Source organism: Paenibacillus selenitireducens, from assembly GCF_002021565.1.
Classification (GTDB): domain Bacteria; phylum Bacillota; class Bacilli; order Paenibacillales; family Paenibacillaceae; genus Paenibacillus_K; species Paenibacillus_K selenitireducens.
Map to the genome: position 1 here is coordinate 288,357 of NZ_MSZX01000005.1, position 57,671 is coordinate 346,027.

The following is a 57,671-nucleotide window of genomic DNA, read 5'->3' on the forward strand; positions in this document are numbered from 1 at the left end:
ACACGGAAGCATTCCGTTTAGCACGTGATATTACCAAAACCATTGAAAGTGAACTGGACTATCCGGGTCACATCAAAGTTACGGTTATTCGTGAAACTCGTGCGGTTGAATACGCTAAATAATGATCATAATGAAAAGTGGCTGATTTGCAGCCACTTTTCGTTCATTCCTGGGACATGTATACAGAAGTAACGCGGGAATGGGTATAGGAGGAGAGCACCATGAAAGTATTATTCATTGGAGACATCGTAGGGAATACAGGCAGAAAAGCACTAAAACACATGCTACCACTGCTTAAAGATAAATATAACCCGCATATTATTATCGCGAATGGGGAAAATGCCGCGGGAGGCAAGGGAATCACAGCAGCCATCGCAAGAGAGTTCTACAATATGGGGATCCATGGGCTAACGATGGGTAATCACACATGGGACAATAAAGAGATTTTTGACTTTATCGATGATGATCAACGTATGGTTCGTCCTGCCAATTTTCCAGATGGTACACCGGGAAGAGGCTGGATGAAGGTCGAAGCCAATGGTAAAGAGCTGATTGTTATCAATATGCAAGGTCGCACATTTTTGCCGCCGCTGGATTGTCCGTTTAAGAAAGCGGATGAGATAGTGGATCAAGTGAAGAAGAAACAATCCTGTATCCTCTTCGATTTCCATGCGGAGACAACGTCGGAGAAAATAGCCATGGGGTGGCATTTAGACGGCCGCGTATCTGCCGTTGTAGGAACGCATACGCATGTTCAAACGAATGACGACACGATTCTGCCGGAAGGCACAGCTTTTATCACAGATGTGGGTATGGTTGGTTCGAAGGATGGAGTTCTTGGAGTCGATCGTGAAGCCGTGTTATATAAATTTAAGACACAGTTGCCGGTTCGTTTTACGGTGGATGAGGGAAAATGGCAATTCCATGCGGTTTACATGGAGATTGACGAAACGACGGGTAGAGCAACTCGGATCGAGAAAGTCCGTCAAGTAGAAGATCAATGGGTGATGAACTAGTCGCCTAACTTGTCAAGCTTTGCTGAACATCTTTGTGGAAAAAGAAGGAATTTTTTTCGCTATGCACGAATAAGAGTAATAGTGGAATCCATTCATCATTCCCGAGGAGGTACTTATCATGGAAGTATTAAAAGTTTCAGCAAAATCCAATCCAAACTCCGTAGCAGGTGCACTGGCAGGCGTCCTACGTGAGCGTGGAGGGGCTGAATTGCAAGCGATTGGTGCTGGTGCATTAAATCAAGCGATTAAAGCTGTAGCGATTGCCAGAGGATTTGTAGCGCCTAGCGGGGTGGACTTGATTTGTATTCCTGCTTTTACAGACATTGTGATCGATGGCGAAGATCGGACGGCAATTAAGCTCATTGTCGAGCCTAGATAAATATAGTGGTACGACTGGAACCTGTTTACATCGTAAACAGGTTTTTTTGCGTTTTCGGGGACTAGTTCGCGGCTTGATTTCATAGGGATTAAGAGAAAGGGAGTGGCTTCAACGTGAAATATCAAATTGTAGATATGCATTGTGATGTGATTAGCAAGATGCTGCAATCACCAACCATTCAATTTAAGGATGATCGGCGACTGGATGTGACTTTGGAACGCCTCGAGCAAGGACAAGTAAAGACCCAGTGCTTTGCGATTTATTTGTCAGAGAGTCTGGGGAAGCCCCGGTTTGAACATATCCTTCACAGTATCGATGTATTCCATCGTTCGGTTCTGAATCATCGCAAAATGAGATTTATTCGGTCTCAGGAAGATTGGGTTGAGATGGAGGCTGCAGGGGATCAGATTGGCGCGTTGTTGTCGCTAGAAGGCGTAGATGGGCTGGAAGGCGATTTGTCTTACGTACATCTATGTTACTTGTTAGGTGTTCGATTGATCGGTTTTACGTGGAATCATGCCAATTGGGCAGCAGATGGTGTGATGGAGCCTCGGAATGGGGGGTTTACCCGCAAAGGAAGAGCATTGATCGAGCAATGCGAACAATTGGGACTGATTATGGACGTATCTCATTTATCTGAAGCGGGTTTTTGGGAGCTAGCAGAACGTTCTTCCAAACCCATTATCGCTTCCCATTCTAATTCACAAACCATCTGTCCCCATCCAAGAAATTTAACCGATGATCAAATTGTAAGTATTATTCGTCGCGGTGGACGGATTGGCATTACATTTTTCCCGCCATTCGTGCGTCGGGATTCATCCGTTTCCATCGATGATGTCCTGCGACATATCGATCATATTTGTTCTTTAGGTGGAAAAAGCAACCTGATGTTTGGTTCGGACTTCGATGGAATCGATCAATTTATTACCAATTTAGAACATCCCGGAAAGTATGATAAACTTCACAATGCCTTGGCTCGACAGTATTCTTCAGCAGATGTCGAAGGGTTCACTTATAAAAACGCTTCCATTTTTCTCAAAGCCGCGCTGCCGCTAAATAGTTAATCCGTCCCTATCATCTAAAACTGATATGATTTCGATCGAAAAGTGCTATCTAATGAATCCGCCGAAAACGCTTGCTTTTTCCATGCTCTAGCCATAGAATTTAGTTGACTCAATTGAAAAAGAAAAATTTTCTATGTATTTTTTTAGGGAATTTTGGCACTTATCATTCTAGCGGGAGTCATAACTAAAGGAGTGGGCGAGCTTGATTAGTCAATTATCTTGGAAAATCGGCGGACAACAAGGGGAAGGCGTAGAGAGTACAGACCGTATTTTCTCAACTGCATTAAATCGATTGGGATATTATTTATATGGATACCGTCATTTTTCTTCCCGTATTAAAGGTGGACATACGAACAATAAAATTAGAATCAGTACGAAGCCTATTCGTGCAATTTCGGATGATCTGGATATTTTAGTTGCTTTTGACCAAGAAAGTATTGACTTGAATGCGCATGAATTGAGAAAAGGCGGCGTGGTTGTCGCTGATGCGAAATTTAGTCCATCTCTTCCTGAAGGCATTGATGCCAAATTGTTTCCTGTGCCGATCACTGCGATCGCAGATGAACTTGGTACTTCACTAATGAAGAATATGGTTGCTTCTGGGGCGTCTTGGGCATTGCTTGGACTTCCGCTAGAAGTATTTAATAAAGCAGTTGAAGAAGAATTTGGTCGCAAAGGTGCAGCGGTTGTGGAGAAGAACGTGGAGGCGGTTAAACGCGGATCTGATTACGTTCTAGAACTAGCTGGCGGTCCTTTGGAAGAGTTTAAATTGCTACCTGCAGACGGCGAGCAAAAATTGTTCATGATCGGTAACGACGCGATGGGATTAGGGGCATTGGCAGCAGGCTGCCGCTTCATGCCGGCCTACCCGATCACGCCAGCTTCGGAAGTGATGGAATATTTGATCAAAAAACTTCCGAAATTCGGTGGTACAGTGATTCAGACCGAGGATGAGATCGCTGCAATTACGATGGCTATTGGTGCAAACTTCGGCGGTGCTCGTTCGATGACAGCATCAGCAGGTCCTGGTCTTTCCTTGATGATGGAAGCTATTGGTCTTGCAGGGATGACTGAGACACCTGTAGTTATCGTCGATACGCAACGCGGTGGCCCAAGTACAGGATTACCGACGAAGCAAGAGCAAAGTGATATCAATGCGATGATCTACGGAACGCACGGAGAAATTCCGAAGATTGTTCTTGCACCAAGCTCGATCGAAGAATGCTTCTACGATATGATTGAAGCCTTTAACTTGGCAGAGAGATATCAATGTCCTGTTATCGTTCTTACAGACTTGCAATTATCCTTAGGTAAACAATCCTGCGATATGCTGGACTACAGTAAAGTGAACATCGACCGTGGTAAATTGGTCACGAATACTCCTGAGCTTGAGCCTAACCAGTTGTTCAAACGGTATGAGTTTACAGAAGACGGTATTTCACCTCGTGTGCTTCCAGGTGAGAAATACGGCATACACCATGTAACGGGTGTTGAACATGATGAGACAGGACGTCCTTCAGAAAGTGCGGTTAACCGTAAGAAAATGATGGATAAACGTCTTGGCAAATTAAACAACATTCAAGTGACGAACCCAATCCATGTTGACGCTCCTCACGATGAAGCCGACTTGTTAATCGTAAGTATGAGTTCGACTGGCGGTACTGTAGACGAAGCAAGAATCAGACTTGAAGAACAAGGTGTTACAACGAACCATATTACAGTTCGCTTGTTGTACCCATTCCCTTCGGAGCAATTCGCACCGTATGCTGAGAAAGCTAAGAAGATTGTCGTGCTTGAGAACAATGCGACCGCCCAATTAGCCGCTCAAATTAAGTTGAACTTAGGGTATGGAGACAAAATTGAAAGTGTTCTGAAATATGACGGTAATCCGTTCCTTCCTTCGATTGTCTACAATGCATGTAAGGAGTTGGTGTAACGATGGCAACTTTTAAAGAGTTTCGTAACAACGTCAAACCGAACTGGTGTCCAGGTTGCGGAGACTTCTCCATCCAAGCAGCTATTCAAAGAGCAGCAGCCAATGTTGGCTTAGAACCTGAGAATTTAGCAGTCGTATCCGGTATTGGATGTTCCGGCCGGATTTCAGGATATATCAATGCTTACGGATTACATGGTATTCATGGCCGCGCATTACCGATCGCCCAAGGATTGAAAATGGCGAATCGCGAATTAACTGTAATCGCTTCTGGCGGTGACGGTGACGGATTTGCGATCGGTATGGGTCATACCGTTCATGCGATCCGTCGTAACATTAACGTTACGTATATCGTCATGGACAACCAAATTTATGGATTGACGAAAGGTCAGACTTCTCCGCGTAGTGCGGAAGGTTTCAAAACAAAGAGTACGCCAGACGGTTCCATCGAGTCGACATTATCACCGCTAGAAATTGCGCTTTCAGCTGGGGCAACCTTCGTAGCTCAATCGTTCTCGAGTGACTTGAAACAGTTAACCATGTTAATTGAAGAAGGCATTAAACATGAAGGTTTCTCGTTGATTAACGTATTCAGCCCATGTGTAACCTTCAATAAAATCAATACGTATGACTGGTTCAAAGAGCATATCGTGAACTTAGATTCCATTCCTGAATACGATTCCTCGAACCGTATTCAAGCGATGACGAAGTTGATGGAAACGGGCGGTATGCTGACTGGACTTATTTATCAAGATAAATCTAGAAAATCTTATGAAGACATGGTTGTTGGATTCCGTCAAGAAGGTATCGCGAATCAAGATATCCAAATTTCGGAGCAAGATTTCGACAAACTTGTAGCAGAATTCAAATAATTCACAAAAGACGTACGGAATATGCCGTACGTCTTTTGATTTTTTTGGCCAAGGGTGTATAATGGTAATGCTTCAGAAACAACTAGAGAGAAAATTAATGAGGTGGAGAAAATGAAAAAAGAAGTACCTGTCGGTGTATCAGCACGTCATATTCACTTATCCCAAGAGCATATCGAGCAATTGTTCGGTGCAGGTTATCAACTAACAGAATTCAAACCATTATCCCAACCAGGGCAATTCGCAGCGAATGAAACGGTTGAAGTTGTAGGCCCTAAAGGTTCTTTCGGCAAAGTCCGTATCTTAGGACCTGCTCGTAAAGCAACCCAACTGGAAATTTCCCGTACAGATTCATTTGCCATCGGCATTAAAGCGCCTGTGCGTGAGTCTGGTGACACAGAAGGAACACCAGGCATGACAATTAAAGGACCTGCTGGTGAAGTTGTAACGAACGATGGCGTGATCGTAGCAGCGCGTCACATCCATTTCCACACATCAGATGCGGAGAAATGGGGCATTCAAGATAAGCAACAATTGAAAGTTCGTTTAGGCGGCGAACGCGGTCTTGTGCTTGAGCATGTGATTGCACGCGTATCCGATCAATTCGCTTTGGACATGCATATCGATACAGATGAAGCAAATGCGGCTGGTGCCAAAACAGGCGATACTGCGGAAATTATCGACTAATATAAACGTGATGAATCATAACGAGGAAAAGGGAGTGCCTAGCGCTCTCTTTTTTTTACGATTTTTTTGGAACTAAAAATGATTTTCTCATTTTAATTTCATTTTCCTCTTATACAATAAGTTTATAGAAAGAGAAGGAGGAGAGAACATGATCCAATTCATCACAGACGCTTTTTCACATCACGGGGTTCTTGTACTCTTCTTTATTCTTTTTCTTGAATTACTAGGATTGCCGTTACCGGGCGAGCTGCTGATGAGTTTCGCGGGTTACATGGTATTTCAAGGTAAGCTGCACGGGATACCTTTGATCATCATGGGAAGCTTGGGCGTATGTCTAGGAATAACGGCATCTTATATATGTGGTTATGTTGCAGGCAGACCCTTCATGGAGAAGTACGGTAAGTACGTTCATTTGGGACCGAACAATCTACAACGTAACACAGTGTGGTTCGGTACATATGGCAATAAACTGCTCGTCATTGCTTATTTTATTCCGGGAATTCGGCATGTTACAGGTTATTTTGCAGGGATGATGAAAACTCCTTTTCGCACGTTTGCATGCTATGCCTATAGCGGAGCCGTGCTATGGGTTAGTGTATTCGTGATATTAGGGAAGATATTAGGTCCAGAATGGGAAAAGCTCCATGTGTTTTTTTCAAAATATATATTTGGAGGCATGGTATTTCTAGGAGGACTCATTGTCATCATCGTTCTTCTTCAAAAATTGAGAAAGAAGGTGAAGCCTCATGCTTCATCACATCATTGATTCCATTTCTGCTATAGCTACTTACTTGATTCAGCAGTTTGGATTGTTTGGTATTTTTATAGGGATGGTGCTGGAGAGTGCATGTATTCCGCTGCCGAGCGAAGTAATTATGCTAACGGGGGGCTATTTTGCTTCAAAAGGTGATTTTGCGTTATGGGAAGTGATACTTGCTGGGGTGTTAGGGAACCAAATCGGTTCCATGCTCATATATTTCGTAGGTTATAAAGGGGCGCGTCCCGTATTAGCTCGTTACGGAAAGTACGTGTTTATGAATCAGCATCACTTAGATAAAGCTGAGCACTGGTTCTCGCGTTATGGTGAATGGACGGCATTCATTGCTCGGAACATCCCTTTTATTCGAACATTCATTTCACTACCGGCTGGGATGGCACGAATGAACTTTGCTAAGTTTAGTATCTATACGTTTTTGGGATGTATTCCATGGAACTTTGGGTTAGCTTATCTTGGCTTCAAGCTCAGTGAGCATTGGCAAATGGTCGAAACTTATGTACGTCCAATTAGTTATGCTGTTTTATCTATCATTATTCTGCTTATTGTAAGATTCGTATACAAAGCAATCAAAGGATATCGGAAAGAAGGAATGATTTAATATGTTGGATTATCAAGTATTTCAGTGGATTAATGACCTTGCAGGAAAGGGCACATTTCTTAATCCTATCATGCGTTTTTTTGCAGAAGATGCACAGTATTTCCTGTTCTTAGGAATTCTCGTCTACTGGTTCACGCGAACAAGAGACCACCGAATCATGGTAGCTGAGGCATTGATTTCAGCAGCAGTTGGGCTTGGAATAAGCGGTCTGATAGGAGACTTCTTCTATCGTGACCGTCCATTCATTACGCATTCTGTACATCAGTTGATTCAACATGCGGCGAATGCATCGTTCCCAAGTGATCATGCGACGGCTGCTTTTGCGATTGCGATGGCATTTTTCCTTGGACGCCGAAGAGAAGGGAAGTTATGGCTGGTGTTCGCCGGGCTAATCGCATTTTCACGTGTGTGGACAGGTGTTCACTATCCAACGGATGTTATGGCCGGAGCTGGTCTAGGTATCCTATCTGCCTGTGGCATTCACATGTTATTGACGAGATGGGCGCTCGTGCACAAATTTATAGGCTTATGCATTGATGTGTATGAGAAAGCTGAACATAAGGTATTACCGAAGAAGAGAAGTCAATTGGACTAATTTCAGCCTACAGAATTTATGATGATCTCATGCGTCTGATCCGATCAAATGCTTTAGATTTACGCTTTCTATCCAAATCAGTTATACTATCCGTATGCCAACTTAAGAAGAAAGAGAGGGGAGGATGTCCATGCGAAAAATTCTAGTGATTGAAGATGAGCGAAATTTAGCACGATTTATTGAACTAGAACTAAAACATGAGTCTTTCGAAGTCCTCATCGCTTCCGATGGTAGAACAGGGTTAGAGATGGCACTCAGTGGGGATTGGGATATTATTTTGCTGGATATCATGCTTCCTGGGATGAACGGGATGGACATATGCCGGCAAATTCGGCTTCATAAATCAACCCCTATCATCATGATTACGGCTAGGGATAGCGTTTCAGATCGTGTTACAGGGCTGGATACTGGAGCAGATGACTACATCCCAAAACCATTTGCAATTGAGGAATTGTTAGCGCGAATTCGCTCCATTTTCCGACGTGTTGAGGAATACAAGGAGGGCCCGCGTGATGTGCTTGTCTTCCAAGATCTCCAGGTGGATCTGAATGCTCATGTCGTACACATGGCTGAGCAGCTAGTGGAACTAACGAAGCGGGAATTTGACCTGTTAGTCATGTTCATGCAAAATATCAATCGGGTACTCACACGAGAAGTTCTTCTGGATGCGGTTTGGGGATTTGATACGGAAGTGGAGACCAATGTGGTCGATGTTTATGTCCGGTATTTACGTAACAAACTAAAGCATGTAGGGCTAGAGAATGCCATTCATACGATACGGGGAACAGGATATGTGATGCGACAATGAACAAAGTAAGGGTGTATTTGTCTCGATTGCCAGTAAGGTGGAAACTCACGGTTTGGTCCGCGTTGTTGTTATTTGTATTGTTCATTGTCTATGCTTCAGTGCATTATTTTGTCATTAATCATTGGCTTGTGAACGAAACTGAGGCAAGCATTCAGAAGGATATGAATCAATTAAAGACGTATTTCGAAGAAAAACAGGTGATGACCCAAGAAGATATCCTGGCAAGCACCCATTTTATTAAAGAATTAAATCAAAAAGATCAGTTCATCCGCATCCTAAATCAAAAAGGAGAACCGATTATTAAGGTTTCGGATGGTCTGATAGAAGAAGCGGTCGCACCCCGAACTGTTGAATCGACAACATTGATCAGTGAGTGGCATTTGGATGATCATTTGCTTATGATTCGCAGTCCTTTAAAGACAGATCAGTTTACAGGAACGATTGAAATTGTCCGTAGTTTAGAAGCGTTCGATGCTTTGAATAAGCTTATCTTGCTAACGATGTTTATTGGTGGAGTTATCGCTATTCTTGTGAGTGCAATAGGGGGCTGGATCCTTGCTCGTCAATTATTGAAGCCGGTCCAATCCATGGCTAGCACGATGCGGAACATCAAGAGCAAAGGGCTTCAGGAGCGGGTTGTCACCACGAATGCGAAGGATGAGATATCCGACTTATCGATGTTGTTCAATGATATGATGGATGATCTCGAAACATCATTCCGGCAGCAGAAACAATTCGTCGAAGATGCATCGCATGAATTGAAGACGCCTCTTGCCATTCTAGAAGGACATTTATCACTCTTAAATCGATGGGGCAAGGATGACCCGGAAATTTTAAATGAATCTTTACAAGTGGGACTGCAGGAGGTTGGACGTTTAAAGGGGATCGTTCATGAGCTTCTAGATATGACTCGGGCTGAAACCGTGCAATTTCTAACGGGAGAGCCGGTAGAGGTGAAGAGTCTCGTACAGAATATTATTCAGAGTGTATCTGCGATTCATGCTGATTTTCATATCCAAACCGACTTAGAAAGCCTGTCACAGGTGCGAATTCGAATTGTTCCTCAGCATTTGGAGCAAATTATATTGATATTATTGGATAATGCCATGAAATATTCGGATGAACGAAAAGATATTAACGTGATCGGTCAAGTAGTTCACAATAAAGTTGCAATACAAGTAATCGATTACGGAATCGGGATACCGAAAGAAGATTTACCGCATGTTTTTGATCGTTTTTATCGGGTAGATAAATCGAGAACGAGAGAGCGTGGTGGAGTCGGTCTAGGGTTATCTATTGCGTATCGCTTGGTACATGCCTATGATGGGGAAATTAGTATCAGCAACAGTTCTCATCAGGGGGTCTGTGTAACCCTTCTTTTTCCGATCGTAACCAATGAATGAGCTTGTTATTCCGAATACCATAGCAATACACGCAATCACCTGCTTTTTGGATATACCGCAGGTGATTTTTCTATGTATGCATGGTATAATTTTAAATTGGATTAATTAGATAACAATGATGATTTCAATATAGAGGGAAGTGGACCGAACTTGACACAGGAGAATAACAAATCCAAAGACTACGCTAAATACTTTGACTTCTCAACCGCGAAAGTGATCAAGCAGGAAGAAGGGAAAACAACATACCGTATTAACGGCCGTGAAATCTCCATCAATTCTGCGCCTAATCATACGGAAGAGAAACGTAGAGGGAAAGAAGATATCCAAGTTCATTATGATGCAGGCATACCAGACGAGTTGAAGGAAATTGGGAAAGATAAACACTATATCATTTACACCTTCGGTTGTCAGATGAATGAACATGATACCGAGACGATGAAGGGCATGTTGGAGGAGATGGGCTACCAAAGCACTGAAGATCGCAAGCTTGCCGATATCATTCTACTGAATACATGTGCCATTCGCGAGAACGCAGAGGATAAAGTATTCGGAGAGCTGGGTCACTTGAAGCATCTGAAAACGGAGAAACCTGGGCTCATCCTCGGGGTATGCGGCTGCATGTCTCAAGAAGAATCTGTGGTTCATCGGATCATGGCGAAGCATGGCTTCGTAGATATGATTTTTGGAACGCACAATATCCATCGTCTTCCTTATCTGATTCAGGATGCGCTTTTCAGTAAAGAGATGGTCGTTGAAGTATGGTCCAAGGAAGGCGACATCATCGAGAACCTGCCGAAGAAACGTGAAGGCATGCGCGCATGGGTCAACATTATGTATGGCTGCGACAAGTTCTGTACATATTGTATTGTACCTTTCACGCGGGGGAAAGAACGGAGCCGTCGTCCTGAAGATGTGATTGCAGAAGTCCGCGATTTAGCGAGACAAGGCTTCAAAGAGATTACGCTGCTCGGACAGAACGTGAATGCTTACGGAAAAGACTTCACCGATATTGAATATACTTTCGCTCACCTCATGGATGATATGCACAAAATTGATATTCCGCGAGTTCGGTTCATGACCTCTCATCCGCGTGATTTTGATGATCAATTGATTGACGTGTTAGCGAAACGCGGGAACTTGGTTGAACATATTCATCTTCCGGTTCAATCGGGCAGTACGCAAATGTTGAAAATTATGAGTCGTAAATATACGCGCGAGCAATACCTCGAATTGGTTCGCAAAATCAAAAAGGTGATTCCGGATGTGGTTCTTACAACAGATATCATCGTTGGGTTCCCAGGAGAGACAGATGAGCAATTTGAAGATACGCTTTCGCTGGTGAAAGAAGTTGGCTACGATTCGGCGTATACTTTTATATACTCACCTCGCGTAGGTACGCCAGCTGCTTCCATGGAAGATAACGTACCGATGGATGTGAAAAAGGAACGTCTACAGCGCTTAAATGATTCCATTAAGCAATCCAGCCGCCAAATTCATGACAATATGGTAGGACAAGTCGTGGAAGTTTTGGTTGAAGGGGAAAGTAAGAATAATGCGAATATGCTGTCAGGACGGACACGTACGAATAAGTTGATTCATTTTGAAGGTTCCAAAGACTTGATCGAAACGTTCGTTCATGTGAAAGTTACCGATTCGTTCACATGGTTTATGAAAGGGGAGCTTGTCACCGAGCAAGTCCCTATGTAAAATAAGTCACAGGTCCAGATTTATTGGGAAAGAATGGAGAGATAAACGATGAGCCAGCACGATCATGATCATACACATGAAGAAGTCCAAATTCCTAAGTTTGAAGTTCGCGATCTCCTCGTGCGTGAAGATATTATGGCAAAGACGAAAGAACTTGCCGATTTGATCTATACGTCGGAAGAAGTGAAGATGTACCAGACGGCAGAGAAAACGATCAATACAAATGATCGAATACAAACGCTTATCGCTTCGATGAAGAAGAAGCAGAAGGAAATTGTTGCGTTTGAACGTTTCCAGAACACAGAGATGGTGGCTAAAATTGAGCAAGAAATCGAAGATTTACAGGATGAGCTGGATAATATTCCGATTGTTTCGGAATTTCAGCAAAGCCAAAGCGATTTGAACTACTTGCTTCAAATGATTATGACTGCGATTCGTGATACCGTTTCCGAGAAAATCGAAGTTGAAGCGGGTACTGTATCTACATCGAAATGCGGAGACTAAGAAGAGGGCTGTTCAATGCAGATTGAACAGCTTTTTTCACATCCAGAAGGAGTGCATCAGATGAAAACCGAAAAAGAAAAGATGATCCATGGCGAATACTACTTGGCAGCTGACGAAGAGTTGGTCGCGGATCGCCTCCGTGCAAGACGTTTAACGCGACTCTACAACCAGACGACAGAAGTGGATGGAGAAGAACGTACACAGCTTCTGAAGCAATTATTCGGTACGGTGGGGGGCGATATATACATCGAACCGACCATCAAATGTGATTATGGGTACAACATTCATGTAGGACACAATTTCTATGCGAATTTCGATTGCGTTATTCTCGATGTTTGTCCCGTGAACATTGGAAGCAACTGTTTCTTAGCTCCTGGAGTACATTTGTATACAGCAACACATCCTCTTGATCCAGTGGAACGGAACAGTGGCGTGGAATATGCGAAACCGATTACGATTGGGGACAATGTCTGGATCGGCGGAAGATCGGTTATTAACCCAGGCGTTCGCATTGGTAATAACGTCGTTGTGGCATCAGGATCCGTGGTCACGAAGGATGTTCCGGATAACGTCGTCGTTGGTGGTAACCCGGCACGAATGATTAAGAATATCTAAAGCTCTTGTAAGCATCCTCTTCGCGAGGGTGCTTTTTTTGTGGAATTGTAAATCTATACAAATTCTTCATACACGAATGATATAAAGTTAACAAAACTTTTCTATAGTTAGGTTGCAGATAACTTGAACATGTATGGAGGCCAAAGGGATGCAGCCTTATTTAACGTTAAATCAGATCCAAAAGAAATTTGGACAATTTGTTTCGTTGAAAGGTATCGATTTACAAATTACTCATAATGAATTTGTCTGTTTGCTAGGACCAAGCGGTTGCGGTAAAACGACATTATTGCGAATTATTGCGGGATTAGAGACCGCGACGACGGGTTCCCTTGTGATGGATGGCAAGGATATCACCAAGATGCCGGCAGGACAGCGTGACTTTGCGATGATGTTCCAGTCCTATGCGCTTTTTCCTAACCTTACAGCATATGACAATATCGCATATGGCTTATCCTCTAAGAAGCTTAACAAGCGCGAGATCCGCAACCGGGTCGATGAAGTGCTGGATTTAGTCAATCTCTCACATCTGGCCCATAAATATCCTGGTCAATGCTCAGGTGGTCAGCAACAACGAATTGCGCTTGCACGAGCGCTTGCCATGTCCCCGAAGGTTCTCCTGCTAGACGAACCCCTGTCCGCGCTAGATGCCAAAGTTCGTGATAAGCTGCGCAAAGAAATTCGTAACCTCCATGAGCGATTAGGAATGACCACGATCATGGTTACGCATGACCAGGAAGAAGCGCTGACCATGGCAGACAAAATTGTCGTTATGAATAATGCAGAGATTGTACAGATCGGTACGCCTCAGCAAGTCTACGAGCATCCGAATAGTCCGTTTGTAGCAGATTTTATAGGTGCCATTAATTTCATGGATACATTGAATGCATCGGAACGGCTATCCTCGAAAGAACCAATGACAGCGATTCGACCGGAGCATATCCACGTGGGGGCATTGGATCAAGCTGAAGCTGTACAATACGGACGAATTCAAGAAATCGAGTTCCGCGGTTCGTTCTATCGCCTAACGTTGCAATGTATGAACAGTGCCGAAGAACCTGAGCAACGTCAGGTCATGATTGACATCTCTTCCGAGCAGACGAAGGGGCTTCAGCTGACGAAGGAGCAAGTCATTCCATTTCGCCTGCCGCGGGAACGCATTATCACATTTCATGCCGACAAACCCATTGTCGTGAACGGGTAGGGGGCAACACTTTGAACTGGAATGAGAATTTACAACGATTGCTTTTACTCATCATCGCAGCTGCACTAGCCGTAAGCATTCTGCTTCCTTTAGGCGCTTTATTTGAACGGGCATTTATGAACGAAGAGGGAGAATGGATCGGCGTCTCCAATGTGTTCACGTATTTGGCTTCCCCTGCACTTGCCCAATCGTTAGCAAATACCATGTTTGTCTCTGTCATTAGTACGATTATTTCGGTGGCGCTCGCATTTGCTTATGCCTTCGGTATTGTCCGGACGATGATGCGAGGCAAGACATTTTTCCGTTATGCGGCGCTGCTCCCGTTATTCGCGCCTTCGATGATGCATGGGCTGGCATTGACCTTCATGTTCGGAAATCAAGGTTATGTCACGACGGGATTCTTCGGGTTGCTGCCCACAGGCTGGGATATCCACCTCTATGGTCCTGTAGGGATCATCATATCCGAGGTTGTTTTTACATTTCCGCAAGCATTTCTGATTATGGTTGTTGCGCTATCCATGTCTGACTTTCGCTTGTATGAAGCAGCTGAGACACTGGGAGCGGGTCAAATGCGTAAATTTTTTACCGTAACATTGCCAGGTGTCAAATACGGTCTTATCAGTGCATTTTTCGTTTGTTTTACGCTTGTGTTCACGGATTTCGGGGCGCCAAAGATCGTAGGCGGACAATATAACGTTCTTGCGACGGATATGTACAAATATGTCATTGGTCAACAGAACATGTCGATGGGAGCAACCGTAGGGCTTGTACTTATTCTCCCAGCTATTTTGGCTTTTGCGGTGGATCGATATCTCGAACGTAAACAAAAATCTGTCGTTAGTGCCAAGGCGGTTCCTTTTCAACTCAAGCGCCGCCCAGGGCGTGATCGTCTATATACGATCTATTGTTCTGTGATTGCTGGTGCGATTCTGATCTTGCTTCTTACCGTTGTATATGGATCCTTCGTGAAGTTATGGCCTTACAATCTAAGCTTGACGTTAGACCATTTTGATTTCACAAAAGTAGCAGGAGGAACAGGGCTAGAACCGTTCTGGAACAGCTTGAAGGTATCTTTCTTGACGGCCATTATAGGTACGATTGTAACGTATCTGTCGGCCTATGCCATTGAGAAGCTGAAAGTATGGAAACCGCTGCGTTTATTAGGGTATTTTCTGTCCATCATCCCACTTGCCTTGCCGGGCCTCGTATTAGGACTATCCTATATCTTCTTCTTCAATCAGAAGTCGAACCCGTTGAACGGCTTGTACGGGACAATCTGGATCTTGGTGCTCGTGAACATCGTACATTTCTTCTCTGTGGCGTTTATTACGGCTACAACAGCGCTCAAGAAGCTGGATAACGAGTATGAATATGCTTCGGATTCGATGGGTGTACCGTTCTACAGAACATTGTTCAAAGTCACTGTACCGATCACGATTCCAGCGATATTGGAAATGGGAATCTACTTCTTCATTAACTCCATGGTGACCATTTCGGCCGTCGTATTTTTATATGCGCCAGACTTAAAGCTTGCTTCCGTGATGATCGTGAACATGGATGATGCTGGAGATATTGCGCCGGCTTCAGCGATGTCGATTCTGATCGTCGGCACAAGTATTCTCGTTCGGATCGCTTACGAATGGGGTACGGCGAAGCTTCGCCGACGTTCCGCGAAATGGCAATCACGCTCGCAAGATATGTAATTCAATTCCTTCACTTAGGACGGAAGGAAAAAACACTAGCAAAAATAACGATATTTTCCCCTCGACTTGCGTATACATTGAAGAACGAGTGAAGGGGGTTGCAAGGTCGATGGAAGTTTGGGTTATATGGCTTATCGTAGGCGGAGTGCTTCTTATAGCTGAGATGTTCTCCCTCACCTTCTACATGCTTTGGCTGGCGCTTGGTGCTTTGGTGGCAATGATTGTAGCGCTTATAGCACCAACTTTGTTCGTATTGCAAGCGATTGCTGGGGTCCTAGCTGCTGTTTTACTGACGATATTCACGAAGCCGATTACGCGGCACTTCCGTGCTTCGCGCGGATTTAAGGACGCCGTGGATCAGCTGGTCGGTAAAAAGGGCGTCGTCATTGAACCCATCGAACCTGGACAGAACGGGATCGTGAAAGTGGGGAATGATCTTTGGAGTGCGACGGCTTCCGAGGATCTGCTCAAACATGATGAAGTCATCGTTCTGCGCCGCGGCAATACCATTCTTGAAGTCGAAAAATGGAGAGGGGAATAGTCCGATGTCTTGGATCATTACGATTGTAATTTTGTTGGTTGCGGTTGTCTTTATTTCACTTACGGTCAAGATCGTTCCTCAGCAACGTGTAGGCGTTGTGGAGCGATTAGGTCGATTTAACCGTTTGTTAACGCCAGGGATTAATATCCTTATTCCTATTATTGATCATGTTCGTACGTACCACGACTTGCGCATTCAACAAGCGAATGTCCCGCCGCAGACCGTAATTACGAAGGATAATGTGCAAGTGCAAATTGACACGATTATCTTCTATCAAGTGGTTGGGCCGGAACAAGCAACGTATGGCATTTCGGATTATGTTTATGGTGTAAGAAATATTACGACAGCTACGATGCGTCAGATTATCGGTAAGTTGGAGTTGGATGAGACCTTATCCGGGCGTGAGAAAATTTCGACTGAAATCCGCATCGCGCTGGACGAAGCGACAGAAAAATGGGGCGTACGGATTGAACGGGTCGAAGTTATTGATATTAAGCCGCCGTTAGATATCCAGGAATCGATGGATAAGCAAATGAAGGCAGAACGGAGCAAGCGTGCGATTGTACTGGAAGCCGAGGCTGCCAAGCAAGATATGATCCTGCGTGCTGAAGGGGATAAGCAGAGTAAGATCCTGAAGGCGGAAGGAGACAAAGAAGCTCGTATTCGTGAAGCAGAGGGCTTACGACAAGCGCAGGAATTAGAGGCTCTAGGGCGTGCCAAAGCCATTCAAGCGGTTGCAGAAGCGGAGAAAATTCGTATTGAGCTGATTGCATCTGCAGGACTGAATGAGAATATTCTTGCATACAGATCTTTCGAAGCCTTGACCGATATTTCGAATGGTGCGGCGAACAAAGTGTTTATTCCGACAAACGCCGTAGAGACGTTAGGAAGCATTGGCGCGATCGGAGAAATGTTCAAAAATAAGAAATCCGAATAGATGTAGGAAATCGAAGAAAGATAAGCTAAGCGACAAGCGAAGCTTATCTTTTTTGACTGTTCTGGGGTGAAACATTGACATTTCTCGTGAATAGTTCATAATAATAATATTAAAAATACATTTACAATCGGGTGAGAATCGATGGAGTCGACAGAGAAGAACCAGTACAACGTGGGGAAATATCGGACACCAGATGGTGCACCGGCGGATATCGTTATTTTTACAATAACACGCAAAGAGAAGCAAACGGCGAAGAAGTCGTTACCATATCGAGATCTGATGGTTCTATTAATCCGACGCAAACGTTGGCCATTCGCAGGAAGTTGGGCTTTGCCAGGTGGTTTTGGCAGAGAATCGGAGGCCCTCTACGATACAGCACGTCGCGAATTGATGGAAGAGACGGGTGTAGCGGATGTTCATTTGGATTATTTAAATGTGTATAGTCGACCGGGACGTGACCCACGCGGATGGATGATTTCACATGCTTTCTACGCACTCGTGAACGAGAAGTGGCTAGAGAAGCGAAAGGCTGCAGACGCTGCCGAAGATGTGAAATTATTCACGGTAGAAGAAGCATTGAATAAGTTAGAATTAGCATTTGACCATCATGAGATTATAACAGATGCTTATCAGAAAATCCAACAAGAAATGCTTGTCACGACCATAGCAAAGGAATTTCTGCCTGAGGTATTTACGTTAAGTGAGCTCTATCAAGTCATTCAGACGGTTGTTCCTGATTTTAAAGAAACGAATTTTATCCGGAAAATTACATCCACGCAGAGCCGAAGAGGTATTATTCAAGTTGCATGTGACGAGCATGGGGAGAAACTATACTCCAATCAGTATTCGCAACGGCCAGCACAGTTATATCGGTTTACAGACTATGTGCCAACCGTATCCATTTATACATAAAGTCAATGAAAGAACAAGGAGAGATGAAGGATGAAAGCTCTTATTGTCATTGATTATACGGTTGATTTTGTGATCGGGAAGCTGCCCGTTGGTCAACCTGCGATCGATATTGAACAGCGTGTCGTGGCATTGACGGAACAATTTGTTCAGGATGGGGATTATGTGGTCATGGCCGTCGATTTACATGATGAGCAGGATGCACTTCATCCAGAGCACAAACTCTTCCCGCCGCATAATATTCGTGGTACCGAGGGAAGGCATTTATATGGTACATTACAGGCTTCCTATGAATCTCATCAAGATCAGATCTATTGGATGGATAAAACACGATACAGCGCGTTTTGCGGGACGGATTTAGAGCTTCAGCTTCGAGTTCGTGGCATCCAGGAAATCCACTTGATCGGGGTGTGCACGGATATCTGTGTACTTCATACGGCGGTTGACGCTTATAATAAAGGATTTCAAATTACCGTCCATCAGGACGCTGTGGCTAGCTTTAATGCAGATGGCCATACTTGGGCGCTCGGACATTTCAGCAATTCATTAGGGGCAAATGTCATATAAGCAAGGCGCACCACGTTAGGAGATGAACAAGATGAACGCAGACACGATGGCTCTTCATACTGATAAATATCAAATTAATATGATGTATGCGCATTGGGTGAATGGTACGCATAATCAAAAGGCTGTTTTCGACGCCTATTTTCGAAAGCTTCCCTTCGGGAACGGTTACGCCGTTTTTGCTGGGGTTGAACGGATTGTTAACTATATTAAAGAACTTCATTTCGATGAAGCGGCTGTGCAGTACTTGGCAGAGCAAGAAGAGCAGTATGACCCGCGTTTTTTAGAAGAGCTGCGTCAATTGCGCTTTACTGGTAATCTGCATGCCGTGAAAGAGGGAACCCTGGTATTCCCCAATGAACCGCTGATTCGAGTGGAAGCGAGATTATTCGAAGCACAGTTGATTGAGACAGCGATGTTAAATTTCATGAATTTCCAGACGCTCATTGCGACCAAAGCATCGCGTATTCGGCAAGTTGTCGGTACAGATACGCTCTTAGAGTTCGGTACGCGCCGAGCACAAGAAGCTGATGCAGCTGTCTGGGGAGCACGCGCGGCTTACATCGGCGGTTTTGATGCAACATCCAATATGCTGGCAGGTCAGCAATTCGGAATACCGACCAAAGGGACACATGCCCATGCTTGGGTACAAAGTTTCCATACCGAAGAAGAAGCGTTCGAGAAATTCGCAAAGGCGCTTCCGAATCAAGTGAGCCTATTGGTGGATACCTATGATACGTTAAAAAGCGGTGTCCCGCATGCGATTGAGGTAGGGAAGGATTTAGAGAAAGAGGGCAAACGCCTTCAATCGATTCGCCTTGATAGCGGAGATATTGCATATTTGTCGATCCGTGCTCGTGAGATGTTGGATGCAGCGGGGTTGCCGGATGTAAAGATCGTCGCATCAAATGATCTTGATGAGAACACGATATCCGACCTGAAGGCACAAGGTGCACGCGTGGATATCTGGGGCGTAGGAACACAGCTGATTACAGCCGCAGATCAACCCGCTTTGGGTGGTGTCTACAAAATCGTGGCGCTTGAAGTCAACGGTGAATATCAACCTACGATCAAGATTTCAGGAAATCCTGAAAAAGTGACCACGCCTGGCAAAAAGGATATCTTCCGCATCATCGACGCAAATCGCGGAAAGGCCGTGGCTGACTACATCTGTCTTAGTGAAGAAGAGGATGTGCGTAAGCGCGAGCAAATTAAACTATTTGATCCACTTCATCCCTATATGTACCGCTTCGTGCAAGATTATGACGCACAAGAGCTGTTGACTCCGATTTTCATGGCAGGCCAACAAGTGTATGAATTGCCAACACTGGATGAGATTCGTGAACATCACAAAGGCCAACTGCAATTATTCTGGCCGGAATATTTACGTAAGCTGAATCCACATCAATATCATGTGGATTTAAGCGTCGCAGCATGGGATATGAAGCGTAAGCTTCTAGAAGAGCATATGCAAGGTAAAAAGTAATTATATTACGATATTCCACCCTCTCGATCTCATTCGGGAGGGTGGTTTTGTTATTTCAAATGGATAAATGAATAGGTTGAAGGGGGTTGGCAAAGGGATTTTTGCAGGTAGATGAGAGATGATATGACTCAATCGCATGGGTGTCCTTCAGCATATGACCCGTTAAGACACATACGGCACGTTCCTCAGGGTGAATCCATTGATTCTCCACAAGCTGGCGCAGTCCGGCTAACGTAGCAGCAGAGGCGGGCTCACATCCAATTCCTGAGGCATCGATGATGGCTTTCGCGTTCATGATTTCCTCATCGCTTACGGATGCGGTAATCCCGTTGCATTGTTGGATGTAACGCATGGCTTTTCTCCAGCTTGGCGGGTTCCCGATATTTAAGGCCGATGCAATGGTATACGGATGCTCTTCAGGTTGTAATGTCCCATGAGGATTTCCTTGATCATGCATGAATTTATGGAATGGGCTAGCGCCTTCGGCTTGAATGATGGCGATCCTTGGCAGATGGTGGATAAATCCAAGCGAATATAGGTCCATGAGACCTTTTCCTAAGGCTGTGGCGTTACTTAATGCACCTCCAGGAACGATGATCCAGTCAGGCAGCTTCCATGCGAGTTGATGTGCGATTTCATAAATGATGCTTTTCTGACCTTCGATGCGCAAAGGGTTGATCGAGTTACAAACGTAATATCCTAAGGAGTCAGCTTCTCGCTCGAGATAAAGTATCCCGTCATCGTACGTACCTTCAAATGGATAGACATGCGCGCCATAAGCTAACGTCTGAAGTACTTTGTTCATTGCGATATCGTTCCCTGGAACATAGACATGGGCTTCGGCACCAATCCATCCGGCATACATGGCAAGAGAAGCAGAGGTATTCCCTGTGGAGCTGCAGGCAAAGTGCCGATAACCTAGGGAGTGACCATGCGATACGGCGGCTGTCATCCCATTATCTTTGAATGAGCCGCTCGGATTTTGGCTTTGCGCTTTAAATTGTAGGTGCTTGATGCCTGCGTATTGCAGCAGGGGTTCATTTGCGTCATATAACGGGGTATTGCCTTCATATTTGGTCACGATTGAGGTATCTTCCAATTCGGGTGCAATGAGCTCCTTATATCTCCATACACCGCTTGCATAGGGTGACATGCGATCTCGTAATCTCTCATCAAAACGATGTTTGAGTTCTTCTACATCGTAACCAGCATAATCATGCTCCACTTGCATGAGACCGCCGCAGGCACATGGTGCGAAGACAGCGGCGTTATTTCGCGCTTCCTGACTACATTCAGCACATATAATCTTCATCGTAACACTCCTCTAAGTTCATTCATCATTGATTCATTTGATTTGTAACCTTACAATAGATGCAGATGATTAATAAAACAAATATATAATTATGGTGAATACATAAATGAAATTTATGAATTAAGGAGTTGTAACGATGAACTTACACGCACTACGAATTTTTCACAAGACCGCTCAATTAGGCAGCGTGACACGTGCCGCTGAGCAACTCCGCATGAGCCAGCCCGCAGTGACAGCTCAAATTCGCAACCTCGAACGAGAATTGGATCTGGTGCTGCTTACCCCTCAGGGTCGAGGAATTGCATTGACGGAAACAGGACGATCACTTGCGGATCATGCGCACAGACTTTTTGCTTTTGAACAAGAGATCGAACGTCAAATGGATGATTTTCGACTGGGGCGTCAAGGAAAATTACGTATTGCGGCAACCTACCTGCCGGCCAATTTTTTATTGCCGCAGCTCATCGTGAAATTTAAGCAAATGTATCCGCAAGTCGAGATTCATTTAATGACGTTAAATAATAGCAATGCTTTGGATAAACTGAAAAATTTTGATGCTGATATCGCGATCATTGGGGGAGAGGACGAGGAAAATCCTGAACTGTCTCGGCAAAATTGGATTAAAGATGAATGCTGGTTTATAGCGCCATCGGATCATCCCTTTGCAGGGAAAGAAGTTTCTTTTCGATCCTTGATGGCGGAGCCGTTCATTATGCGCGAGGAGGGCAGCTACATGCGTAAGAAGTTATTGGCTTTGTGTCAATTGCATTCTGTGGCATCCCCGAGAACGGCTATTCAATGGACAGGTTCACAAGAAACCATTCGATCTGTAATGGCGGGCTATGGAATTACTTTTGTATCTTCTCTTGAAGTACGGGAGGAGATTCGACGTGGGAAAATCGCAAGAGTGTTGGTACCCGACATTCAAGCGAAGAACCCGATTTCGATCTATTTTCGCCGCGAAGGGAACTTGTCTATACCGGCTTCTAACCTCAAAGTTTTTTTAAACGGAAAAAATATGCTTGCAAATTTTTAATATGGTGTGTTATGGTAATCTTACTTTAAAAGAAGGAGGTGAAGGCAGGATGAAACGCAATCAGATGGAACAGAACTTGATGGTAACTGGAATGATTAACCTAACTGGGCTTGTATACACTGGAGCTGCGCACGCTACAGGTCTGTCCATTTTTGATCAAATCCAGAATATTCACGCGGATCGATTCCTGCCTAAACCTTAGCGGACTGTATAGCTAAAGGGCTGTAGGGATTCCTCCCTACGGCCCTTTTTTTGTTGCCTTGGAGGCGGAAATCGAGATGCGTACCCATCATACGATTGCGAATCTTTCCGAAATGGAAAGACCAAGGAGGATACGAAACCCATGATTAGTTGTCAACAAATTGAGAAGTATTACGGTGCCGAGCAGGTGCTGTCACATATAAGTTTTGAATTCAACGAAGGTGAGAAAGTCGGTCTGGTCGGACAGAATGGGTCAGGTAAGTCCACATTGCTCCATGTGTTGGCCGGCTTAGAACAACCTGATCGCGGAACGATTTCCGTTCCAAAGGGAACGAGAATCGGATACTTAACCCAAATCCAAGGGAACGATCCCGCATGGACGGTCTATGATGTATTGCAGCAAGGATTTGATGAGGCTTTAAGAATTCAGGCGCAGCTGCGTGAGTCAGAAATCAGTATGACGAGTGACGAAGCTGTCCAGGATCCACATGTAATGGACTCATTGCTGCGCAAGTACGCAGAGCTTCAGGAAGCATTTGAAAGAGCAGGCGGTTATGAAATCGAAACGCGAATCCATCAAATTGCAAACGGGATTGGCATTCCGACGGAACAGTTTCAGCGCACCTTCAACCATCTTTCAGGTGGGGAGAAAACGAAAGTAGCGCTCGCGAAATTACTGATTGAGCAGCCGAATTTTCTGCTGCTAGACGAACCTACGAACCATCTCGACTTGAATGCGGTGGAGTGGTTAGAACGATATATTGTGGCTTATCCCGGAACATGTCTGATTGCATCTCATGATCGATATTTCCTGGACCGTGTTGTAACCCAAATTATTGAAATTGAGGACGGAGAAGCGTCAACCTATCTGACGAATTACTCCGATTATCATAAAGAAAAGCAACAGAAGCTGCTTCTACAGTTTGAAGAGTACAAAGATCAACAGAAGCGAATCAAGCAAATGAAGGAAGCGATCAAGCGATATATCGAGTGGGGAAACATCGGGGGCAATGAGAAGTTCTTCAAGCGGGCAGCTTCGATTCAGAAAGCATTGGATCGGATGGACAAAATTAAACGTCCAGTTCTCGAACGCAAGAAGGTGGATTTCCAATTGGATTTCGCTGGACGTTCGGGTAAGGATGTGCTGGTGTGCCGTGACATTGAGAAAGGGTACGCGGGTCGAAATCTGCTGCAGAAGGTGACGCTGAACCTCGCCTATGGTGATCGTGTAGCGATGATCGGTGGGAATGGCGTTGGAAAGAGTACGTTGTTTAAGCTCATTCTTGGGGAAGAGCAGCCTGATCAAGGAGAGATTCGGATGGGGGCGCGCGTTGAAGTTGGATATCTGGCCCAAGATGCTCCACCGCTGGAAAAGGCTACGGTCATCCAATATTTTCGAAATCAGGTTGATGTGGAGGAAGGCGAAGCTCGCGGCATGCTGGCTAAATACTTGTTCTACGGAGCAGCTGTATTTAAATCCGTGATGAATCTGTCCGGTGGCGAATGGACGCGGTTAAAGCTAGCGTTAATCATGCAGCAATCGCCGAATTTCCTCCTGTTAGATGAGCCGACGAACCATCTGGATATTGCTTCCCGTGAAGCGTTGGAAGAGATGCTTGAAGAGTTCCCTGGAACTGTGTTGACCATCTCGCATGACCGTTATTTTATTAATCAAATTGCCGAACAGGTGTGGTCGTTGCATAACAAGCAAGTGACGTGTTACTTGGGTGATTTTGATGCATATAAGGAGCAATCTGAAAAGGAGAAGGCACGCAATACCTCGACTGTATCGGTGCAACGAACGCATGCTCCCGCTCGTGAGAACCGGAATCAAGAAGTCCTCTCAACAAGTAAGACATCCAGAAGGAAAATACAATTGGAACAACAAATTGCATTAAAGGAGCAGGACCAATGTAGCCTTGAATTAGCATTATTAAGTGAGGAACATCGTACAGATGCAGAGATGCTAGCCCGACTTGTTGCAGAACAAGCGGCGGTTCAAGAAGCATTGAACGAATTGTACGAACAATGGTTAGAACTTGAAGATGGAATGGAAGGGTAGTGAATCCTCAAATGTTTTCGATTTTGTATAAATTGAAATGGTTTTTTAATATGTATCGACGCAGGTATGTGATCGGTATTCTGTTACTGTTGATCGTTGGATTGTTTGAAATGGTACCTCCGAAACTCATGGGTCAGGCCATTGACCAGATCCAGCAAGGTACGTTCACATCCGCGAAATTATCGGAATTTTTACTCCTGTTTCTTGGGATTATGGTCGTGATCTATGTGATGGGATATTCATGGATGTATCAGATTTTTGGTGGATCGTTCGTGATAGAACGGATTCTAAGAACACGATTTATGAAGCATTTACTAAAAATGACGCCGACATTCTTTGAGAAAAATCGGACGGGTGATCTCATGGCCCGAGCGACCAACGATTTAGGAGCGGTATCAACGACCGTTGGTTTTGGGATTCTTACGATGGTGGATTCGAGTTTCTTTATGTTAACGATCCTGTTCACTATGGGATTCATGATTAGTTGGAAGCTAACGCTAGCAGCGATCTTGCCTTTACCACTTATTGCTGTGGCGATGAGTATCTATGGGAAAAAGATCCATGAACGCTTTACATTGGCACAAGATGCATTTGGAAAGCTGAATGATCAGGTGTTAGAGGCAATCTCTGGTGTGCGAGTCATTCGCGCGTATGTTCAGGAAAGAGCAGATGAAAGACGATTCAAGGCTGTTACGGATGATGTGTTTCAGAAGAATTTGGACGTGACACGCATTGACGCTTTGTTCGAACCAACGATTAAAATCTTAGTTGGTATTAGTTATATGATCGGGCTTGCATATGGGGCCTATCTGGTGTTCCATCAAGAAATCACGCTCGGTGAATTGGTATCCTTTAACGTGTATCTCGGAATGATGATCTGGCCGATGTTCGCGATGGGGGAACTTATCAATGTCATGCAGCGGGGGAATGCATCGCTTGACCGCGTGAATGAGATTCTATCGTATGAGCCGGATGTGCAGGATCCTGCGGAGACTCAATCGGTTGGCGTGCCGCATATGATTGAATTTGATCAAGTGACGTTCACCTACCCGACTTCGGAAACGAAAAATTTGAAGGAAATCTCGTTTACTTTAGATCGGGGTCAGACGCTTGGTATTGTTGGGAAGACGGGAAGCGGGAAGACGACGCTCTTGAAGCAGCTTCTGCGCGAATACCCGATCGGTCACGGAGAAATCAAGGTGGCTGGGACAGCACTTGGCTCCATCTCATTAAGTGAAATCAATGAATGGATCGCCTACGTGCCGCAAGAACAGATTCTTTTCTCCAGAACGGTGCAAGAGAATATACTCTACGGTCGTCGCCATGGTACGGAAGATGATGTACTTCAAGCGTTGGAGTCCGCGTCATTCTTACAGGACATTAATACGCTGTCGAGCGGTTTAGAGACCATCGTAGGCGAGAAAGGTGTCTCATTGTCTGGCGGTCAGAAGCAGCGTGTATCCATTGCCCGCGCGCTTATTGCGGACGCTGAGATTCTGGTGCTGGATGATGCCATGTCTGCCGTGGATGCGAAGACGGAAGCGAAGATTATTGGGAACATTCGCCGGGAACGTGCCGGTCGCACGACATTAATTACAACCCATCGACTTTCAGCGGTACAACATGCCGATCTTATACTCGTGTTGGATAACGGTGAAATTATTGAACGGGGAACACATGAAGAACTGCTTGCTGCGAATGGATGGTACAAAGAACAATTTGACCGTCAGCAAGTAGAAGCAAACTTATCGTAAGGTGGTGAACCCATGAAACTATTGAAGAAATTGTTTAATTACGCACTTTTATATAAAAAATCATTTGTCATAGCCTTGGTGATGCTTGCGATTGCTGTGGCAGCAGAGCTCACGGGTCCGTTCCTCGCGAAGTCTATGATTGACAATCATATTCTCGGCATTGAGAGGCCATGGTCTGAAGTACAGTCGAACACGAAAGACGCTGTACCCTATCAAGAACATTGGTACAAGAGAACCGATAATTTAAAAGCAGGCGAAGTGCCTGGGAATGAAGTTCGTGTACTTCAAGTCGGCAGACAGTTCGTTTTTGTCAATGAAGCCGTGCAAACCGATGGTGTTCGTTCCTTCGAGAATGGCAAGCTCGTCTTTACATCCGGAGAGAATACGCGAGCGTACCCAGCATCGAAGTTATCGGTCTCAGAACTGATCAAATTCTATCAACCGGAAATGAAAGGAATTATGTGGTTGATGGGTATTTATTTAGGCCTATTGCTGGTATCCTGTGTTTTTGAATACGGACGGATTTATTACTTGCAGACGTCTGCAAACCGGGTTATTCAGAAAATGCGTACGGATGTATATAACCAGATTCACCGGTTGCCGATTAACTATTTCGATACCCTTCCCGCCGGGAAAGTCGTATCACGTATAACAAATGATACAGAGGCCGTGAAGGACTTATTCGTTAACGTGCTGGCGAACTTCTTCTCCGGAACCGTGTATATTACGGGGATCTTCGTTGCTTTGTTCTTACTAGATGTTCGATTAGCGCTTGTGTGTCTTGTTATCGTTCCGATTCTTATTCTGTGGATCTACATCTATCGTAAATTCGCGACGCAGTATAACCGTGTGATTCGCTCGAAGCTAAGTGATATCAACGGGCTGATCAATGAATCGATCCAAGGGATGACCGTCATTCGCGCTTTCCGCCGGCAGAAGGATACGGAGAAAGAATTCGAAGAAATGAATGAGCAGCATCTTCATTACCGGAATAAAATGTTGAATTTAAACTCTCTAACTTCTCACAACCTAGTCAATGTCATTCGCAGCTTGGCGCTTGCAACAGTTGTGTGGTATTTCGGCAGCAAGTCTTTTGACATAACAGGTGCTATATCGTTTGGTGTCATTTATGCCTTTGTCGATTATTTGGGACGTATGTTCCAACCGATCGTCGGGATGGTCAATCAGTTAGCTCAATTAGAGCAGGCCTTAGTATCTGCTGAACGTGTGTTCGAACTTATGGATCTTCCAGGCACAGACGTTGCTGACGGTGCTTTGGATCGTTACAAAGGAAACGTGAAATTTGATCATGTCTCATTTGCCTATAAGGACGATGAGTATGTATTGAAGGACATTTCATTTGAAGCGAAGCAAGGGCAGACGGTCGCGCTTGTCGGTCATACCGGTTCCGGGAAGAGCTCGATCCTTAACGTTCTGTTCCGGTTCTATGACGTTCAAAAAGGCGAAATTACAGTCGACGGTGTGAATGTGCAGAGCATTCCGAAGCAACTTCTGCGTCAACATATGGGGATTGTACTTCAAGATCCATTCTTATTTACAGGAACCATTGCAAGCAATGTAAGCTTAGAGGACCCTTCGATCACACGCGAACAGATTGAGAAAGCACTGCGTGATGTCGGAGCGGAGACCATTCTTGCGAACTTGCCGAAAGGCTTTGACGAGCCGGTTATTGAAAAAGGAAGCACATTGTCCGCGGGTCAACGTCAATTGGTATCCTTCGCACGTGCACTCGCCTTTAATCCCGCCATTCTGATTCTAGATGAGGCAACGGCAAATATCGATACCGAGACCGAAGCGATTATTCAATCTGCATTAGATGTCGTGAAAAAAGGTCGTACGACCTTCATAATCGCACATCGTCTCTCGACGATTCGCAGCGCAGATCAAATCCTGGTTCTGCATCGCGGTGAGATCGTAGAGAAAGGCAGCCATGAAGAACTGATGTTGCATAAAGGCCGTTACTATCAAATGTATCAACTGCAGCAAGGCAGTCAGCAAGAAGCTTCAGCACCTGCTCCAGGACCGAGTCCTGCAGCGGCGACGCCTTCCTACATCGGATAATATGATGATTGAGACGCTTTTGGCGTTCTACATCCCTGATGGCGATGTGGATTCCAAGGGCGTCTTTTCATGGGGTTCGTATCTGATCATGATGAAATGTGATAGTTTACATGCTAGACTATAAAAATAGAAGATGAAGGATGATATGACCTATGGTGTTGTAACATGGGAGGCATGAAGGAGTGGCAGGCAGATATGGATGAACTGATATTTTTAGGTACAGGCGATTCTATGGGAGTCCCTCGCGTGTATTGTGATTGCATGATTTGTGAAGAAGCCAGAACGACCGGGATGAACCGTCGCTATCGTTCAGCTGTCATGATAAGAACAGCGGAAGGAGATATTCTCATCGATTGCGGTCCGGATTGGGTAACCCAAATGGAGCAGATTGAACAACGATTCGTATCCCATACGCTGATCACACACGCGCATTTTGATCATATTGCAGGTTTGCCCGAATGGGTAGATGCCTGTCGTTGGCTTGGGCAACGGGGACATATCTATTCTCCTTCTGAAGTGCTGGAGACGATCCGGGCCCAATTTCCATGGCTTCCGAGACATCTGTATTTTCATGAAATCAAGCCCGAAGGCATGGAGCTATATGGATGGAAGATTGAACCCCATCTGATGTGTCATGGGAAAAATGGGATGTCCTACGCCTTTCGATTAACCAAAGGGGACATGTGTGTCGGATACTGTTCAGATGCGATTAACTTGAGTCCCGATCAGAAGCTGTTTCTCATGAATCTAGATCTCCTGATATTAGGGACCAACTTCTACCATGAAGAAGCAGAGTTTCATACCCGATCGGTCTACGACATGGTCGAGGCGATCGAATTGCTCCAAGAATTGCAGCCCTCGCAAGTTTATTTTACACATATGGGACATGGTGTGGATGTCGAAGAACGATACGCGATCCCCTCCAACGTCACCTTAGCAAGAACAGGAATGCGAATAGCTTTAACTGTGGAAGACGCCTAATTTGGCGTCTTTTTTAGATGAGAATCATTATAGTAAATAATGATTGACAGCGGGTGACAGTAAATGTAAACTAAACTCCGATAATGATTCTCATTATCGTGAATTTAACGTATAGAAAACAGATGAAGGCAGGCGAAATAATTGATTAGAATGCGGAACGTATACCTGCTGATTCTTACCGTCCTGATGTTCATGATGAGTCCCATGATGGCTTGGGCAGCAAGTGTAGGACAGGATGATCTGACACAAGCAAATACCATCGTGGATAAGGCTTTGACAGCGGCAACAGGCGGGGATGTGGATACAGCAAAAGCAACCTTTGAAGAATTCCGAACCACATGGTTAAAGATTGAAGAACATATCAAATCGGAGTCCGCACAGGCTTACGCGGATATTGAGGCAGCCATGGGGCAATTCGATTATGCTTCGATTAAAAGCAAACAAGAAGATCTCGTGAAGTCATTAACAGATCTCAAGAAGGTCAATACGAAATACATATCCAATGGGTATACGAAAGGCGCGTCCTTTAAGCAAGAAGATATCACATTACAGGATTTCGTGGGCATCTTAACTCAATTAAATACGGACATCAAGCAATCGGCTAAGGATGCTGCGTTGGATGGGATCAAGCAAGCGCGTCACTCTTGGTTAAGCGTAGAAGGCGTTGTTGTTGCTCAATCCGGAACGGTCTACAGCGATTCCGAGCGCGATCTCGTTGTCATTCAAGCGATGTTAGATCAGGGCGATCTGAAAGGTGCAGAAGATACTGTTTCAGCGATGATTACCTATTTAACGCCACTTGCGTCAAAGACCGAATATACGATGATCGATGCTGCGATGATCCCGATTCGTGAGGGTTTAGAAGCGCTTCTCGTTGTAGGTGCGTTACTAGCTTTTGTGAAACGAAGCCCGCAAGCCGAAGTGAAGAAAGGTAAGGCATGGATTTGGACCGGCGTTGGTGCGGGAGTACTTGTAAGCTTGGTGATTGCTGTCATCGTGAAGTTCGTCTTCTCTTCCGGAGCCTTTGGTCAGAATAACTTCATTATTAACGGATGGACGGGAATTATTGCAGCCGTCATGCTGCTATATATGAGCTATTGGTTACATCGTCAATCGAATGTGAAGGATTGGCAGCAATATATTCAATCAAAAAGTCAATCTGCTATGAAAACGGGGCGGATGGTTACGTTAGGTGTGCTATCTTTCTTAGCTATTTTTCGGGAGGGTACCGAAACGGTATTATTCCTGATTGGCATGGTCAATCAGATCTCGATGCAGAATTTGATTCTTGGAATTCTCATCGGGTTTGGCGTTCTGGGAATCGTAGCCTATTTGATGCTGACACTTGGTGTGAAGCTCCCTATGCGACCGTTCTTTATGGTATCAAGTTTAATCGTGTTCTATCTTTGTATTAAGTTCACGGGGATGGGAATCCATAGTTTACAGCTAGCAAGCTCGATACCATCTACCCAGGCACCGTTACCTAATATCAACTTTATTGCGATGTATCCATCTTGGCAAAGTGCATTACCCCAATTGATTATTATCGCGGCTGCTCTTATTGTAATCATAGTTCAAAAGATCAAACCGAAGAAAAAAATAGAACCCATATCTGGTTAAGAGAGAAAAGAGGAGCTTCATCCCATGAAAAACAAGCGAATTAAATTGGTATCCTTCCTAGTTACATTAGCATTACTTACTGCAGCCATGACGGCATGCGGGGCGAAGGACACATCGACTGAAGTTGCAGCATCCACGCAAGGTACAACCCAAGCGGATACAACCAACGCAACAACAACGGCGACTGTAGATCCGCAGACAGGTACGGACAGCATGATCGCGACGGCAGCAGCATTAAAGACATCACTGGATGCGAAGGATGACGCCAAGGCCAAGGAATTAACGAAGAAGATCGAAGAAGAATGGCTATCCTTCGAGAATGATATTAAAGCCAAATATCCGGATCAATATGTGAATGTCGAAAAATACTTAAACACACTGATTGCAGGTGGGAAGCAAGACACGTTAGAGTTTGATGTGCTCTCTACCTTATTGGATCAAGTTCAGCCTGCACTTCAAGGTCTCAGTGATACATTGAAATCCGGTACAGGCGGGGTTAATAAGGATTCATTAGAGAAGAATCCGGAAATTGTTGCAGCGACGAAGCTATATGCTGCGTATGTGCAGGAGCAAGGAACAGCCATGGTTACTGAAATAGAAGCTCTACTCAATGATGTGAAAAGCGGAGATTTGAAAAAAGCACAAGCACAGTATGTCAAATCCCGGTTCCCCTATGAACGCATTGAACCGATCATTGAGTTGTTCGCTGAATTAGACGGTACGATGGATGCTCGTGTTGATGATTTTGCCGATGAGAATGATGCGAACTTTACAGGATATCACCGCATTGAAAATATTCTCTTCGTGAAGCAAAATACGAAAGATGCGGTTACATTCGCGGAACGTCTTCTGGAAGACGGGAAGAAGATGCAATCCGAAATTGCGAAAATGACGATTGATCCAACATTGTTCGTTACAGGTGTCGGGGAGTTAATGGAAGAGGCACAGTCTACGAAAATTACAGGCGAGGAAGAACGCTGGAGCCAAGCCACGCTTCCTGTTTTAAAAGGTAATGTTGAAGGTGCGAAAAAGATTTTCGATCTACTACGTGCAGAGCTGCATAAAAAAGATCCTGCTTTAGAGGAGAAAATCGATAAAAATCTGCAGAGTGTGCTGCAACAGATTGAAGAACTTTCGCCGAATGGTGTGTACACGCCATTTGATCAATTAAGTCAAACCCAACAAATCGATTTGAAAAATAAATTGGAAGCCCTCGCGGTACCGCTTGTGAAGCTTCCTGCAACATTAGGTGAATAAGGGTGAAGAATCATGTCAAAACAACCATTTAGTCGACGTAAATTTCTTGGCATGGCCGTAACAGGTGCCGCGGGTCTCGTGATCGGCAATATGCTAGACCTACCAAAGCGAGTACATTCTGTTGTAGACTCAGAACCTGTCAACTCCAAATCACAGACAACTGAAACGACGAACACCCCAGGAACAGCTCCGGTAACGGAGTCGTTTTTTGGCGTTCACCAGTCAGGGATCGTGACCCCTGCTCAACAGTTTTTGAACATTGCTGCCTTTGATATCATCTCGAGTGACCGGAATGAACTCAGAGATATGCTCAAGACTTGGACGAAGATGATCGCTAGATTAACAGAAGGCAAGTCCCCTCTGGAAGGGTCTCAGAATCCTAAATTCTCTCCGCTTGATACGGGAGAACAGATCGGATTAAGTCCATCCCGGTTGACCATTACGATCGGGTTTGGGGCAAGCTTATTCCAGAAGGATGGGATCGACCGGTTTGGTCTTGCGAGCAAAAAGCCTAAAGGCTTCGGTCAAATGCCAATATTTCATCGAGATGCATTGAAGGAACCTCTGATACACGGAGATCTTGTTGTTCAAGTGTGTTCTGATGATCCGGTCGTTAACTTTCATGCCATTCGTAATCTATCGATCGCATCGAATGGTGTCGCGCATTTGCGCTGGCAGCATACCGGTCAATCCGGGACAAAGCCAGAAGGAACCCCTCGCAACTTATTTGGCTTCAAGGATGGGACGAATAATCCTCAGCTTACAGATGAGAACTTCATGAACAATAACATTTGGGTTGGGAATTCGGATGAACCCGCATGGCTGCGAGGTGGAACCTATATGGTTGTACGACGTATCCAAATGCGTATGGAAACTTGGGACCAATTGTCATATACCACGCAAGAGGATGTGATCGGCCGTCAGAAAATATCCGGAGCTCCCATGGATGGTATGCTGGAGCATGATGAGCCGAAATTCGCACAAGATCCGAAAGGCACTGTGACGGCATTGGACTCACATATTCGATTATCCAATCCTCGCAACGGGGAACAGTCAGAACGAGAGCGTATCCTGCGTCGAGGGTATAATTTTATGGATGGTTTAGATGAAGTCGGTCGGATGAATGCCGGTCTGATGTTCATCTGCTTCAATCGGAACCTCAAGACACAGTTCGAATCCATTCAGAACAGACTTAGCAATGTGAAGCAGCTGGACCAGTTGATGAAATACACACAGACCGTGGGTGGAGGTTATTTTGTGGTTCCTCCAGGTGTATTGAACAGTAATTCCTATATTGGTGAAGGTTTGTTTGGGTAATCGTCTTCTTGCACTTATGATCGTTTCATGCTAATATGACATCATCTTATAGAATTTCGGAGGTACTCATCAGTCCCATGAAGTAATTACACGTGATTTTCGTTGCGAACTTGAATGTATGAATTCAAGCGGCCTCTGCCGACGGTAGAGCGAACGAGATACGTGTGTCTTTTTGAGGGGACTGCATGCAGTATATGAACGAACTCTGTTTTCTAGAGAGCTGGTTATATTTGCTTATTTTTTTCCTGTCTCAATAGAACATCACCATTCGTTTGCACAATCCACGGCCGAGTAGCGGCTGTGGGTTTTTTTGTTTAAATCACCACAATAGAATTTACAAAAGTTTCGACGTATCGAAACGCAAAATTCTATTTGGCGATAAAAACGACCTCTATTCGCGGTCGCTCATCTTCGAAAGTGCTTCGATAGAGGTTTTTCTCACATGAATGGAGGAATGTCTGAATGAGATCAACGATATTAAAGGTAAATGATGTTACGAAAGAATATCAGGGGAAATTACTATTTGAACATGTAAATATAGAAATCGGAGTAGGTGAACATGTTGCCTTATTCGGCAAGAATGGGGTAGGCAAGACGACCTTGCTGCAAGGTTTGTTAGGCAAAGAGGAGATGGATGGGGGCACTATTCAACGGATGCTGCCACTGCACGAATGGGGGACATTAGATCAGCAGTTGGAGCTGGAAACTTCCGTACAGACAAGAGAATTTGTGCAGAGTGGACTTAAGGCATGGTTCGCTGCGAAACAACGGGTTGAGCACATCCAAGAGCTGATGCAGCAGGAATCGAAAAATCAGACAGATGCGGAAGATCTGTTCGAGCAGTATGAAGATGCATATGCGAAGTTTGAGACCATGGGAGGATATGAGAGCGAAGTATCCATGGATACATGTATGCAGCGAGTAAGATTAGACCCTGCGGTGTGGAATCAACCATATGCGGAATTAAGCGGCGGGCAGAAGACAAAGGCACAATTGGCCAGGATTTTGGTGGGGGAACCCCAATTTCTGTTATTGGATGAGCCGACGAATCATTTGGATGCAGAGACGTTGGAATGGCTTGAAGAATGGGTTGCATCGTATGCGGGGACGGTACTTATGGTATCGCATGACAGGGCATTTCTGGATCGAGTTGCTGATGCCATCATCGAGCTAACTCCTCAAGGGACAACGCGTTATACAGGAGGATACACGGATTATCGCCGACAGAAGGACATCGAGCTCCAGACGCAAGCCGCATTATATAAGAAGCAGGAGCAAGAAAAGGAACAATTACTCGAAGTTGTTCGACGCTACCAACAATGGTTCAATACCGCAGAGCGTAAAGCAGGCACGCAAACCGAAGTGAAAATTACGAAATCTTACTACAAAGCACGGGCGATGAAAAACATAACGAGGTATCATGCGAAGCAAAAGGAACTGGAACGACTTGAACAAAATCGGGTCGACAAACCTCGCGAAGATACGAAAATTCATGTTCAGTTCGATGCGAGTTCATTGGTCTCGAACACATTGCTTCGGATGGAAAATGTATCGTTTGCTTACCCGTCGTCTACGCTGTTACTGGAACAAGTCCAATTACAAGTAGATCGAAACCATCGTATTGCGGTCATCGGACCGAATGGAGCGGGGAAGTCGACCTTATTAAAGCTGATGATCGGAGAACTAGAGCCATCGCTGGGATCGGTGAAGCATCATCCGCAATTACGAATAGGTTACTTCTCGCAAGAGCTGGAGAACCTCGATGAGTCAGGTTCCATATTAGACAGTCTGTTAGATCTTCCTAATATGACACAGACGTATGCAAGGACAATACTAGGTTGTTTCTTATTTTCCCGCGACGATGTATTTAAGCAAATCAAGGATTTGAGTATGGGGGAACGATGCCGGGTTGCGTTTATTAAATTGTACTTTAGCGATGCCCAAATGCTTGTTCTGGATGAACCGACGAACTACTTGGATATTGTGACCCGCGAGAAGATCGAGGAAGCATTTCGTGAGTATCCTGGCGCGATTGTCATGGTATCGCATGATCGATACTTGGTGAGTCAATTAGCGAATCGAATCGTTGAGATTGAGAAGGGGCATGTGCGCGTGTTTAATGGAAGCTATCCCGAATTTACGGGGTATAAGAAACGACTTCTGGAACCTCAAGGGAAACGCGAAGATGCTGATCGTCTGCAATTACTTGAATTGGCGCTCACACAGCTGATGAACACAGAAGAGGGATCCATGGATTCTACCGTTCTTCTCAGTCAAATTCGCCAGTTGAAGGAAGAAATAAATCAGTTAAAATCAACATTTTCGTGAAAAATAAGGTATTGTGAAAATAATCACATAATACCCCTGATGCATATGTTATAGTTGTCACATAAACCACAAGGGAGTTGACGACGAATGAAAAACGCAAACTTCACGGATGAAATGACACAAAAATACATGAAATTCTGTTATACATGTGATGATGCTTCGAAATGTACGACAGAAGAACAATGCAGAGCTTGTTGGGCCAGCTTTGAGATGGAATTAGAGAAAGAAGTATGTGAAACAACGAAATTTTTGAAACTGCAATACGCGTAAGATATTTCTGATGCTGCAACGTAATACTGATGATCATAACTTAAAAAACCTCTAACTCATGCCATGAAATATGGAAGGGTTGGAGGTTTTGTTGTATGATGGGGTACGTTATGAGATACATGGAAAGGAAGTGCAGGGAATGATTCAACCGATTATTTATGAAGATTTGGAATCCTTACGTTTATTGTACGAAGAATTAATTGGGGAGGCTGGAGACCTATCACAGATGGAGTCTGTATTCCGTCAGATGAAATCGAACAGTGCTTACCATTTACTAGGATATAAAAAGGATGGGGAGCTTCTGGGTTCCGTTATGGGCGTGATTTGCCATGATCTTGTCGGCACATGTCGTCCTTTTATGGTGGTCGAGAATGTGATTGTCTCGGCAAAAGCGCAAGGCATGGGCGCAGGCAAAAAACTCATGCAAGCGCTCGAACAACTCGCAAATGAAAATGATTGCTTGTATATCATGTTCTGCTCAAGCAGCTATCGGAAAGATGCGCATCGGTTTTATGAATCACTCGGATATAAGCTGGATGAGGTGCAAGGGTTCCGGAAAATGCTCTAATCCAGAAATCGCGACCGCAATTCGGGAGATGGAAGCATGCAGCTCTCTTGCTTGCCGAACCAGCGGTATCGATGTCGGGCAACAAATGTATAGATGGAGTCCCGAACAGCTCTAGGGATGAACCGCCCCAAGCCGAACACACGCCACCCTCCATGAAGATGTCGAACAATTCGAAGGGCTGCATCTGACTTGGCATACAGCTGGTTATGTTCGATGAGAATAACGCTATCGAGCGCTCCTTGATAGTGATGTTCTTCTAATAGGCGTTGTCCAACTTCGCTCTGTAATGAAGCAAAGGCATAGTAGGCTGAGGGGTCACGTCGGATAATGAATTGAACACTGCTATTGCAGAGATTGCATACACCGTCGAAAAGAATAATAGCTTGAGCTTTCATGCGTATCCCACCTCAAATTAACTTGTTAATACCCATGGTAGAACATGGTATGATATAAGGGTATCACGATCGGCGTACCAAGACTATAGCGAACTTGTACGATTCATTAAATGGGGGATATTGGAATGAGTAAATTTTGGAGTGAATTAACGGCGTCATTGACTCCTTATGTGCCAGGTGAACAGCCGAAGGATCAGAAGTATATTAAATTAAATACAAATGAAAATCCATATCCGCCGTCGCCTAGTGTAGTGGAGGCGTTGAAGGGTGTATCCCATGCGGATTTAAGACTTTACCCTGACCCAACCTGCGAATCATTAATTCATGCTATTGCGGATCGATACGATCTGCAGGCAGATCAAATCTTCGTTGGGAATGGCTCAGATGAGATATTAGCTTTTGCTTTTGCAGCATTTTTCAGTCCGAATCGCGCAATACGTTTTGCCGATATTACATATAGCTTCTACCAAGTCTATGCGCAGTTGTATCAAGTGCCCGTGGAGCGGGTCCCTCTAGATGAAGCGTTTAATACACCGCTAGAGCGATTTTACTATAGTGAAGGCGGTGTAGTCATCGCAAATCCTAACGCTCCGACTTCAAAATATATCCCAGTCGATGAGCTGCGCGCCGTTCTTGAGCATAACCCGGATCAGGTCGTCATTATCGATGAAGCTTATATTGACTTTGGGGGAGAATCTGCCGTGAAGCTGATCTCTTCGTACCCGAATTTACTTGTCGTACAGACCATGTCGAAATCACGTTCCTTAGCCGGGCTGCGCATTGGTTATGCCATGGGGAATCAAGAGTTGATTGAAGGGTTGAACCGAATTAAAAATTCCTTTAATTCTTATACATTAGATCGATTAGCACTGGCTGGTGGGGTTGCTTCTTTACAAGATGAGGCTTATTTCGAGACGACGAATGCGCGAGTGATTCAGACGCGGGAATGGACCACTGCGCAGCTTCGAACTTTAGGTTTTGATGTGATGGACTCCAAAGCAAATTTCGTGTTTATCACACATCCGAATCAAGATGCGAGTCAGTTATTCCAAGCCCTTCGTCATCGCGGCGTTCTCGTTAGATTTTTCAACCAACCGCGAATAGATCAGTTTTTACGTGTGAGTATAGGTACGGATGAAGAGATGCAAGCTTTCATACAAGCACTTAAAGAAATTGTTGGATAACTTGCGAATAAGCTGATTTAGGGCGAAGACCGATGAATTTCTCCATTGGCGTTCCATGACGAAGGATAAATACGGTAGGGATAGACTGCACGCCGTACTGAGCTGTGGACGCTGGAGACTCATCAACATCGACCTTAAGGATTCGGATTTGTTCGCCGTAGGTTTTATTTAGATCCTCAAGAATCGGCAGAAGAACCTTGCACGGAGGACACCAGACGGCACCAAAATCAATGATGGTCACACCAGTGGATAAAATGTGTTCTTTAAGCGTAGCATCATTTACCGAAATAATGGACATATTATTCACGCTCCAGGGGGATTTGGATTTTCAAGCATGACGGCTTGAATACGATCTTCTAGATTGGATTTTATTTGGCTTAGCAGTTGGATTTGTTCCTCGATTTCGGTTAACTTTTCGCGGTAGATGGGGAGAATTTGTGAACAGAAAGCTTCTTTGTTCATCACAACACAGTTCAGGAATCCTGCTATTTGCTCGGTTGTGAAACCAAGGTTCAAGTAAAACTTAATGGTGTTCACCTGATCAATAACTAGAGGATGATAGGTTCGATACCCATTGCTCTCACGATCAGCCGAGATAAGTCCCTGTTGTTCGTAATAACGTAATGAACGAATACTGACACCTGTTAATTGAGATAATTGACTGATCTTCATCAGATGCCTCCTTTCACGATAATCCTTCGGTTACTATTTCCATTATAAACCTTCACATAGATGTCAGAGTCAATAGGTTGAAACGGATCAATTTTGTGGTTATATAGAATATATAGACCAGTTGATATATTTTGGAGGTAAGGGGGTTATCCATGCGCGGACCGAATGTGAACAATGCTTCACGTACCAAGCTTCTCGAGACGACTTCAAGATTACTTCAACAGCAAGGCTATCATGCAACAGGATTGAATCAAATTACGAAGGATAGCGGATCTCCCAAAGGCTCGCTGTATTATTATTTTCCTGGTGGAAAAGAAGAACTGGCCGCCGAAGCTGTACATAGGAGTGGAATGCTGGTGGCAGAGCGAATTCAGTCCGGATTATCCTTATACGATGACCCTGTCATCGCGATTCAACAATTTATTAACCAAGTTGCAGCTCAATTTCAAGATCAAGGGATTGGTGTTCAAGGCGTGCCGGTTGCTGCTGTGGCACTCGAGACCTCTTTTATCAGCGATCGGATTCGTGAGTCCTGCCGGCAAGCTTATGAATCGTGGAATCAGATTTACGCGAATAAGCTTATACAGGCTGGATACGATGAAAACCGGGCAAATCAGTTAGGCGTTGTTCTGAATGCAATGATTGAAGGGGCCTATATTATCTCCATTACGAGGCAGGATAATCAACCGTTGCTGGATATTGCTGCACAGATTCCAGTGCTTTTGAGTACAAAATTATAGAACTGAATTTACAAAGTTGTTGTAAGGATCTACTTGACGGCGAAGTTAGGGATCGTGAAGGAAGTAACTCCGGTGACTGCGCAATGATGAAGTAGAGTTTTTAGGGAAGGATTTGTTTATACTACGAGCAGGATAGGAATAGGAGTGAGCTACGAATGAACCTTATAGAATGCATCGTGCATTATGAATTAATACGTGGAGAAAAGGTAAGTCCGCTTCGGGGCGTAGTAGATGTGGAGCCAGGCCATAAACCGTCCGTGAATGAGCTGTTAGACATGTTTAAAGATAGCGATCTGCATGTGGTTGTGGATGATCCAAGCCGCCTTACGTTCCGTTCGACGACACCAGATGATAAGTATACCATTCGTGTAAAGAAGTTTGACACGGGTGAGAAAAATAACGATTACGTCGAAGATACAGAATTGAAATCGATCATCTCTAATTTTATTCCAAAAAGCCGTCCGCTGTAATAACGTTTCGGGACCCGTTTGGCTCGTTAAATATTTGAAACTTTCGAGGTCCTGGATCGTAGTATTGTTGAAAGCAGTGGAGGTGGTATAGCGATGTTTACATTTTTATTATCACTCGCTGGTATGGCATCGTTAGTGTTGATTTTAAATCGTATGGATCACTTCATTCAATTGGTGGATGAATCCCAGCGGCGCATGAACATGCAGAAATGATTATGTTATGAGGGTCGATGGACTCGTTAGAATGCCTCCTATAGGGAGGCATTTTGACGTTCATGACATACCATGCAGATGGGGCTTGTATATTTTCCAAAATAAAGATATCTTAGTATAGGTGACAGCGTTTTCAGTAAACTTGGTAAACCAATGGAGGAGTTCAGGACATGTCCAGTTCAGCGCATGGAATCAATACGATTATTTTACGATTAGAAATGGATAAAGAGCTGGTGACATTTGGGCAAGTGGCGACGGCAATCAATGAAGCCGGCGGAGACATCATAGCAATCGACGTGAATCAATCCACGAAGACCATGACAACGCGCGATATTACGATTCAAGTAGGTGACGATGCGCAGCAAGCACTGATCATGCATGGTCTATTAGACCTGCCTGGCATTCGAATTATTAACGTATCGGATCAAGTGTTCCTCATGCATCTAGGCGGCAAGATTGAGACCCATCCGAAGATGCGGATTAAGAACCGTGCAGATTTATCGAGGGTGTATACCCCTGGTGTTGCCAAGGTTTGTATGGCCATACATGATGATCCGCTGAAGGCGCACTCCCTTACGATCAAACGCAATACGGTAGCGGTGGTGTCGGATGGAACAGCGGTGCTTGGCTTAGGCAACATTGGCCCTGAAGCTGCGATGCCGGTTATGGAAGGGAAAGCGATGTTATTCAAGCAAATGGCGGATGTAGACGCATTCCCGATCTGCCTGAACACGCAAGATACGGAAGAGATTATTCGAACCGTAAAGGCCATCGCACCTGCATTTGGCGGGATTAACTTAGAAGATATTTCATCTCCGCGATGCTTTGAAATTGAGCAGAGACTGATTGAAGAGCTAGATATTCCTGTCTTTCATGATGATCAGCACGGAACAGCTGTCGTGATCTTGGCTGGATTAATAAATGCCTTAAAGATTGTGGACAAGAAGATCGAGGATTGTAAAATCGTGATTTGCGGGATTGGCGCGGCAGGGATTGCTTGTACCAAAATGCTACTCACAGCCGGTGCAGTGAATGTCATTGGTGTCGATCGCGCAGGCGCCATTGTAGCTGGTGATTATGATACGAATAGCGTGTTTGGGCAATATGCAGCCATGACAAATCCGTATTTAACCCAAGGCGATCTTCATCAAGTCATTGAAGATGCCGATGTCTTTATTGGCGTGTCCGGACCCAATGTCTTGCATGTTGAAGACGTTCAGCGTATGGCGAAGGATCCGATTGTATTCGCTATGGCGAATCCGACACCTGAAATTGCCCCTGAACTCGCAGAGCCTTTTGTACGTGTAATGGCTACGGGGCGATCGGATTATCCGAACCAGATTAATAACGTTCTCTGCTTCCCAGGCTTGTTCCGCGGCGTTTTGGATTGCCGTGCATCAAGAATTACGGAAGGGATGAAGCTCGCTGCTTCGCATGCGATTGCTTCGGCCGTATCTGATGAGGAATTAAATGAACAATATATTATTCCAAGTGTGTTCCATAATGAGGTTGCAGCACGAGTAAGGGATGCGGTTATTCACGCTGCGATTGAAGATGGTGTTGCACGTCGTCGTCGACGTCTAGAGACAATGATTGGAACGGCCTATATGGATCCTACCTCAGATTAGTTCCCGTTGCATCACGCTTTCTAGCAGTGATAGACTGAAATTTGATAGGGTAATAGTATTTAAGTGAAGGAGAACTCATTCATGACTTTCATTCAAGCTAATGATGTTGTGCTTTTTCAAGGAGACAGTATTACGGATTGTGGGCGAAATTACGAGCAGCATGACAACTTGGGGAACGGTTATCCTGTGATGGTGGCCAAGGCATTTAACGCGTTGTATCCGGAGTTGAATGTGACATTCTTTAACCGAGGCATCAGCGGAAATCGCGTCGTCAATTTACAAGGACGCTGGAAGCAGGATTGTCTGGATCTCAAACCTACATGGGTTTCTATTCTGATCGGGATTAATGATGTGTGGAGACGGTATGATGCGAATGATGCGACTTCGTTAGCAGCCTTCCAAGAAGGATATCGCGATATCTTACAACAAATTCAGGATCAGTTACAATCGAAATTAATTCTGATCGAGCCATTCGTTCTCCCTGTTCCAGCAGATCGGAAGAACTGGCGTGAGGATCTGGATCCGAAAATCCAAGTGGTTCGCGAGTTAGCAGCGGAGTTCAGCGCGCTCTATATTCCGACAGACGGATTATTCGCTCAAGCATCGATGATCCAGCCGCCAGCACATTGGGCAGAAGATGGCGTACACCCGTCGGTTGCTGGACATCGCTTGATCGCAGAGGCTTGGTTGAAGACCGTTCAAGTTATCTAATATAGGCTTACATAGAACGCGTTCCATGTGCAAAAGATGCACGGAACGCGTTCTTTTGGTATGATAAATACCATTACATGTGACAAAGCGCATAATATTAGGAGGAACAACATGAGAAGAGTGAAGAGAACATTACTCATTATACTAGCCGTGCTCCTTATCATTGTGGGTGCTGGCGCTTGGTATTTATGGCCGTATGATACGGATGCAGTTGCTGTGCAAGCCATGCAAGGGGATGCTGTGGTGAAAGTAACGGAATCGAAACAAGGTATCGTCTTCGAACCGGCACATGATCCCGTACAGACGATGGGAATTCTATTCTATCCGGGGGCTAAGGTGAACCCCGAAGGATATGCACCGATGGCGAAAGACCTAGCATCCGCAGGTTATCGAACCATCATTGTGAAGATGCCGTTAAATATGGCGATATTAGGCAAAGACCGGGCGAAAGCTTGGATGCAGCAATACCCAGACCAGACATTTGTTATCGGAGGCCACTCGTTAGGAGGCGCGATGGCCGCTCGCTATGCAGCCGCGAACCCGAAAGGTATAAGAGGGCTATTCTTCTTAGCAGCTTATGCAGACAGTGGAGCTCCATTATCGAAATCCAAAGAACTTCCGGTCTTATCCATCATCGCTTCGAATGATAAAGTATTGGATTGGGATAGTTATAATGCAAATCGTTCCAATCTGCCTGAAAATACGCAATATATGACCATTGAAGGCGGTAATCATGCTCAGTTCGGGGACTATGGCGTACAAAAAGGGGATGGACAAGCAACCATCACGCCTGAGGAACAACGTCACAAAGTAGTCAAGGCTCTGACGGATTGGTTGAGTGAAATAGGTCAAAAGAAATAAAGTGGGTCGTGAATGGATGAACCGAAAACCCAGAATTGAAGAAATACAAATTTTGCGCGGTCTAGCTTTTTTAGCGGTCGTGCTTCAGCACTCGATCGCACATTATACGATCGTGCCCCAGATGGGACTAGGAGACGGCGTCGTGATGACGCTGTTCTTAGTTGCGTCTAAATTTGCTGTGCCCGTTTTTGTGTTCATTACAGGGTTGGTGCTTTTCTATAATGATAAACCTACATTTCACTATGGCCCTTTTCTGAAGAAAAGATGGAGCGACATTTTCGTTCCGTATCTCTTATGGTCTATCCTTTTTGCGTGGATGAATCTAGCACTAGGCCATGGATGGTTGAATGATGTTGGTAATCTGCTAGGGTATGCGTTAACGGGCAAAGCAAGTTATCATCTCTGGTATGTCGTCATGGTGATGCAGTTCTATCTGTTATTCCCATTGTGGCGTTCCATCATAAAATGGTGTTTTCAGAAACTGCGCGGATGGCTCGGCATGATTGCTTTAACAATGGCGGGACTGCTGTACGTGTGGTTGATGGGGAACGTCTACGATATCGGTCTTTTTTTTAAAGAACACGATGTTCTCGGTATTCAAGCGTTGTTTAATCAATTCGCAGATCGCAATGCGCTCTATTATTCGTTCTATTTTGTGCTGGGTGCAGCAGCAGGCATGAATTTAAAGCGCTGGACAGACGTGATTACAAGATATAAATATGTGTACTGGACCGTATTTATAGGGTTGTATGGATATTTCACCGTTATCTCGATTCAAGCTTTTTATACGGCATCCGGATTAAAGTTTCAATTTAACCAAGTATTCTTGCTTCGCCCCGTCATGGCTGTATTTTTGATTAGTTCCATCTTTGTCGTCTATCATTTGGCGATGATCCTCATTCGTCACAGAAAACACCGATTCACGCAGCTGCTCTACGTCATCGGGACGTATTCATTCGGCGCTTATTTATCCCATGCCATGATGTTGCGGGTAGGTTATTATGTGGATGAATGGTTGTTCACAGAACTGTCAGTAGCTCTGCGGATGATGTCCGTGCAGGTGATTGCTGTTCTCCTCTCAGTTACATTAACCTATCATCTCAGCCAACTCCCGTATGGGAAGTGGTTCGTAGGATTATCGAATCGAGAAAAAGCTCGTAAACATACGATGGTGGCAGAGGAATAGCCGGAAGTGCCGACCCATTTTAAGGTAGACAAATCAATCGATCCGAGTGTAGTATGAAAGATAACTGAATACGTGATGGATCAAGGTGCTGGGCTGTCAAAGCTTAGTTAAAAGGGAAGTTCGGTGTAAAACCGACACGGACCCGCCACTGTGAAGCATGCCAACATATTTGGCTATTTTTTCGCTCTATGTCACTGGTCAATGGACTGGGAAGACGGCGAAAGAAGAATGCGAAGTCAGGAGACCTGCCTTGTTCAACAACACTGTTACCCTACGTGGAATTAGGGAGTGTTAGAGAGCGGGCTACCTAGTTAGTAGGGGCATGAGGGCGATACGGTACGATAGCGGTCCTTCATGTATTCTATGGTTACAAGCGAGGCAAGAGCATTTCTAACATTTTCATTGTTAGGAATGCTCTTTTTTATTTTGTGCGGAGAGTGAGGGCTTACGCTATGAAAGGCAAATTACTAGTCATTGGATTTGGACCCGGCAGTAACGAACATATCACGAAACGTGCGCGCGAGGCGATTGAAGAGAGTCAAGTCATTATTGGTTACAACACTTACGTTGATCTCATTCGTTCATTAATCACGGATCAGTCGATCGTCCAGACAGGAATGACCGAAGAGGTCAGCCGTGCCCAAGAGGCGGTTCGTCAAGCGGAAGCGGGAAAAATCGTATCTGTCATTTCCAGCGGGGATGCTGGCGTATATGGGATGGCAGGTCTGATCTATGAGGTGCTGATCGAAAAAGGCTGGAACCGTGCGGATGGCGTCGAAGTGGAGATTATCCCGGGCATTTCGGCGATTCAATCGGTGGCCTCCTTATTAGGAGCTCCGGTTATGCATGATGCATGTACGATTAGTCTTAGTGACCATCTCACACCTTGGGAACTGATCGTCCGCCGTGTCGAAGCGGCTGCACAGGCTGATTTTGTAATTGCACTCTATAATCCGCGAAGCGGTCGTCGTACACGCCAGATCGTCGAGACGCAACGTATTCTTCTGGAGTATAGATCGCCTGATACGCCTGTCGGCATCGTGAAGAGTGCCTACCGGGATCGTGAGCATATCGTGGTTACCACCTTAGCGAATATGTTGGATCATGATATCGGGATGTTGACTACCGTTATTATTGGAAATTCATCGACGACGGTGTATGACGGGTTAATGATTACACCGCGCGGATATCAGCGGAAGTACACGCTCAATACGGATTCACAATCTTTGAGGCCTCACCAACGTTTGCAAAAAGAAGCGGAACCATGGTCCATGTCCGCCGCGGAGGATCGTGCATTTCTGTTCGGTGAACAGGAGGAGTTGCAGCCGGCAGAACCGGGATGGTCTCCTTTTGAATTAGCGACAGAAGCGTTAGAACTCGTGAGTGCTGGACGGAAGGAAACAGGGAGTGCGCAGTCGATTCTAGCAGCGATGCCCGCTGCTCCGATGTCGGAGAATACGGGTGCGGCTGATGAAGAGCGATTGGTGCGCTCGCCATTCAGACAAGAAGCTGTTCTTGAATTCGCGGTCAGCCCTGGGGTGGCGAACAAGAAGTTTTCGGCGCAGCAAATGATCATGTTAGCAGAGTTGGTTGGTGAAGAAGGTGAGATTGAATATTCACCGCATCATCAATTGGTCGTTCGCATACGTACGGTTAACCCCCAAGAGGCAACGCGACGCTTACATATGGAAGGCTTCTTATTGTCGCCCATCGGAGATATTGCACAGGTCAAAGCCTGTGATTTCTGCAATCTGGAGAAAGCGGAATCCATTCCTTATGCGGAAGAAATTCATGCCCGTATCGGGAACGCAGCCATGCCGAAGGAACTGAAAATCGGATTTAATGGTTGTGGAATGGCTTGTTATGGTGCAGTGAACGAGGATATTGGCATCGTCTATCGGCGAGGCAAATTTGACCTCTTCTTAGGTGCAAAGACTGTGGGGCGTAACGCGCATGCGGGTCAGGTTGCTGCGGAAGGGATTTCGCCTGAAGATATCGTGGATGTCGTCGAACGAATCGTGAACCGATTTAAGACGGATGGACATCCGAATGAACGTTTCCATAAATTTTTCAAACGTGTGAAAGTCGTTGAAGGGTTTGTCTATCGGGAGCCTGGACAGTCCAAAGTCGAAGAGGCTGTTTGCGGCGATTAAGTTGGGAATTCGGTTTGCTATTCATGGGAGGAGCGGAATACATGAGTCAACAAGCGGTATTGTTCGTCGGTCACGGGAGTCGTGACCCAGAAGGAAATGAAGAAGTTCGAAAGTTCATACAGGAGATTGCAAGAAAAATGGAATCGGTTCGCGTCGAAACGTGCTTTTTGGAATTTGAGCGTCCGACCATTGCGGACGGGATTGCAACATGCGTGGGAGCGGGTGCTACCCATGTGGTTGTCATTCCTATTATTCTATTTTCGGCAGGACATGCAAAAATACATATACCCGCTGCAATCGATGAAGCGAAAGAAAAATACGTGCACATACAGTTTACATACGGTCGACCGATTGGGGTTCATGATCAAGTGTTGGAAATCCTTACTTATCGTGTCGGCGGAGCGGGAATTGATTCGTCGGACGTGTTGGAAGATACAGCGATGCTTGTCGTCGGACGTGGCAGCAGTGATCCCGATGCGAACAGTGACTTGTTCAAGATCTCTCGTCTCCTCTGGGAGAAAATCAAGGTGAAATGGGTGGAGACCGCATTTATCGGGGTTACGGCTCCCTTGATCGATGAAGGCGTAGAGCGGTGTATTCGACTTGGTGCGAAGCGTGTCATGATCGTTCCCTATTTCTTGTTCACAGGGATTCTTATTCAACGAATGGAGCAAATGCTGTTAGGGTATCGAACGGCTTACCCTGACGTTGAATTTGCGATGTCGGAATATTTCGGATTCCACCCGAAACTGCAAGAGATATTAATTGAACGCGCAAATGAGGCGTTAGTGGATGATGTGAAAATGAATTGCGACATGTGCCAGTTCCGACTCGCAGCCATGCATGATATGGATCATCATCACCATGACCATGATCATCATCACGATCATCATCATGACCACCAACATGACCATCACCATCATGATGACGACCATGACCATGACCATGACCATGATCACCATAAGCATGTTTCCGTGGGGGGCGAGCGTTCATGATCTTAGTGCTTGCTGGCACGAGCGATGCGCGCGAACTTGCGCTTCATATTCAATCGGCCGGACATGCGTTGTTGACGACCGTTGTGACGGAGAGTGCCGCGGGGTCCATGCAGGAAGCAGGTCTCCCCGTGCAAGTCGGGCGTCTGACAGCGGAGCAGCTGGCTTTCTTGGCTCGCGACCGCGGAGTACAAGCAATCGTCGATGCAACCCACCCTTTTGCAGAAGAAGCATCACGGAATGCGATCGCTGCTGCCCAAGAGGTTGCTGTGCCCTACATTCGATTTGAGCGCGAGCATCTTGCCTATCAACATCGCCCAGGCATTATCTGGGCAGATGACTATAAGCACGCGGCTGAGATTGCCGCCGATAAACGCGGTGTCATCATGCTGACAACCGGGAGCAAAACTTTGCAAATTTTTACAGAGCGGCTTCTTGGGCTGCCGGATACGACAGTAGTGGCGCGGATGCTTCCGCGACTCGATAATATGGAGAAATGCGAGCAGTTGGGTCTGGAACAGAAGAACATCATCGCGATGCAAGGTCCTTTTTCGAAAGAATTAAATTTGGCATTGTACCGTCACTATAACGTAAGCCTGATGATTACCAAGGAAAGCGGGAAAATCGGCGCGGTGGATGAGAAGTTAGAGTCTGCCTTAGAGCTAGGGATCGAATGTATCGTTATTGGCAGACCGTCTATTGCTTACGGTACAGTACATTCTGATTTTGCAAATGTATTGCAAGATATTCAATCGTTACTATAGGAGGAATTGCCATAATGGATTTTCATACCGATTTTAAGCCGCTTACCATTCAGCCTCAAGAGATCGAAGCGAAGAGCTTTGCAATGATAACTGAGGAATTAGGTTCTCACCCGTTTACCGCGGAACAATATCCTGTCGTGCAGCGTGTCATCCATGCTTCGGCGGATTTCGAACTTGGACGGAGCCTCGTATTTCATCCGAACGCGATTCAAGCGGGAATCCAAGCCGTTCGCAGCGGCAAAATGGTCGTGGCTGACGTACAAATGGTTCAGGTCGGCATCAGCAAGCCACGTATTACGAAATACGGTGGAGACGTGAAAGTATACATATCCGACCCGGATGTTATGGAAGAAGCGAAACGCTTAAATACAACGCGGGCGATTATCTCGATCCGCAAAGCGATTCGCGAAGCGGAGGGCGGAATTTTTGCCATTGGTAATGCACCGACAGCGTTGTTGGAATTGATTCGACTGGTAAAAGAAGGCGAAGCCAAACCTGGTCTTGTCATTGGTGTGCCTGTTGGATTCGTATCTGCTGCAGAGTCGAAGGAAGAATTAGCGAAGCTGGATATCCCGTTCATTACGAATATCGGTCGTAAAGGCGGCAGCCCTGTCGCGGTCGCTGCCTTAAATGCAATTACCATTATGGCGGATCAGCAGGGGTAGATCATGGAAGAGAAAGCTGCCACACCGATTCGTCATGGATATACCACAGGATCATGCGCAACCGCGACCGCAAAGGCAGCTTTGATGGCGCTGATTACGCAAGAAGAACAGACAGGCGTACGCATTCGTATTCCCATTGGTGAAGAAGTTTATTTTCAGTTGGAAAGCTGTGAGCATTCGTTGAATTTTGCAGTAGCTGCCGTGATTAAAGACGGGGGAGACGATCCCGATGCCACGCATGGCGCACGAATTGAAGCTTCTGTATCTTGGCTCGAGGAACCTGGCATTGTCTTAGATGGCGGCATCGGCGTAGGGCGTGTTACTAAGCCTGGATTACCCGTGGAGGTCGGAGAAGCTGCCATTAATCCGGTTCCCCGGAAAATGATTCGGGAAGCTGTACAAGGGGTTCTTGAAGTGTTCGAACAGTCCCACCGAGGGGTAAAGGTTGTCATATCGGTACCCTCAGGCGAAGAAATAGCCAAGAAGACGTTAAATGGACGGCTCGGCATAATCGGGGGAATTTCGATTTTAGGGACGCGGGGAACTGTCGTTCCTTTCTCCACAGCCGCTTATAAAGCCAGCGTTGCCCAAGCCATTCGTGTCGCTGAACGATGCGGTTGCGATCATATTGTGCTATCGACGGGCGGGCGTACAGAGAAATATGGGATGGACATGTATCCGGATTTGCCCGAAGAGGCATTCGTCGAGATGGGTGATTTTGTGGGATTTGCGCTGACCATGTGCAAACGTCAAGGGATACGTAAGGTTACGTTGGTCGGCATGATGGGCAAATTCTCCAAGGTAGCCGAAGGGGTCATGATGGTGCACTCGAAGAGTTCATCGGTTAATTTTCAGTTTCTTGCGGACGTAGCAGCCCAAGTCGGGGCGGATGAGGATACCGTGCAACAGATCCTAGAGGCGAACACGGCCTCACAAGTCGGCGATATGATGGCGGCAAGCGGACATCTCGCGTATTTCGAGCGAATGTGTGAATTATGCTGCCAAGAAAGCATGAAGCAGGTTCAAGGCGGCATGGAAATCGAGACTGCGATCATCACGATGAAAGCAGACTTGTTAGGTCGCGTGTCGATGACAGCGGAGGGGGGAGCAACATCTTGAGTCTATCGGTAAAAATGATAGGGATCGGCGATGATGGGCGTGAAAGCTTGTTTCCGCCTTATGTGGAATTCATTCAGAACAGCGATTTCTTGGTAGGCGGTGAGCGGCAGCTTGCCTTTTTTCCGTCATACACGGGTGAGAAAATCGTGATTAAAGGCAGCCTAAAAGCGTTGTTCGAACAATTACGGCAATTGTCCGGGCGTGTCGTCCTGTTGGCTTCCGGCGATCCGTTTTTTTATGGTATCGGATCTTATGCTTTGAAACAGCTGGACGTCGCGGTAGAGGTGTATCCGAATATCAGTTCCGTACAGCTGGCTTTTGCGCGAATGGGCGAGGCTTGGCAGGATGCCTTCTTCACGAGTATTCATGGCAGAACGATCAAAGGGCTCGCTCAACGTATTGATGGTCGGGAGAAGATTGCCATTTTAACCGATGAAGTCAATAGCCCGAATGCGATTGCGAAGTATCTTCTGGAATTCGGGATGATGGAGTATCGGGTCTTCGTGGCGGAGCATTTGGGCGGTCCACAAGAACGGACGGGCTGGTATTCGTTGGATGAAATGGCGGAAGGTTTATTCGGATCTTTGAACATTGTGATTCTTAAGAAACAGCACGACGGGCCTAACCGTCAGGGTCTAGGCATCGAGGATGAAGAATTCGCCCAGCGGAAACCAGATAAGGGATTGATCACGAAGAAAGAAGTCCGTATTCTAAGCATCGCGAATTTGAAGCTGCAAGAAGACAGTGTGGTCTGGGATATCGGTACATGCACGGGATCTGTAGCGATTGAGTGTGGACGTCTGGCTAGAATGGGGCAAATATTCGCGATCGAGAAGAATGAAGCTGACCTTGAGAACTGCAAGCAGAACATGATGAAGTTTCGTGTTGATTTGACGGCAGTACACGGGAAAGCCCCGGCGGGAATCGAGGATTTCGCAGATCCTGATGCGGTGTTTATCGGCGGCAGCGGCGGGGAATTACGCGAGCTGCTTCATGTGTGTTGTACCCGGTTGCGTCCGAACGGACGAATTGTATTAAATGCTGTGACGATCGAAAATCTCTATGACGCGAAAAAAGCCTTCGAAGCCGAAGGTTTCGATGTGGAGATTACGCTTGTTCAAATATCAAGGAGTAAACCTATCTTAACGATGACAAGGTTCGAGGGACTAAACCCAGTATATATTATCACCGCAAAGCGTCAGGTTATCGAAGGAAAAGGGGAAATGGCAGATGAGTAAATTAGGAACATTATACGGCGTTGGAGTTGGCCCAGGCGATCCCGAGCTCGTAACGGTGAAGGCATTTCGGATTTTGAAGCAATCCCCGATCATCGCGTACCCGCGTAAAATGCGCGGATCCAAAAGTTATGCCTTGAAAATTACCGAACTTTACGTCGATACCGAGCAGAAGGAAATGCTGGGACTTACGTTTCCCATGACGAAAGATAAGGAGACGCTCGATCGGGAATGGAATAAAACCATAGAAGCGGTATGGCAAGGGATTCAAGCAGGTAAAGATGTTGCGTTCGTTACGGAAGGCGACCCGATGATCTATAGCACCTATATTCATTTAATGCGCCTCATGAAAGAGCAGCACCCCGAGGTGGAGGTCATCTCAATTCCGGGCATTTCTTCCATTAATGCTTCGGCATCGCGTCTGGGTATCCCATTAGCAGACGGAGATGACCAGATCGCGATCGTGCCTGCGACAGATCAGTCTTCTGACATGCGAAAAGCGCTCGAAGAACATGATTGCGTCGTATTTATTAAAGTAGCGAAGGTCATTGATGTGATGATTGCTGCATTGCGTGAGACAGGGCTTATAGATAAAGCTTCAGTCTTAACGAAGGTCACTTCTTCCGAAGAAATGATCTGGCGCAATGTTGAGGAGTTGGAAGGAAGAGAACTCGAGTACCTAACGTTAATGGTGGTGAGAAAATAATGAAAATTTATATTGTGGGAGCAGGCCCCGGGGATCCGGAACTGATTACAGTCAAAGGATTACGGTTGCTGCAAGAGGCGGATGTTGTCCTTTATACCGACTCGCTGGTCAGTGAGGACTTAATTGCCAAAGCGAAGCCGGAGGCAGAGGTCTTAAAAAGCGCAGGCATGGACTTGGGCGAAATGGTCGAGATCATGGTGGACCGTGTCAAGCAAGGGAAAAAGGTGGTTCGTGTCCATACAGGAGATCCTGCCGTGTACGGCGCGATCTTGGAACAAGTTTCTCTTCTGAAAAAGGAAGGGATCGGATATGAAGTTATCCCCGGCGTGAGTTCCGTATTTGCGGCAGCGGCAGCCGTTGGGGCAGAACTTACCGTTCCGGAATTGACGCAGACCTTAATTTTGACTCGTGCGGAAGGAAGAACGCCAGTTCCTGATCTTGAGAAGCTGCGGGATTTGGCTGCACATCATACCACGATCGCGTTATTTTTGAGTGCAACCTTGTCCAAAAAAGTCGTGAATGAATTACTCGCAGCGGATTGGCATGAGGATACGCCGGTGGCAGTCGTACAGCGCGCGACATGGCCGGATCAGAAAATCGTACGCACGACGCTAAAAAATTTGGATGCAGATTTACGGGCCAATAGCATTCGTTCACATGCGATGATTCTGGCGGGCTGGGCACTCGATCCGGATATACACAATAAGGAAGAATATAAGTCGAAGCTTTACGATAAAACCTTCACACATCGCTTCCGAAAGGGTGTGAGCGCAGAATGACATCCCAGGCGACATCGATCCCATTGGCCGAAGGCGTCATCCCTGCGATACAGCAGCGCAGTGATTATGCGGTTGTTGCGATTACAAAGCATGGCGTCGAGATCGCTCGTCGTTTGCAGAGCCAATTTACCAATGCCGATGTGTACTATATGAGTAAATTCTGTCGCGGCGATGAAGAGCAGCGATCGATTCAAATGTTCGAGGGAAGCGTGCGGCTGTTATTTCCGGCGCTTTTTCCCGCTTATAAGGGACTCATTATTATTATTTCACTAGGTGCTGTCGTGCGAATGATCGCACCGCTGCTGGAAGATAAGAAGAAGGATCCTGCGGTCGTTGTGATTGATGATCGAGGCGAACATGTCATTAGTGTGTTATCAGGCCATCTTGGCGGGGCGAACGAATTAACACATGAGGTGGCTGCAGCCATTGGAGCACGCCCTGTCGTTACAACAGCGTCAGATGTTCAGAAGACGATCGCCGTGGATTTGTTCGGACGTCGGTTCGGTTGGACATGGGATGCTGCAGACAAGCTGACACCGGTCAGTGCTTCGGTGGTGAATGAAGAGCGTATCGCCGTCGTTCAAGAATCGGGTGAGCGCCAGTGGTGGACCCATGACAGGCAGATGCCTGATCATATTCAAGTATTCGAGCGAATGCAGGATGCAATAGACGCGGAACCGAATGCATCCCTGATTATTACGCATCGGTTGCTTCAACCGGAAGAAACCGTACTGCTTAACAATGGTGTCGTCTATCGTCCGAAGGTTATCGTACTAGGAATTGGGTGTAATCGCGGGACTTCTGCGGAAGAGATTCAGTCTGTCATCCACGAAACGTTGTTAGAGTTACAGTTTTCGCTCCAGAGTGTAAAAGCTGTTTGCTCGATTGATTTGAAGAAAGATGAGGTCGGCATGCTTGACACTTGTTCACGTTACGGTTGGGATTTCATTACCTATACACCAGACCAACTTAATCGTGTGGATATCGAAGCGCCATCGGATACCGTATTCAAATATACGGGGGCTTATGCCGTAAGCGAACCTGCTGTTAAATTATATACAGGCAATACGCAATTAATCGTGAACAAACGTAAATCCGGGAACGTCACGATTTCCGTCGGCATGCTGCATTACTAGGGAGGAGGAAGGAAATGACGCGAAGAATAGTTATCGCAGGAACGGGAAGCAGTGTAGGCAAGACAACATTAACCATTGGATTAATGGCCGCATTGCAGCGAAAAGGTTATATGGTTCAAGGATTTAAATGTGGACCTGACTATATTGATCCCACGTATCATACTTCGGTTACAGGCAGACAATCTCGAAATGTAGACAGCTGGATGTTCAGCCATGAGGCTGTTTGTGAGATCTTCGCACACGGGAGCGAGGGAGCAGACATCTCAATCGTCGAAGGGGTCATGGGGTTGTTTGACGGGAAAAGTCCACTCTCCAACACAGGAAGCACGGCGGAAATCAGTCAGATCCTGCAAGCACCAGTCTTACTCGTTGTGAACTGCCAGAGTATGGCACGAAGCGCTGCCGCTGTCGTGAAAGGATTTCAGTGTTTTAGCGAGGATGTACGGATCGTCGGAGTTATTGCGAACAAAGTGGGAAGCGAGGGTCATTATAAGCTTGTCAAAGATGCTGTGGAACAAGAGTGCGGAATCCCAGTCATCGGCTATATGCTGCGGGAGAGCGGGATCAAAGTGCCGGAACGTCATCTAGGACTTATTCCTTCGATTGAGCGGGGAGAACTTGCACCAATGTTCCAGCAATTAGCTGAAATCGTTGAAGCGAATATCGATATCGACCAATTGATGACATTAGCGGAATGTCCGCCATTATCTGAGGTGCCTAACCAATTATTCGTGCAGCGCACGACGCAACATCGAGCCACGATTGCGATTGCAAAGGATGCCGCGTTTCATTTTTACTATCCGGAAAATATCGAACTGCTTGAAGCTTACGGGGCGCGCTGCGTGTACTTCTCGCCTCTGGCAGGAGAGACCATTCCTGCAGAAGCAGATGGATTATATATTGGAGGGGGTTTCCCCGAGGAATTCGCGCTCCAGCTTGCTGAACAAGATCAGGTAAAAGCTTCGGTTCGCTCGCATATTACGGCAGGGATGCCAACCCTTGCTGAGTGCGGAGGGTATATGTATTTAACCGAGCAAATTGTGGATACGGATGGACAATCCTACCCCATGGTAGGGATCATTCCAGGCCAAGTGATGATGCAGAAGAAACTCGCTGCGCTTGGATACCGCGAAGCAAACGGTACAGAAGGGAATTTTTTGTTGGGTCCGCAGGATCAAGCCAAGGGGCATGAATTTCATTATTCGACGTATCAGGCACCAGATACCGCTGAATCGGATGCGATTCCTTATGCTTATGAAACCAAGGGGATGCGAGGAACGAAGAAAGAAGGCATGGTATACAAACAATTGGTTGCAGGCTATACCCACCTCCATTTTGCATCCAACCCGGATGTCGCAGAACGTTTTGTAGAAGCATGCGCAGCCTATCATTCATCAAAGGAGAGAACTACCTGAATGAAAGCATTAGATCTATTAAAGAACCGTCAAGCCGTTCGTCATTATTTGCCTCGCGAAGTTGAGTCCGAGCATATTCAATATTTACTTGCAGCAGCTATAACGGCGCCGAATGATCGCTTGCGGGAACCGTGGCATTTTTATATCATCCAAGGTGAAGCGAAGGCTCGCTATGAGACATTAGCACGTACTTATCTGGAGGAACGTTTCCCAACAAAACCGCATCTTGTGAAGGATTCCCTTGCCGTTCTGGAAACCACGCCGTTGGTTATCGTCGTAACCTCTGATATGATTCCTGGTGACGAGGCGTCATCCGAGGATAACGAATATGCGGTAGCCTGTGCGATTCATTCGATGTGGGTCGCTGCACAAGATATCGGTCTAGGGCTCGTATGGAGAACAAGAGGCGTTGGTCTTGTGCGTGATGAACGACTTGCTAAATTCATCGGTTCGCCGGAGAATAAGAAGATCGTAGGTACGTTATTTATCGGGTACCCTGCGGGGGAGACACCTGAGACAGCTCGTACACCTATTGAAAATAAAATAACTTGGCTTTAGGATTATTTCTTATAACGAAAGGAGTAGATACACAGATGGCTAGAACGATTAAAAAAGGACTTACGCTTGTATATACAGGAGATGGAAAAGGAAAAACGACGGCGGCAATCGGCCTATGCGTTCGGGCAATAGGAAGAGGTTACAAAGTGCTTGTCTTGCAATTTATTAAAAGTCCGCAGCGTTCATATGGTGAACAGTTGGCATTGGAGAAGTTAGGGGTTGAATTTCGTCAATTAGGGATTGGGTTTACGTGGACGAAGACGCCTGAAGAACATCGGGAATCGCTGAAGCTGGCTTTCGCAACGGCGAAGAAGGAAATAGAATCCGGTGCCTATGATGTGATTATTCTAGATGAGTTAAATAACGCGCTGGCCATTACGAGCTTCCCTGTTGAGGATGTCTTGCCGTTCCAGGAAGTGTTGGATATGATCCGCAACCGTCCTGAAGGTATGCATATCGTCGTAACGGGACGTTCCGCCCATCCAGAAATGATGGACATGGCAGATCTCGTAACCGAAATGAAGCCTATTAAGCATTATTATGAAGAAGGAATACCTGCGGTTCTCGGGATTGAGTTTTAATTGCGAATGCAACTTAATTCATCATGCATCATCATCATATTTTAATGTAATGGACCAAGACATATTTACCACATTAGGGGGTTGCCCATGGCAAACCCTATTTGTGGTGTCACCTAGACATAGAAGTGATGTGCTACTTCTAGTCTTTCTGGATTCCCTGCATTCCCTGCATTCTTCCAACCCATTCTGCCATTGTATTCGCATGTTGCTCGGTAAGTTGGTTCCTCATTTGAGTCATTTGCTCTTGCCAATCTATCTTTTCTCGGAGCAGCAGCTCCTTATACTCGATCTCTTTTTCCTTGATTACAACTTCATAAGCTCGATCGTGTTCCTTCTGCATGCGTAAAACGGCTTCCTCAGCCTCTTTTAGTAGGCGCTCGTTCTGCTTGTGTTGCTGTTCAATCTCCCTGCGAAGCTCTTTCT

58 protein-coding genes and 1 riboswitch (2 of these 59 cut by a window edge) are annotated in these 57,671 nt (G+C 45.6%); of the genes, 53 read left to right on the forward strand and 5 right to left on the reverse strand.

Translation table 11 applies throughout. The features are described 5' to 3' along the window. From rny to BVG16_RS14705, 22 genes are all read left to right on the forward strand, one after another. Window positions 1–122, forward strand: the end of a protein-coding gene (gene rny / locus BVG16_RS14600) for a ribonuclease Y (RefSeq protein ID WP_078499411.1). Its footprint begins 1,420 nt before the window's first position; 122 of the gene's 1,542 nt are visible here — the last part of the coding sequence; its start codon lies beyond the left edge, outside the window; it ends in the stop codon at window positions 120–122. 99 nt (window positions 123–221) lie between these two features. Further along, window positions 222–1,016, forward strand: coding sequence for a TIGR00282 family metallophosphoesterase (locus tag BVG16_RS14605; protein ID WP_078499412.1), 795 nt, complete (start codon window positions 222–224; stop codon window positions 1,014–1,016). Between the two features lie 118 nt (window positions 1,017–1,134). Then, entirely contained in the window at window positions 1,135–1,395 is a 261-nt protein-coding gene (locus BVG16_RS14610) for a stage V sporulation protein S (RefSeq protein WP_006211249.1), read from the forward strand. A gap of 113 nt (window positions 1,396–1,508) precedes the next feature. Then, window positions 1,509–2,459 (forward strand): dipeptidase, encoded by a 951-nt coding sequence (locus BVG16_RS14615; protein ID WP_233147039.1) that lies wholly within the window; start codon window positions 1,509–1,511, stop codon window positions 2,457–2,459. 202 nt (window positions 2,460–2,661) lie between these two features. After that, window positions 2,662–4,395 (forward strand): 2-oxoacid:acceptor oxidoreductase subunit alpha, encoded by a 1,734-nt coding sequence (locus BVG16_RS14620; protein WP_078499413.1) that lies wholly within the window; start codon window positions 2,662–2,664, stop codon window positions 4,393–4,395. Window positions 4,396–4,397: 2 nt separating this feature from the next. Next, entirely contained in the window at window positions 4,398–5,264 is an 867-nt protein-coding gene (locus tag BVG16_RS14625; protein WP_078499414.1) for a 2-oxoacid:ferredoxin oxidoreductase subunit beta, read from the forward strand. A gap of 111 nt (window positions 5,265–5,375) precedes the next feature. Next, on the forward strand, window positions 5,376–5,948 hold the full coding sequence (gene pduL / locus BVG16_RS14630; RefSeq protein WP_078499415.1) for a phosphate propanoyltransferase: 573 nt from the start codon (window positions 5,376–5,378) through the stop codon (window positions 5,946–5,948). 148 nt (window positions 5,949–6,096) lie between these two features. Then, window positions 6,097–6,714 carry a DedA family protein gene (locus tag BVG16_RS14635; protein ID WP_078499416.1) on the forward strand — a complete coding sequence of 206 codons (618 nt, stop codon included), beginning with the start codon at window positions 6,097–6,099 and terminating at the stop codon, window positions 6,712–6,714. After that, window positions 6,695–7,324 carry a DedA family protein gene (locus BVG16_RS14640; RefSeq protein ID WP_078499417.1) on the forward strand — a complete coding sequence of 210 codons (630 nt, stop codon included), beginning with the start codon at window positions 6,695–6,697 and terminating at the stop codon, window positions 7,322–7,324. Before BVG16_RS14635 ends, BVG16_RS14640 begins: the two co-directional genes overlap by 20 nt. A 1-nt stretch (window position 7,325) precedes the next feature. Continuing rightward, complete coding sequence (locus BVG16_RS14645; RefSeq protein ID WP_078499418.1) at window positions 7,326–7,919, forward strand: undecaprenyl-diphosphatase; 594 nt, start codon at window positions 7,326–7,328, stop codon at window positions 7,917–7,919. A gap of 130 nt (window positions 7,920–8,049) precedes the next feature. Next, entirely contained in the window at window positions 8,050–8,727 is a 678-nt protein-coding gene (locus BVG16_RS14650; RefSeq protein ID WP_078499419.1) for a response regulator transcription factor, read from the forward strand. Then, the gene (locus BVG16_RS14655) at window positions 8,724–10,130 is read left to right on the forward strand and encodes a HAMP domain-containing sensor histidine kinase (protein ID WP_078499420.1); all 1,407 of its coding nucleotides are present in this window, start codon (window positions 8,724–8,726) and stop codon (window positions 10,128–10,130) included. The genes BVG16_RS14650 and BVG16_RS14655 overlap by 4 nt, the downstream gene beginning before the upstream one ends. Window positions 10,131–10,280: 150 nt before the next feature. Continuing rightward, complete coding sequence (gene miaB, locus BVG16_RS14660; protein ID WP_078499421.1) at window positions 10,281–11,837, forward strand: tRNA (N6-isopentenyl adenosine(37)-C2)-methylthiotransferase MiaB; 1,557 nt, start codon at window positions 10,281–10,283, stop codon at window positions 11,835–11,837. A 48-nt stretch (window positions 11,838–11,885) separates the two neighbouring features. After that, window positions 11,886–12,341 (forward strand): RicAFT regulatory complex protein RicA family protein, encoded by a 456-nt coding sequence (locus tag BVG16_RS14665; RefSeq protein WP_078499422.1) that lies wholly within the window; start codon window positions 11,886–11,888, stop codon window positions 12,339–12,341. Between the two features lie 60 nt (window positions 12,342–12,401). Further along, window positions 12,402–12,956, forward strand: coding sequence for a maltose acetyltransferase domain-containing protein (locus BVG16_RS14670; protein WP_078499597.1), 555 nt, complete (start codon window positions 12,402–12,404; stop codon window positions 12,954–12,956). A 148-nt stretch (window positions 12,957–13,104) separates the two neighbouring features. Then, on the forward strand, window positions 13,105–14,157 hold the full coding sequence (locus BVG16_RS14675) for a putative 2-aminoethylphosphonate ABC transporter ATP-binding protein (protein WP_078499423.1): 1,053 nt from the start codon (window positions 13,105–13,107) through the stop codon (window positions 14,155–14,157). Window positions 14,158–14,168: 11 nt separating this feature from the next. Next, on the forward strand, window positions 14,169–15,860 hold the full coding sequence (locus BVG16_RS14680; protein ID WP_078499424.1) for a putative 2-aminoethylphosphonate ABC transporter permease subunit: 1,692 nt from the start codon (window positions 14,169–14,171) through the stop codon (window positions 15,858–15,860). Window positions 15,861–15,969: 109 nt separating this feature from the next. Beyond that, the gene (locus BVG16_RS14685) at window positions 15,970–16,401 is read left to right on the forward strand and encodes an NfeD family protein (protein ID WP_078499425.1); all 432 of its coding nucleotides are present in this window, start codon (window positions 15,970–15,972) and stop codon (window positions 16,399–16,401) included. 4 nt (window positions 16,402–16,405) lie between these two features. Next, window positions 16,406–17,338 (forward strand): SPFH domain-containing protein, encoded by a 933-nt coding sequence (locus BVG16_RS14690; protein WP_078499426.1) that lies wholly within the window; start codon window positions 16,406–16,408, stop codon window positions 17,336–17,338. Between the two features lie 141 nt (window positions 17,339–17,479). Further along, a complete protein-coding gene (locus BVG16_RS14695; RefSeq protein WP_078499427.1) occupies window positions 17,480–18,250 on the forward strand; it encodes an NUDIX domain-containing protein in 771 nt (256 codons plus the stop codon). Window positions 18,251–18,280: 30 nt separating this feature from the next. Next, the gene (locus tag BVG16_RS14700; protein WP_078499428.1) at window positions 18,281–18,814 is read left to right on the forward strand and encodes a cysteine hydrolase family protein; all 534 of its coding nucleotides are present in this window, start codon (window positions 18,281–18,283) and stop codon (window positions 18,812–18,814) included. A gap of 31 nt (window positions 18,815–18,845) precedes the next feature. Beyond that, window positions 18,846–20,297 carry a nicotinate phosphoribosyltransferase gene (locus BVG16_RS14705; RefSeq protein ID WP_078499429.1) on the forward strand — a complete coding sequence of 484 codons (1,452 nt, stop codon included), beginning with the start codon at window positions 18,846–18,848 and terminating at the stop codon, window positions 20,295–20,297. Window positions 20,298–20,352: 55 nt separating this feature from the next. Here BVG16_RS14705 and thrC read toward each other — a convergent pair whose 3' ends face one another. Next, on the reverse strand, window positions 20,353–21,609 hold the full coding sequence (gene thrC / locus BVG16_RS14710) for a threonine synthase (RefSeq protein WP_078499430.1): 1,257 nt from the start codon (window positions 21,607–21,609) through the stop codon (window positions 20,353–20,355). Between the two features lie 136 nt (window positions 21,610–21,745). On the opposite strand from thrC, the gene BVG16_RS14715 reads away from it, so the two are divergent. The 12 genes from BVG16_RS14715 (at window position 21,746) to BVG16_RS14765 (ending at window position 37,085) form a co-directional block, all read left to right on the forward strand. Further along, window positions 21,746–22,645 carry a LysR family transcriptional regulator gene (locus BVG16_RS14715; protein WP_078499431.1) on the forward strand — a complete coding sequence of 300 codons (900 nt, stop codon included), beginning with the start codon at window positions 21,746–21,748 and terminating at the stop codon, window positions 22,643–22,645. A 49-nt stretch (window positions 22,646–22,694) separates the two neighbouring features. Beyond that, a complete protein-coding gene (locus tag BVG16_RS32820) occupies window positions 22,695–22,847 on the forward strand; it encodes a hypothetical protein (protein WP_158081700.1) in 153 nt (50 codons plus the stop codon). Between the two features lie 141 nt (window positions 22,848–22,988). Next, window positions 22,989–24,908, forward strand: a complete 1,920-nt coding sequence (gene abc-f, locus BVG16_RS14720) for a ribosomal protection-like ABC-F family protein (RefSeq protein ID WP_078499432.1) — start codon at window positions 22,989–22,991, stop codon at window positions 24,906–24,908. An 11-nt stretch (window positions 24,909–24,919) separates the two neighbouring features. Beyond that, entirely contained in the window at window positions 24,920–26,662 is a 1,743-nt protein-coding gene (locus tag BVG16_RS14725; RefSeq protein WP_078499598.1) for an ABC transporter ATP-binding protein, read from the forward strand. A gap of 12 nt (window positions 26,663–26,674) precedes the next feature. Further along, window positions 26,675–28,744 carry an ABC transporter ATP-binding protein gene (locus BVG16_RS14730; protein WP_078499433.1) on the forward strand — a complete coding sequence of 690 codons (2,070 nt, stop codon included), beginning with the start codon at window positions 26,675–26,677 and terminating at the stop codon, window positions 28,742–28,744. Between the two features lie 195 nt (window positions 28,745–28,939). Next, window positions 28,940–29,725: an MBL fold metallo-hydrolase gene (locus BVG16_RS14735; protein WP_078499599.1), complete on the forward strand. Its 786-nt coding sequence runs from the start codon at window positions 28,940–28,942 to the stop codon at window positions 29,723–29,725. Between the two features lie 150 nt (window positions 29,726–29,875). Beyond that, window positions 29,876–31,345 carry an FTR1 family iron permease gene (locus BVG16_RS14740; protein WP_078499434.1) on the forward strand — a complete coding sequence of 490 codons (1,470 nt, stop codon included), beginning with the start codon at window positions 29,876–29,878 and terminating at the stop codon, window positions 31,343–31,345. Window positions 31,346–31,369: 24 nt separating this feature from the next. Beyond that, window positions 31,370–32,602 (forward strand): EfeM/EfeO family lipoprotein, encoded by a 1,233-nt coding sequence (locus BVG16_RS14745; RefSeq protein WP_078499435.1) that lies wholly within the window; start codon window positions 31,370–31,372, stop codon window positions 32,600–32,602. 12 nt (window positions 32,603–32,614) lie between these two features. Continuing rightward, window positions 32,615–33,919: an iron uptake transporter deferrochelatase/peroxidase subunit gene (gene efeB / locus BVG16_RS14750; RefSeq protein ID WP_078499436.1), complete on the forward strand. Its 1,305-nt coding sequence runs from the start codon at window positions 32,615–32,617 to the stop codon at window positions 33,917–33,919. Window positions 33,920–34,381: 462 nt separating this feature from the next. Next, the gene (abc-f, locus tag BVG16_RS14755) at window positions 34,382–36,247 is read left to right on the forward strand and encodes a ribosomal protection-like ABC-F family protein (protein ID WP_078499437.1); all 1,866 of its coding nucleotides are present in this window, start codon (window positions 34,382–34,384) and stop codon (window positions 36,245–36,247) included. A gap of 87 nt (window positions 36,248–36,334) precedes the next feature. Further along, window positions 36,335–36,517 carry a hypothetical protein gene (locus tag BVG16_RS14760; RefSeq protein ID WP_078499438.1) on the forward strand — a complete coding sequence of 61 codons (183 nt, stop codon included), beginning with the start codon at window positions 36,335–36,337 and terminating at the stop codon, window positions 36,515–36,517. A 139-nt stretch (window positions 36,518–36,656) separates the two neighbouring features. Then, a complete protein-coding gene (locus BVG16_RS14765; protein ID WP_233147040.1) occupies window positions 36,657–37,085 on the forward strand; it encodes a GNAT family N-acetyltransferase in 429 nt (142 codons plus the stop codon). On the opposite strand, the gene BVG16_RS14770 is transcribed toward BVG16_RS14765, so the two are convergent. Continuing rightward, window positions 37,082–37,480: a thiol-disulfide oxidoreductase DCC family protein gene (locus BVG16_RS14770; protein WP_078499440.1), complete on the reverse strand. Its 399-nt coding sequence runs from the start codon at window positions 37,478–37,480 to the stop codon at window positions 37,082–37,084. The two genes, BVG16_RS14765 and BVG16_RS14770, sit on opposite strands and share 4 nt — an antisense overlap. A 125-nt stretch (window positions 37,481–37,605) precedes the next feature. Between BVG16_RS14770 and hisC the strand changes: the two genes are divergently transcribed. Continuing rightward, the gene (gene hisC, locus BVG16_RS14775; protein WP_078499441.1) at window positions 37,606–38,664 is read left to right on the forward strand and encodes a histidinol-phosphate transaminase; all 1,059 of its coding nucleotides are present in this window, start codon (window positions 37,606–37,608) and stop codon (window positions 38,662–38,664) included. On the opposite strand, the gene BVG16_RS14780 is transcribed toward hisC, so the two are convergent. Both BVG16_RS14780 and BVG16_RS14785 read right to left on the reverse strand, forming a co-directional pair. After that, entirely contained in the window at window positions 38,645–38,962 is a 318-nt protein-coding gene (locus BVG16_RS14780; protein ID WP_078499442.1) for a thioredoxin family protein, read from the reverse strand. The genes hisC and BVG16_RS14780 overlap by 20 nt on opposite strands. A gap of 5 nt (window positions 38,963–38,967) precedes the next feature. After that, entirely contained in the window at window positions 38,968–39,336 is a 369-nt protein-coding gene (locus BVG16_RS14785; protein ID WP_078499443.1) for a MerR family transcriptional regulator, read from the reverse strand. A gap of 152 nt (window positions 39,337–39,488) precedes the next feature. Here BVG16_RS14785 and BVG16_RS14790 point away from each other — a divergent pair, with 152 nt between their 5' ends. The 18 genes from BVG16_RS14790 (at window position 39,489) to cobO (ending at window position 57,248) form a co-directional block, all read left to right on the forward strand. Further along, window positions 39,489–40,076 (forward strand): TetR/AcrR family transcriptional regulator, encoded by a 588-nt coding sequence (locus BVG16_RS14790; protein ID WP_078499444.1) that lies wholly within the window; start codon window positions 39,489–39,491, stop codon window positions 40,074–40,076. A 155-nt stretch (window positions 40,077–40,231) separates the two neighbouring features. Continuing rightward, complete coding sequence (locus tag BVG16_RS14795; RefSeq protein ID WP_078499445.1) at window positions 40,232–40,546, forward strand: hypothetical protein; 315 nt, start codon at window positions 40,232–40,234, stop codon at window positions 40,544–40,546. Between the two features lie 383 nt (window positions 40,547–40,929). After that, entirely contained in the window at window positions 40,930–42,387 is a 1,458-nt protein-coding gene (locus BVG16_RS14800; protein ID WP_078499446.1) for an NAD-dependent malic enzyme, read from the forward strand. 81 nt (window positions 42,388–42,468) lie between these two features. Continuing rightward, window positions 42,469–43,098 carry an SGNH/GDSL hydrolase family protein gene (locus BVG16_RS14805; RefSeq protein ID WP_078499447.1) on the forward strand — a complete coding sequence of 210 codons (630 nt, stop codon included), beginning with the start codon at window positions 42,469–42,471 and terminating at the stop codon, window positions 43,096–43,098. A gap of 111 nt (window positions 43,099–43,209) precedes the next feature. Then, window positions 43,210–43,959, forward strand: coding sequence for an alpha/beta fold hydrolase (locus BVG16_RS14810; protein WP_078499448.1), 750 nt, complete (start codon window positions 43,210–43,212; stop codon window positions 43,957–43,959). A gap of 16 nt (window positions 43,960–43,975) precedes the next feature. Continuing rightward, on the forward strand, window positions 43,976–45,145 hold the full coding sequence (locus BVG16_RS14815) for an acyltransferase (protein ID WP_078499449.1): 1,170 nt from the start codon (window positions 43,976–43,978) through the stop codon (window positions 45,143–45,145). 66 nt (window positions 45,146–45,211) lie between these two features. Beyond that, window positions 45,212–45,412, forward strand: a riboswitch (cobalamin riboswitch). Window positions 45,413–45,597: 185 nt separating this feature from the next. Beyond that, the gene (gene cobJ / locus BVG16_RS14820) at window positions 45,598–47,298 is read left to right on the forward strand and encodes a precorrin-3B C(17)-methyltransferase (protein ID WP_078499450.1); all 1,701 of its coding nucleotides are present in this window, start codon (window positions 45,598–45,600) and stop codon (window positions 47,296–47,298) included. Window positions 47,299–47,339: 41 nt separating this feature from the next. Then, window positions 47,340–48,293: a sirohydrochlorin chelatase gene (locus BVG16_RS14825; protein ID WP_078499451.1), complete on the forward strand. Its 954-nt coding sequence runs from the start codon at window positions 47,340–47,342 to the stop codon at window positions 48,291–48,293. Further along, window positions 48,290–49,054 (forward strand): precorrin-6A reductase, encoded by a 765-nt coding sequence (cobK, locus tag BVG16_RS14830; RefSeq protein WP_078499452.1) that lies wholly within the window; start codon window positions 48,290–48,292, stop codon window positions 49,052–49,054. Before BVG16_RS14825 ends, cobK begins: the two co-directional genes overlap by 4 nt. Window positions 49,055–49,068: 14 nt before the next feature. Then, the gene (locus BVG16_RS14835) at window positions 49,069–49,719 is read left to right on the forward strand and encodes a precorrin-8X methylmutase (protein WP_078499453.1); all 651 of its coding nucleotides are present in this window, start codon (window positions 49,069–49,071) and stop codon (window positions 49,717–49,719) included. Between the two features lie 3 nt (window positions 49,720–49,722). Continuing rightward, complete coding sequence (locus tag BVG16_RS14840; protein ID WP_078499454.1) at window positions 49,723–50,838, forward strand: cobalt-precorrin-5B (C(1))-methyltransferase; 1,116 nt, start codon at window positions 49,723–49,725, stop codon at window positions 50,836–50,838. Then, complete coding sequence (gene cbiE / locus BVG16_RS14845; protein ID WP_198957471.1) at window positions 50,835–52,076, forward strand: precorrin-6y C5,15-methyltransferase (decarboxylating) subunit CbiE; 1,242 nt, start codon at window positions 50,835–50,837, stop codon at window positions 52,074–52,076. The genes BVG16_RS14840 and cbiE overlap by 4 nt, the downstream gene beginning before the upstream one ends. Then, window positions 52,069–52,779, forward strand: a complete 711-nt coding sequence (cobI, locus tag BVG16_RS14850) for a precorrin-2 C(20)-methyltransferase (protein ID WP_078499455.1) — start codon at window positions 52,069–52,071, stop codon at window positions 52,777–52,779. The genes cbiE and cobI overlap by 8 nt, the downstream gene beginning before the upstream one ends. Continuing rightward, window positions 52,779–53,558, forward strand: coding sequence for a precorrin-4 C(11)-methyltransferase (gene cobM / locus BVG16_RS14855; protein WP_078499456.1), 780 nt, complete (start codon window positions 52,779–52,781; stop codon window positions 53,556–53,558). The genes cobI and cobM overlap by 1 nt, the downstream gene beginning before the upstream one ends. Continuing rightward, a complete protein-coding gene (locus tag BVG16_RS14860; protein WP_078499457.1) occupies window positions 53,555–54,694 on the forward strand; it encodes a cobalt-precorrin 5A hydrolase in 1,140 nt (379 codons plus the stop codon). The genes cobM and BVG16_RS14860 overlap by 4 nt, the downstream gene beginning before the upstream one ends. A 14-nt stretch (window positions 54,695–54,708) precedes the next feature. Further along, on the forward strand, window positions 54,709–56,109 hold the full coding sequence (locus BVG16_RS14865; RefSeq protein WP_078499458.1) for a cobyrinate a,c-diamide synthase: 1,401 nt from the start codon (window positions 54,709–54,711) through the stop codon (window positions 56,107–56,109). Next, a complete protein-coding gene (locus BVG16_RS14870) occupies window positions 56,110–56,667 on the forward strand; it encodes a nitroreductase family protein (protein ID WP_078499459.1) in 558 nt (185 codons plus the stop codon). A gap of 35 nt (window positions 56,668–56,702) precedes the next feature. Next, window positions 56,703–57,248 carry a cob(I)yrinic acid a,c-diamide adenosyltransferase gene (cobO, locus tag BVG16_RS14875; protein WP_078499460.1) on the forward strand — a complete coding sequence of 182 codons (546 nt, stop codon included), beginning with the start codon at window positions 56,703–56,705 and terminating at the stop codon, window positions 57,246–57,248. Window positions 57,249–57,387: 139 nt separating this feature from the next. Here cobO and BVG16_RS14880 read toward each other — a convergent pair whose 3' ends face one another. Next, a protein-coding gene (locus tag BVG16_RS14880) for a hypothetical protein (protein WP_078499461.1) crosses the window boundary here: on the reverse strand, window positions 57,388–57,671 show its end. Its footprint extends 592 nt past the window's final position; the window shows 284 of its 876 coding nt (coding positions 593–876); its start codon lies off the right edge, out of view; its stop codon occupies window positions 57,388–57,390.

Bases quoted from the DNA above. Each gene is read 5' to 3' on its own strand.
- BVG16_RS14655 (WP_078499420.1), top strand. From the start codon at position 8,724: ATGAACAAAGTAAGGGTGTATTTGTCTCGATTGCCAGTAAGGTGGAAA.
- BVG16_RS14730 (WP_078499433.1), top strand. From the start codon at position 26,675: ATGAAACTATTGAAGAAATTGTTTAATTACGCACTTTTATATAAAAAA.
- BVG16_RS14635 (WP_078499416.1), top strand. From the start codon at position 6,097: ATGATCCAATTCATCACAGACGCTTTTTCACATCACGGGGTTCTTGTA.
- thrC (WP_078499430.1), bottom strand. From the start codon at position 21,609: ATGAAGATTATATGTGCTGAATGTAGTCAGGAAGCGCGAAATAACGCC.
- BVG16_RS14605 (WP_078499412.1), top strand. From the start codon at position 222: ATGAAAGTATTATTCATTGGAGACATCGTAGGGAATACAGGCAGAAAA.
- BVG16_RS14650 (WP_078499419.1), top strand. From the start codon at position 8,050: ATGCGAAAAATTCTAGTGATTGAAGATGAGCGAAATTTAGCACGATTT.
- BVG16_RS14665 (WP_078499422.1), top strand. From the start codon at position 11,886: ATGAGCCAGCACGATCATGATCATACACATGAAGAAGTCCAAATTCCT.
- BVG16_RS14795 (WP_078499445.1), top strand. From the start codon at position 40,232: ATGAACCTTATAGAATGCATCGTGCATTATGAATTAATACGTGGAGAA.
- BVG16_RS14610 (WP_006211249.1), top strand. From the start codon at position 1,135: ATGGAAGTATTAAAAGTTTCAGCAAAATCCAATCCAAACTCCGTAGCA.
- BVG16_RS14715 (WP_078499431.1), top strand. From the start codon at position 21,746: ATGAACTTACACGCACTACGAATTTTTCACAAGACCGCTCAATTAGGC.
- BVG16_RS14725 (WP_078499598.1), top strand. From the start codon at position 24,920: ATGTTTTCGATTTTGTATAAATTGAAATGGTTTTTTAATATGTATCGA.
- abc-f (WP_078499432.1), top strand. From the start codon at position 22,989: ATGATTAGTTGTCAACAAATTGAGAAGTATTACGGTGCCGAGCAGGTG.
- cobI (WP_078499455.1), top strand. From the start codon at position 52,069: ATGAGTAAATTAGGAACATTATACGGCGTTGGAGTTGGCCCAGGCGAT.
- BVG16_RS14815 (WP_078499449.1), top strand. From the start codon at position 43,976: ATGAACCGAAAACCCAGAATTGAAGAAATACAAATTTTGCGCGGTCTA.
- pduL (WP_078499415.1), top strand. From the start codon at position 5,376: ATGAAAAAAGAAGTACCTGTCGGTGTATCAGCACGTCATATTCACTTA.
- BVG16_RS14825 (WP_078499451.1), top strand. From the start codon at position 47,340: ATGAGTCAACAAGCGGTATTGTTCGTCGGTCACGGGAGTCGTGACCCA.
- BVG16_RS14805 (WP_078499447.1), top strand. From the start codon at position 42,469: ATGACTTTCATTCAAGCTAATGATGTTGTGCTTTTTCAAGGAGACAGT.
- BVG16_RS14865 (WP_078499458.1), top strand. From the start codon at position 54,709: ATGACGCGAAGAATAGTTATCGCAGGAACGGGAAGCAGTGTAGGCAAG.
- BVG16_RS14675 (WP_078499423.1), top strand. From the start codon at position 13,105: ATGCAGCCTTATTTAACGTTAAATCAGATCCAAAAGAAATTTGGACAA.
- hisC (WP_078499441.1), top strand. From the start codon at position 37,606: ATGAGTAAATTTTGGAGTGAATTAACGGCGTCATTGACTCCTTATGTG.
- BVG16_RS14645 (WP_078499418.1), top strand. From the start codon at position 7,326: ATGTTGGATTATCAAGTATTTCAGTGGATTAATGACCTTGCAGGAAAG.
- BVG16_RS14700 (WP_078499428.1), top strand. From the start codon at position 18,281: ATGAAAGCTCTTATTGTCATTGATTATACGGTTGATTTTGTGATCGGG.
- BVG16_RS14745 (WP_078499435.1), top strand. From the start codon at position 31,370: ATGAAAAACAAGCGAATTAAATTGGTATCCTTCCTAGTTACATTAGCA.
- cobK (WP_078499452.1), top strand. From the start codon at position 48,290: ATGATCTTAGTGCTTGCTGGCACGAGCGATGCGCGCGAACTTGCGCTT.
- BVG16_RS14840 (WP_078499454.1), top strand. From the start codon at position 49,723: ATGGAAGAGAAAGCTGCCACACCGATTCGTCATGGATATACCACAGGA.
- BVG16_RS14705 (WP_078499429.1), top strand. From the start codon at position 18,846: ATGAACGCAGACACGATGGCTCTTCATACTGATAAATATCAAATTAAT.
- abc-f (WP_078499437.1), top strand. From the start codon at position 34,382: ATGAGATCAACGATATTAAAGGTAAATGATGTTACGAAAGAATATCAG.
- BVG16_RS14835 (WP_078499453.1), top strand. From the start codon at position 49,069: ATGGATTTTCATACCGATTTTAAGCCGCTTACCATTCAGCCTCAAGAG.
- cobM (WP_078499456.1), top strand. From the start codon at position 52,779: ATGAAAATTTATATTGTGGGAGCAGGCCCCGGGGATCCGGAACTGATT.
- BVG16_RS14690 (WP_078499426.1), top strand. From the start codon at position 16,406: ATGTCTTGGATCATTACGATTGTAATTTTGTTGGTTGCGGTTGTCTTT.
- BVG16_RS14810 (WP_078499448.1), top strand. From the start codon at position 43,210: ATGAGAAGAGTGAAGAGAACATTACTCATTATACTAGCCGTGCTCCTT.
- efeB (WP_078499436.1), top strand. From the start codon at position 32,615: ATGTCAAAACAACCATTTAGTCGACGTAAATTTCTTGGCATGGCCGTA.
- BVG16_RS14870 (WP_078499459.1), top strand. From the start codon at position 56,110: ATGAAAGCATTAGATCTATTAAAGAACCGTCAAGCCGTTCGTCATTAT.
- BVG16_RS14685 (WP_078499425.1), top strand. From the start codon at position 15,970: ATGGAAGTTTGGGTTATATGGCTTATCGTAGGCGGAGTGCTTCTTATA.
- BVG16_RS14740 (WP_078499434.1), top strand. From the start codon at position 29,876: ATGCGGAACGTATACCTGCTGATTCTTACCGTCCTGATGTTCATGATG.
- BVG16_RS14670 (WP_078499597.1), top strand. From the start codon at position 12,402: ATGAAAACCGAAAAAGAAAAGATGATCCATGGCGAATACTACTTGGCA.
- BVG16_RS14760 (WP_078499438.1), top strand. From the start codon at position 36,335: ATGAAAAACGCAAACTTCACGGATGAAATGACACAAAAATACATGAAA.
- cobJ (WP_078499450.1), top strand. From the start codon at position 45,598: ATGAAAGGCAAATTACTAGTCATTGGATTTGGACCCGGCAGTAACGAA.
- BVG16_RS14780 (WP_078499442.1), bottom strand. From the start codon at position 38,962: ATGTCCATTATTTCGGTAAATGATGCTACGCTTAAAGAACACATTTTA.
- BVG16_RS14695 (WP_078499427.1), top strand. From the start codon at position 17,480: ATGGAGTCGACAGAGAAGAACCAGTACAACGTGGGGAAATATCGGACA.
- cobO (WP_078499460.1), top strand. From the start codon at position 56,703: ATGGCTAGAACGATTAAAAAAGGACTTACGCTTGTATATACAGGAGAT.
- BVG16_RS14625 (WP_078499414.1), top strand. From the start codon at position 4,398: ATGGCAACTTTTAAAGAGTTTCGTAACAACGTCAAACCGAACTGGTGT.
- BVG16_RS14785 (WP_078499443.1), bottom strand. From the start codon at position 39,336: ATGAAGATCAGTCAATTATCTCAATTAACAGGTGTCAGTATTCGTTCA.
- BVG16_RS14735 (WP_078499599.1), top strand. From the start codon at position 28,940: ATGGATGAACTGATATTTTTAGGTACAGGCGATTCTATGGGAGTCCCT.
- BVG16_RS14790 (WP_078499444.1), top strand. From the start codon at position 39,489: ATGCGCGGACCGAATGTGAACAATGCTTCACGTACCAAGCTTCTCGAG.
- BVG16_RS14765 (WP_233147040.1), top strand. From the start codon at position 36,657: ATGATTCAACCGATTATTTATGAAGATTTGGAATCCTTACGTTTATTG.
- BVG16_RS32820 (WP_158081700.1), top strand. From the start codon at position 22,695: ATGAAACGCAATCAGATGGAACAGAACTTGATGGTAACTGGAATGATT.
- BVG16_RS14770 (WP_078499440.1), bottom strand. From the start codon at position 37,480: ATGAAAGCTCAAGCTATTATTCTTTTCGACGGTGTATGCAATCTCTGC.
- BVG16_RS14860 (WP_078499457.1), top strand. From the start codon at position 53,555: ATGACATCCCAGGCGACATCGATCCCATTGGCCGAAGGCGTCATCCCT.
- BVG16_RS14800 (WP_078499446.1), top strand. From the start codon at position 40,930: ATGTCCAGTTCAGCGCATGGAATCAATACGATTATTTTACGATTAGAA.
- BVG16_RS14640 (WP_078499417.1), top strand. From the start codon at position 6,695: ATGCTTCATCACATCATTGATTCCATTTCTGCTATAGCTACTTACTTG.